59 protein-coding genes and 1 riboswitch (2 of these 60 only partly in view) are annotated in these 53,896 nt (G+C 58.5%); of the genes, 34 read left to right on the top strand and 25 right to left on the bottom strand.

Annotated features, from left to right (window positions below; genetic code table 11):
• Nucleotides 1-475: the 5' end (the start) of a Glu/Leu/Phe/Val dehydrogenase dimerization domain-containing protein gene (locus tag ALQ04_RS14295; RefSeq protein ID WP_122316401.1), read on the bottom strand. The gene continues 548 nt to the left of window position 1, outside the view; 475 of the gene's 1,023 nt are visible here — the first part of the coding sequence; its start codon is at nt 473-475; its stop codon lies beyond the left edge, outside the window.
• Between the two features lie 165 nt (nt 476-640).
• Between ALQ04_RS14295 and ALQ04_RS14290 the strand changes: the two genes are divergently transcribed.
• Entirely contained in the window at nt 641-1,444 is an 804-nt protein-coding gene (locus ALQ04_RS14290; protein WP_122316400.1) for a SirB1 family protein, read from the top strand.
• A gap of 58 nt (nt 1,445-1,502) precedes the next feature.
• Here ALQ04_RS14290 and ALQ04_RS14285 read toward each other — a convergent pair whose 3' ends face one another.
• On the bottom strand, nt 1,503-2,039 hold the full coding sequence (locus ALQ04_RS14285; RefSeq protein WP_122316399.1) for a hypothetical protein: 537 nt from the start codon (nt 2,037-2,039) through the stop codon (nt 1,503-1,505).
• Between the two features lie 169 nt (nt 2,040-2,208).
• The gene (locus ALQ04_RS14280) at nt 2,209-2,661 is read right to left on the bottom strand and encodes a flavodoxin (protein WP_122316398.1); all 453 of its coding nucleotides are present in this window, start codon (nt 2,659-2,661) and stop codon (nt 2,209-2,211) included.
• A 204-nt stretch (nt 2,662-2,865) separates the two neighbouring features.
• Here ALQ04_RS14280 and ALQ04_RS14275 point away from each other — a divergent pair, with 204 nt between their 5' ends.
• The 5 genes from ALQ04_RS14275 (at nt 2,866) to ALQ04_RS14255 (ending at nt 5,786) form a co-directional block, all read left to right on the top strand.
• Complete coding sequence (locus ALQ04_RS14275; protein ID WP_122316397.1) at nt 2,866-3,471, top strand: hypothetical protein; 606 nt, start codon at nt 2,866-2,868, stop codon at nt 3,469-3,471.
• A 239-nt stretch (nt 3,472-3,710) separates the two neighbouring features.
• Complete coding sequence (locus tag ALQ04_RS14270; RefSeq protein ID WP_122316396.1) at nt 3,711-4,280, top strand: antibiotic biosynthesis monooxygenase; 570 nt, start codon at nt 3,711-3,713, stop codon at nt 4,278-4,280.
• A gap of 138 nt (nt 4,281-4,418) precedes the next feature.
• Complete coding sequence (folM, locus tag ALQ04_RS14265) at nt 4,419-5,117, top strand: dihydromonapterin reductase (protein ID WP_122316395.1); 699 nt, start codon at nt 4,419-4,421, stop codon at nt 5,115-5,117.
• Nucleotides 5,118-5,154: 37 nt separating this feature from the next.
• Nucleotides 5,155-5,448, top strand: a complete 294-nt coding sequence (locus ALQ04_RS14260) for a DUF1244 domain-containing protein (RefSeq protein ID WP_122316413.1) — start codon at nt 5,155-5,157, stop codon at nt 5,446-5,448.
• Nucleotides 5,445-5,786 (top strand): HopJ type III effector protein, encoded by a 342-nt coding sequence (locus ALQ04_RS14255; protein ID WP_122316394.1) that lies wholly within the window; start codon nt 5,445-5,447, stop codon nt 5,784-5,786. Before ALQ04_RS14260 ends, ALQ04_RS14255 begins: the two co-directional genes overlap by 4 nt.
• 197 nt (nt 5,787-5,983) lie before the next feature.
• Here the strand turns inward: ALQ04_RS14255 and trxB are convergent, their stop codons facing one another.
• On the bottom strand, nt 5,984-6,946 hold the full coding sequence (gene trxB / locus ALQ04_RS14250; RefSeq protein ID WP_122316393.1) for a thioredoxin-disulfide reductase: 963 nt from the start codon (nt 6,944-6,946) through the stop codon (nt 5,984-5,986).
• Between the two features lie 140 nt (nt 6,947-7,086).
• Nucleotides 7,087-7,686, bottom strand: a complete 600-nt coding sequence (locus tag ALQ04_RS14245) for a peroxiredoxin (protein WP_122316392.1) — start codon at nt 7,684-7,686, stop codon at nt 7,087-7,089.
• Between the two features lie 227 nt (nt 7,687-7,913).
• Between ALQ04_RS14245 and cysZ the strand changes: the two genes are divergently transcribed.
• The 3 genes from cysZ (at nt 7,914) to ALQ04_RS27285 (ending at nt 9,826) form a co-directional block, all read left to right on the top strand.
• Entirely contained in the window at nt 7,914-8,642 is a 729-nt protein-coding gene (cysZ, locus tag ALQ04_RS14240) for a sulfate transporter CysZ (protein WP_122316391.1), read from the top strand.
• Between the two features lie 339 nt (nt 8,643-8,981).
• Nucleotides 8,982-9,305, top strand: a complete 324-nt coding sequence (locus ALQ04_RS14235) for a hypothetical protein (RefSeq protein ID WP_122316390.1) — start codon at nt 8,982-8,984, stop codon at nt 9,303-9,305.
• Between the two features lie 17 nt (nt 9,306-9,322).
• The gene (locus ALQ04_RS27285) at nt 9,323-9,826 is read left to right on the top strand and encodes a hypothetical protein (protein ID WP_259645011.1); all 504 of its coding nucleotides are present in this window, start codon (nt 9,323-9,325) and stop codon (nt 9,824-9,826) included.
• Nucleotides 9,827-9,870: 44 nt separating this feature from the next.
• Here the strand turns inward: ALQ04_RS27285 and ALQ04_RS14225 are convergent, their stop codons facing one another.
• Nucleotides 9,871-10,290 carry a flagellar protein FlhE gene (locus ALQ04_RS14225; protein WP_122316389.1) on the bottom strand — a complete coding sequence of 140 codons (420 nt, stop codon included), beginning with the start codon at nt 10,288-10,290 and terminating at the stop codon, nt 9,871-9,873.
• A 293-nt stretch (nt 10,291-10,583) separates the two neighbouring features.
• On the opposite strand from ALQ04_RS14225, the gene ALQ04_RS14220 reads away from it, so the two are divergent.
• Nucleotides 10,584-11,771: a glycosyltransferase family 1 protein gene (locus ALQ04_RS14220; RefSeq protein ID WP_122316388.1), complete on the top strand. Its 1,188-nt coding sequence runs from the start codon at nt 10,584-10,586 to the stop codon at nt 11,769-11,771.
• Nucleotides 11,772-11,807: 36 nt separating this feature from the next.
• On the opposite strand, the gene ALQ04_RS14215 is transcribed toward ALQ04_RS14220, so the two are convergent.
• Nucleotides 11,808-12,290, bottom strand: coding sequence for a glutathione peroxidase (locus ALQ04_RS14215; RefSeq protein WP_122316387.1), 483 nt, complete (start codon nt 12,288-12,290; stop codon nt 11,808-11,810).
• A gap of 121 nt (nt 12,291-12,411) precedes the next feature.
• A complete protein-coding gene (locus ALQ04_RS14210; RefSeq protein ID WP_122316386.1) occupies nt 12,412-12,897 on the bottom strand; it encodes a peptidylprolyl isomerase in 486 nt (161 codons plus the stop codon).
• Between the two features lie 13 nt (nt 12,898-12,910).
• Between ALQ04_RS14210 and ALQ04_RS14205 the strand changes: the two genes are divergently transcribed.
• The 3 genes from ALQ04_RS14205 to ALQ04_RS14195 all read left to right on the top strand — a co-directional run bounded on the left by ALQ04_RS14205 (nt 12,911) and on the right by ALQ04_RS14195 (nt 16,343).
• Entirely contained in the window at nt 12,911-13,216 is a 306-nt protein-coding gene (locus ALQ04_RS14205) for a DUF3565 domain-containing protein (protein WP_122316411.1), read from the top strand.
• Nucleotides 13,217-13,282: 66 nt separating this feature from the next.
• Nucleotides 13,283-15,373, top strand: coding sequence for a phosphate acetyltransferase (gene pta / locus ALQ04_RS14200; protein ID WP_122316385.1), 2,091 nt, complete (start codon nt 13,283-13,285; stop codon nt 15,371-15,373).
• A gap of 76 nt (nt 15,374-15,449) precedes the next feature.
• Nucleotides 15,450-16,343, top strand: a complete 894-nt coding sequence (locus tag ALQ04_RS14195) for an acyltransferase (protein WP_122316384.1) — start codon at nt 15,450-15,452, stop codon at nt 16,341-16,343.
• 61 nt (nt 16,344-16,404) lie between these two features.
• Here the strand turns inward: ALQ04_RS14195 and ALQ04_RS14190 are convergent, their stop codons facing one another.
• Entirely contained in the window at nt 16,405-17,109 is a 705-nt protein-coding gene (locus tag ALQ04_RS14190; RefSeq protein WP_122316383.1) for an OmpA family protein, read from the bottom strand.
• A 563-nt stretch (nt 17,110-17,672) separates the two neighbouring features.
• Here ALQ04_RS14190 and ALQ04_RS14185 point away from each other — a divergent pair.
• On the top strand, nt 17,673-18,857 hold the full coding sequence (locus ALQ04_RS14185) for an HD-GYP domain-containing protein (RefSeq protein ID WP_122316382.1): 1,185 nt from the start codon (nt 17,673-17,675) through the stop codon (nt 18,855-18,857).
• An 8-nt stretch (nt 18,858-18,865) separates the two neighbouring features.
• Here the strand turns inward: ALQ04_RS14185 and ALQ04_RS14180 are convergent, their stop codons facing one another.
• From ALQ04_RS14180 to ALQ04_RS14160, 5 genes are all read right to left on the bottom strand, one after another.
• Nucleotides 18,866-21,589: a LuxR C-terminal-related transcriptional regulator gene (locus tag ALQ04_RS14180; protein WP_122316381.1), complete on the bottom strand. Its 2,724-nt coding sequence runs from the start codon at nt 21,587-21,589 to the stop codon at nt 18,866-18,868.
• Nucleotides 21,590-21,861: 272 nt separating this feature from the next.
• Nucleotides 21,862-23,226, bottom strand: a complete 1,365-nt coding sequence (locus tag ALQ04_RS14175) for a DUF1329 domain-containing protein (protein ID WP_183142173.1) — start codon at nt 23,224-23,226, stop codon at nt 21,862-21,864.
• Between the two features lie 27 nt (nt 23,227-23,253).
• On the bottom strand, nt 23,254-25,191 hold the full coding sequence (locus ALQ04_RS14170) for a DUF1302 domain-containing protein (RefSeq protein WP_122316379.1): 1,938 nt from the start codon (nt 25,189-25,191) through the stop codon (nt 23,254-23,256).
• Nucleotides 25,192-25,556: 365 nt separating this feature from the next.
• Entirely contained in the window at nt 25,557-27,239 is a 1,683-nt protein-coding gene (locus ALQ04_RS14165) for a fatty acid--CoA ligase (RefSeq protein WP_122316378.1), read from the bottom strand.
• Nucleotides 27,240-27,367: 128 nt separating this feature from the next.
• Entirely contained in the window at nt 27,368-27,997 is a 630-nt protein-coding gene (locus ALQ04_RS14160; protein WP_122316377.1) for a LysE family translocator, read from the bottom strand.
• Between the two features lie 84 nt (nt 27,998-28,081).
• On the opposite strand from ALQ04_RS14160, the gene ALQ04_RS14155 reads away from it, so the two are divergent.
• The 3 genes from ALQ04_RS14155 (at nt 28,082) to ALQ04_RS14145 (ending at nt 30,907) form a co-directional block, all read left to right on the top strand.
• Nucleotides 28,082-29,047 (top strand): 2-hydroxyacid dehydrogenase, encoded by a 966-nt coding sequence (locus ALQ04_RS14155; protein ID WP_122316376.1) that lies wholly within the window; start codon nt 28,082-28,084, stop codon nt 29,045-29,047.
• 28 nt (nt 29,048-29,075) lie between these two features.
• Complete coding sequence (locus tag ALQ04_RS14150) at nt 29,076-30,074, top strand: class I SAM-dependent methyltransferase (RefSeq protein WP_122316375.1); 999 nt, start codon at nt 29,076-29,078, stop codon at nt 30,072-30,074.
• Between the two features lie 40 nt (nt 30,075-30,114).
• Nucleotides 30,115-30,303: riboswitch (yybP-ykoY riboswitch) on the top strand.
• Nucleotides 30,304-30,322: 19 nt separating this feature from the next.
• Complete coding sequence (locus ALQ04_RS14145; protein ID WP_122316374.1) at nt 30,323-30,907, top strand: TMEM165/GDT1 family protein; 585 nt, start codon at nt 30,323-30,325, stop codon at nt 30,905-30,907.
• A 56-nt stretch (nt 30,908-30,963) separates the two neighbouring features.
• Here the strand turns inward: ALQ04_RS14145 and ALQ04_RS14140 are convergent, their stop codons facing one another.
• The 4 genes from ALQ04_RS14140 to ALQ04_RS14125 all read right to left on the bottom strand — a co-directional run bounded on the left by ALQ04_RS14140 (nt 30,964) and on the right by ALQ04_RS14125 (nt 33,018).
• The gene (locus tag ALQ04_RS14140) at nt 30,964-31,782 is read right to left on the bottom strand and encodes a M48 family metallopeptidase (protein WP_122316373.1); all 819 of its coding nucleotides are present in this window, start codon (nt 31,780-31,782) and stop codon (nt 30,964-30,966) included.
• A 137-nt stretch (nt 31,783-31,919) separates the two neighbouring features.
• Nucleotides 31,920-32,546 (bottom strand): SOS response-associated peptidase, encoded by a 627-nt coding sequence (locus ALQ04_RS14135; RefSeq protein ID WP_122316372.1) that lies wholly within the window; start codon nt 32,544-32,546, stop codon nt 31,920-31,922.
• Nucleotides 32,547-32,575: 29 nt separating this feature from the next.
• The gene (locus ALQ04_RS14130) at nt 32,576-32,836 is read right to left on the bottom strand and encodes a putative signal transducing protein (protein WP_122316371.1); all 261 of its coding nucleotides are present in this window, start codon (nt 32,834-32,836) and stop codon (nt 32,576-32,578) included.
• Nucleotides 32,836-33,018, bottom strand: coding sequence for a CPXCG motif-containing cysteine-rich protein (locus ALQ04_RS14125; RefSeq protein WP_122316370.1), 183 nt, complete (start codon nt 33,016-33,018; stop codon nt 32,836-32,838). Before ALQ04_RS14125 ends, ALQ04_RS14130 begins: the two co-directional genes overlap by 1 nt.
• Before the next feature lie 102 nt (nt 33,019-33,120).
• Here ALQ04_RS14125 and ALQ04_RS14120 point away from each other — a divergent pair, with 102 nt between their 5' ends.
• A complete protein-coding gene (locus ALQ04_RS14120) occupies nt 33,121-34,287 on the top strand; it encodes a 1-acyl-sn-glycerol-3-phosphate acyltransferase (protein ID WP_122316369.1) in 1,167 nt (388 codons plus the stop codon).
• Between the two features lie 122 nt (nt 34,288-34,409).
• Nucleotides 34,410-34,616 carry a hypothetical protein gene (locus ALQ04_RS14115; RefSeq protein ID WP_122316368.1) on the top strand — a complete coding sequence of 69 codons (207 nt, stop codon included), beginning with the start codon at nt 34,410-34,412 and terminating at the stop codon, nt 34,614-34,616.
• Between the two features lie 67 nt (nt 34,617-34,683).
• On the opposite strand, the gene ALQ04_RS14110 is transcribed toward ALQ04_RS14115, so the two are convergent.
• Nucleotides 34,684-35,268 (bottom strand): YajG family lipoprotein, encoded by a 585-nt coding sequence (locus tag ALQ04_RS14110; protein WP_122316367.1) that lies wholly within the window; start codon nt 35,266-35,268, stop codon nt 34,684-34,686.
• A gap of 162 nt (nt 35,269-35,430) precedes the next feature.
• On the opposite strand from ALQ04_RS14110, the gene ALQ04_RS14105 reads away from it, so the two are divergent.
• Both ALQ04_RS14105 and mqo read left to right on the top strand, forming a co-directional pair.
• Nucleotides 35,431-35,664, top strand: a complete 234-nt coding sequence (locus ALQ04_RS14105; protein WP_122316366.1) for a hypothetical protein — start codon at nt 35,431-35,433, stop codon at nt 35,662-35,664.
• 728 nt (nt 35,665-36,392) lie between these two features.
• On the top strand, nt 36,393-37,904 hold the full coding sequence (gene mqo / locus ALQ04_RS14100) for a malate dehydrogenase (quinone) (RefSeq protein ID WP_122316365.1): 1,512 nt from the start codon (nt 36,393-36,395) through the stop codon (nt 37,902-37,904).
• Between the two features lie 108 nt (nt 37,905-38,012).
• On the opposite strand, the gene ALQ04_RS14095 is transcribed toward mqo, so the two are convergent.
• On the bottom strand, nt 38,013-38,909 hold the full coding sequence (locus ALQ04_RS14095; RefSeq protein WP_122316364.1) for a homocysteine S-methyltransferase family protein: 897 nt from the start codon (nt 38,907-38,909) through the stop codon (nt 38,013-38,015).
• Nucleotides 38,910-39,020: 111 nt separating this feature from the next.
• Between ALQ04_RS14095 and ALQ04_RS14090 the strand changes: the two genes are divergently transcribed.
• Together ALQ04_RS14090 and ALQ04_RS14085 are read left to right on the top strand one after the other, a co-directional pair.
• Nucleotides 39,021-39,842 (top strand): ABC transporter substrate-binding protein, encoded by an 822-nt coding sequence (locus tag ALQ04_RS14090; protein ID WP_122316363.1) that lies wholly within the window; start codon nt 39,021-39,023, stop codon nt 39,840-39,842.
• On the top strand, nt 39,839-40,672 hold the full coding sequence (locus tag ALQ04_RS14085; RefSeq protein ID WP_122316362.1) for an amino acid ABC transporter permease: 834 nt from the start codon (nt 39,839-39,841) through the stop codon (nt 40,670-40,672). The genes ALQ04_RS14090 and ALQ04_RS14085 overlap by 4 nt, the downstream gene beginning before the upstream one ends.
• Before the next feature lie 64 nt (nt 40,673-40,736).
• Here ALQ04_RS14085 and ALQ04_RS14080 read toward each other — a convergent pair whose 3' ends face one another.
• The 3 genes from ALQ04_RS14080 to ALQ04_RS14070 all read right to left on the bottom strand — a co-directional run bounded on the left by ALQ04_RS14080 (nt 40,737) and on the right by ALQ04_RS14070 (nt 42,227).
• Nucleotides 40,737-41,024 (bottom strand): PA4642 family protein, encoded by a 288-nt coding sequence (locus tag ALQ04_RS14080; protein ID WP_122316410.1) that lies wholly within the window; start codon nt 41,022-41,024, stop codon nt 40,737-40,739.
• Nucleotides 41,025-41,090: 66 nt separating this feature from the next.
• Nucleotides 41,091-41,582, bottom strand: a complete 492-nt coding sequence (locus ALQ04_RS14075; RefSeq protein ID WP_122316361.1) for a hypothetical protein — start codon at nt 41,580-41,582, stop codon at nt 41,091-41,093.
• An 87-nt stretch (nt 41,583-41,669) separates the two neighbouring features.
• Nucleotides 41,670-42,227 (bottom strand): hypoxanthine-guanine phosphoribosyltransferase, encoded by a 558-nt coding sequence (locus ALQ04_RS14070; RefSeq protein WP_122316409.1) that lies wholly within the window; start codon nt 42,225-42,227, stop codon nt 41,670-41,672.
• Between the two features lie 206 nt (nt 42,228-42,433).
• On the opposite strand from ALQ04_RS14070, the gene upp reads away from it, so the two are divergent.
• The gene (upp, locus tag ALQ04_RS14065) at nt 42,434-43,072 is read left to right on the top strand and encodes a uracil phosphoribosyltransferase (protein ID WP_122316360.1); all 639 of its coding nucleotides are present in this window, start codon (nt 42,434-42,436) and stop codon (nt 43,070-43,072) included.
• Between the two features lie 4 nt (nt 43,073-43,076).
• Nucleotides 43,077-44,342: a uracil-xanthine permease family protein gene (locus ALQ04_RS14060; RefSeq protein WP_122316359.1), complete on the top strand. Its 1,266-nt coding sequence runs from the start codon at nt 43,077-43,079 to the stop codon at nt 44,340-44,342.
• 89 nt (nt 44,343-44,431) lie between these two features.
• On the opposite strand, the gene hemH is transcribed toward ALQ04_RS14060, so the two are convergent.
• Both hemH and ALQ04_RS14050 read right to left on the bottom strand, forming a co-directional pair.
• Nucleotides 44,432-45,460 carry a ferrochelatase gene (gene hemH, locus ALQ04_RS14055; protein ID WP_122316358.1) on the bottom strand — a complete coding sequence of 343 codons (1,029 nt, stop codon included), beginning with the start codon at nt 45,458-45,460 and terminating at the stop codon, nt 44,432-44,434.
• Nucleotides 45,461-45,482: 22 nt separating this feature from the next.
• Nucleotides 45,483-46,385: a TIGR01777 family oxidoreductase gene (locus tag ALQ04_RS14050; RefSeq protein ID WP_122316357.1), complete on the bottom strand. Its 903-nt coding sequence runs from the start codon at nt 46,383-46,385 to the stop codon at nt 45,483-45,485.
• 303 nt (nt 46,386-46,688) lie between these two features.
• Here ALQ04_RS14050 and ALQ04_RS14045 point away from each other — a divergent pair, with 303 nt between their 5' ends.
• The 9 genes from ALQ04_RS14045 to ALQ04_RS14005 all read left to right on the top strand — a co-directional run.
• Nucleotides 46,689-47,675 (top strand): NAD(P)/FAD-dependent oxidoreductase, encoded by a 987-nt coding sequence (locus ALQ04_RS14045; protein ID WP_122316356.1) that lies wholly within the window; start codon nt 46,689-46,691, stop codon nt 47,673-47,675.
• Nucleotides 47,672-47,887 (top strand): TIGR02450 family Trp-rich protein, encoded by a 216-nt coding sequence (locus ALQ04_RS14040; protein WP_122316355.1) that lies wholly within the window; start codon nt 47,672-47,674, stop codon nt 47,885-47,887. The genes ALQ04_RS14045 and ALQ04_RS14040 overlap by 4 nt, the downstream gene beginning before the upstream one ends.
• Before the next feature lie 166 nt (nt 47,888-48,053).
• Nucleotides 48,054-49,016, top strand: coding sequence for a DUF523 and DUF1722 domain-containing protein (locus ALQ04_RS14035; RefSeq protein WP_122316354.1), 963 nt, complete (start codon nt 48,054-48,056; stop codon nt 49,014-49,016).
• Between the two features lie 3 nt (nt 49,017-49,019).
• Nucleotides 49,020-49,928, top strand: a complete 909-nt coding sequence (locus ALQ04_RS14030; protein ID WP_122316353.1) for a MerR family transcriptional regulator — start codon at nt 49,020-49,022, stop codon at nt 49,926-49,928.
• Nucleotides 49,929-49,937: 9 nt separating this feature from the next.
• A complete protein-coding gene (gene phrB / locus ALQ04_RS14025) occupies nt 49,938-51,386 on the top strand; it encodes a deoxyribodipyrimidine photo-lyase (RefSeq protein WP_122316352.1) in 1,449 nt (482 codons plus the stop codon).
• Complete coding sequence (locus tag ALQ04_RS14020; RefSeq protein WP_122316351.1) at nt 51,379-51,801, top strand: nuclear transport factor 2 family protein; 423 nt, start codon at nt 51,379-51,381, stop codon at nt 51,799-51,801. The genes phrB and ALQ04_RS14020 overlap by 8 nt, the downstream gene beginning before the upstream one ends.
• Nucleotides 51,798-52,586, top strand: a complete 789-nt coding sequence (locus tag ALQ04_RS14015; protein WP_122316350.1) for an SDR family oxidoreductase — start codon at nt 51,798-51,800, stop codon at nt 52,584-52,586. The genes ALQ04_RS14020 and ALQ04_RS14015 overlap by 4 nt, the downstream gene beginning before the upstream one ends.
• A complete protein-coding gene (locus tag ALQ04_RS14010) occupies nt 52,583-53,830 on the top strand; it encodes an NAD(P)/FAD-dependent oxidoreductase (RefSeq protein ID WP_122316349.1) in 1,248 nt (415 codons plus the stop codon). Before ALQ04_RS14015 ends, ALQ04_RS14010 begins: the two co-directional genes overlap by 4 nt.
• Nucleotides 53,827-53,896 carry the beginning of a DUF1365 domain-containing protein gene (locus tag ALQ04_RS14005; protein ID WP_122316348.1) on the top strand. The gene runs 734 nt beyond the window's last position, so the window shows 70 of its 804 coding nt (coding positions 1-70); the start codon lies at nt 53,827-53,829; its stop codon lies beyond the right edge, outside the window. The genes ALQ04_RS14010 and ALQ04_RS14005 overlap by 4 nt, the downstream gene beginning before the upstream one ends.

Genomic DNA, 53,896 nt, shown 5'->3' with positions numbered 1-53,896 from the left:
GCGCCATTGCGGTAGTACGGATTCCGGCGAACACGCCCATGGCGGTATAAGGTGAGGGATCCCCGGCTTCACTGGTGCTGGTGACATGGCGGGTGTGCATGGCAATGCAATCCATGTCTTCGCTGTTGGTGCCGCTGTCGACCGCCGTGATGTAGCGCCCGTCGAGGGTTTCGATGAAACGGCCAAAGGCCTCGAAGATTGCCGGACGACTGTAAAGATGCGATGGGCGCATGATTACCGCTTTCCCGCCGCCCAGTGGCAGACCGGCAAGCACAGCCTTGTAGCTCATGCTCCTGGCCAATTGGATAGCGTCTTCGATGGCGCTCTCTTCATCTGGATAGGTGAGGTAGCGACACCCTCCCAGAGCCGGCCCCATGCGACTGTTGTGAATGGCGATGACGGCCTTGAGGCCTGTTTGCGAATCGCAGACCAGATGAAGGGCTTCGGTACGCGACCGTTGCATGAGAGCAAACATTTAATGGTGCTCCCCGGTTCTGTTTATAAAGCGAGTATAGGCGCTACCCGAGAAAGCAGCCGACCATTCAGGCATATGCAAACGCCGCTGGACGAAAGCTGTCGGCAAGGCTAAAAGGATCGTGGTTGTGAGTGTTTAAACCAACGAGCCCACACGGAGTGGCCTATGACTCCACGACAAAATTGCCTGGCGTGCCTGCAACGCACACCACCCTCGGTGTTCGAGGCCGCACTATGGATTTCGGCTGAACATGATCCCGGTTTCCTGCCTCATCTTGTAAGCGAAGAACTCGATCAGTTGCAGCGTCAGCTCAATGCAGCGCTGCCGGTATTGCCTGCCGCCGAACTCGCCCAGCCTTTATTGCGCCAGCTCAACAGCCTGGGCTTCCAGCAGGATGACTGGAACCCTGCCAAGCCGGAATCGGCGTTGCTGCACAGAATCGTGCAACGTCGCCAGGGCCAGCCGCTGGGCCTGGCCCTGATCGCCATGGAACTGGCCCGGCGCCTGGACATTACTCTGGAGGGCGTGAACTTCCCCGGGCATTTCCTGCTGCGGGTACCGGGCGCCGATCATCTGCTTGACCCTTGCAGTGGGCGTCGGCTGTATCCCAGGGACTGCCGCGAATTGCTGATCCGCCAGTTTGGACCGGACATGCAATTGCGCGTCGAACACATGGCCCGTGCCACGCCTCTGCTCATGCTACAGCGCATGTCGCGCAATCTGCGCCATCTGCATCTGGTCAATGACGACTTCATGGCCTCGCTCAAGGATGCCGACCGGATCGTCGAACTGGGCCATGCGACCAGCAACGATCATCTGGCCCGCGCTGGCCTGTACCAGACGCTGGAATGCCCGCAGGCCGAACGCTTCGATCTGGAACACGCCCTGCTGTTGAGCACCGACCCTCTGCAACGCTTGAAAGTGATGGAAAGGCTCAATCAGTTGCCTCCTCACCGCGCCTTGCACTAATACTGCTCAAACAATCGGCTCCAGGTCACCCGGAAGGAGCCCTGCCGTATTTCGCGCTCTACAGGTTTTTTATCAATGGGGCGCGCTTGAGTTTTGTCGTTTCTACACTGGATGGGGTTGTGGCGAAGGTCTGGAGATTCTGCAGGATATGGATGGCCTTGACGTAATCGGGCAACAGTAACCTGGCGTACGGGTCGCCTATCGATGCCTTGTCCTTCATTTCGGAAATCCGTTCGGCAAAAAACTCCAGGGCATTTATTTCCTTGTCCGCATCGACAACCTTACCTTTCTTGTCGAACTCGGCTCCGGTACGGCTCAAGAGTTCGACGGTGTGATTGTCGATATAACCGCCCTGATAAAGCATCGAGCCGATTCTGCTCAGTTCCTTGGGAGCAATCTGCTCGGGATTGAAGCCCTTGAAGAGTGGCTTCATCTTGTTCCTTTCCAGCGCCACGATGCTGATAGCGCCCAGGTTGGTGCCGCTGACTTCATTCAGGATCTGGCTGATCTGCGGCGACTGTTTCCTGGTAACGGCTCTTGCAGTGGGTGCGTTTATAACAAGCTGGGGCAAGTTACCCCATATGGGCTTTGGCATGTTGAGACTCCTTGTTCAAAAAATCAGGTTCTTTTTGAATATCGGAGCCGCTGTGGATCATTTGATAGCCAGAGAAAAATCCATACCTATCCTACTTATTGAGGACTTATCTCTTACATAACAACAGGACACAGGAACCTCCATTTACAACATTCCGGTGCCCGTTTTTTTAACCCAGGTGCTTGATGAACTCTGCCAGCCAGGGCTCGGCATCGCTTTCCGGGGTGACGCTTTCGCTGGCATCCAGACGCAGCATTTCCTGGACTTCAACCGCCCCCAGCTCGGCGAACAGTTCGCGCAGTTGCTCGCCGCCGCCACAGAAGGTATCGCCATAGCTGGCATCGCCCAGACCGATCACACCGGCGGGCAGACCTCTCAGAAAGGCTGGCAGGGTATCGCGAAGCTGGGAATAGAGAGGCAGGATATTGTCGGGCAGCTCGCCCATGCCGGTGGTCGAGGTCACGGCCAGCAAGGCCTGAGGCTCGAAAGCCTGCAACTCGGCGAGGGTGATGCGCGAGTTGTACAAGGGTTCATGGCCCGCATTGCGCAGAATCGCGCCTGCATGACGGGCAACCTCTTCGGCCGATCCATAGACCGAGCCGGAAATGATAGCGACTCTCATGACAAATCCTGTGGCAGAGTAAAAGAGTCGGACATTATGCCCTATCGATCCCGGCCTTGAGTTTTGCATTTTGCCGAGTAGCCGATTCCCACCGCGCCAGCAAAATTTCTGCAAAGAAAAACCGGTAAAGTGACGAGCGGTCAGAACAGAAAAAGGAATTTATGGTCTTTTCACACATCGTCTACTAATCCGTACGAGTTAATCATGCAGCCCGACTCGATCCTCACCCAGGCTGAACTGGATTTCATCCAGAGCATGCAGCACAACCCCAGGCTCAACGTGCGTGACAGCACGCGCAGCCTGATGGTGAATGGTGGCGCTCAGATCCAGAACCTGCTGACTCGTCTGGCGGCCCATGAGCAGGTGACGATCCACGCCCAGTTTGAAGACCAGCAGATGAACTTTCCCCTGCATCTGGTCGAAGATGAGTTCCATGCCCTGCACCTGGAACTCGGCACCCCGAGCATTTATGAGGAAGGCCCGCAAACCCGCCCATGGCGCTTTATCCTGCCTGAGCCGGTTGCGCTGGAAACCGAAAGCGGCTCGCTGACTTCCCTGTGGATTCATGAGGTTTCGTTCAAGGGCGTTCTACTTGAGCAGCGCAGGCAGAGAAAACTGCCCAGGCAATTCAGCGCCTGGTTCAACCCGCCGGGCCACGCCCCGATTCCGATAAAGGGAAGCCTGGTGCGAGTGACGGAAAATGGTCTGGGCGGTTATCGACTGGACCAGGACAACAAGGAAGACGCCGAACGCCTGCTTCGCTACCTTCAGAAACAGCATCAACGCCTGCACCCCGGCATGCATCGCTGACTTGTAGCACTCTCCCCCGCTTCGCCGTTCTCCCCGCACCCGACCAACAGGGCTTGCAAGCCGCCAGCCATGCGGTCACATTCTGCGCGCCACGCGAACCGCTTCGATAACATGCTGCTGCGTGCATCAGGAACAATCCTTGCTTGTTTTAACGCGAAACTGACACAGCCCCACCACCCCGGAGCCGTGTCATGTGACTTCCCTACCCGGGAATCTCACTCGTCTATCGGAGATACACAATGTCTACCCATCCCGTCACTTTGATGGTTGCCCGTCGCGTCGCCCATGGCCGTTATCAGGAGCTCATGAACTGGCTGCACGAAGGCGAACAACTGGCTACCGACTTTCCCGGATATCTGGGCTCCGGTGTGCTCGCGCCACCTCCCGGCGATGATGAATTCCAGATCATTTTTCGTTTCACCGATGCGCAGACCATGCACGCCTGGGAGCACTCGGCCTCGCGACGCTCCTGGTTGGTGCGCGGCAGCGGCTTGTTTGCCCAGCCCTCGGAGCGCCGGGTCAGTGGAATCGATGGCTGGTTCGGAGCCGCCAACCAGCGCCCGCCACGCTGGAAACAGGCCGTAGCCATCTGGCTGGCGTTCTTTCCGGTGTCTCTGATCTTCAATTTTCTGCTGGGGCCGCTGCTCGATCATCTGGCGCTGGCGCCCCGCATCATGATCAGCACCCTGATTCTCACGCCATTGATGGTTTATCTGTTCATACCGCTGTCGACCCACTTGCTTGCCAACTGGCTGAACAAGGTTCCTGCCGCGCCAGCCACCACCGGCGAATCGGTTGGCAATCATTGAGGCTTCCACGTTTCGATGGCTTCGGGTAAACCGGTGTTTCAAGAGCTTGCCCGCACTCTTGGCCGAACTTCAGTTATGCTGGAGCCTTTGAGTCGGGCAGGTCTCATGCTCGCAAAACCTTGAAGCCAACTGCACCGCATGAATAAGACAATCCTTGTAACCGGCGCCAGCCAACGAGTCGGCCTGGAACTTGCCCTACGGTTGGCAGAAGCAGGCTATACCGTCATCAGCGCCAGCCGCACCCTGAAACAGCATTCGCCTCACCCCAATATCGTGCAGTTCCAGGCCGATCTGGGCATCGAGCAGGATCGTCTGGCACTGATCGACTACATCACCTCGAATTACGACGGTCTGCGCGCAATCATCCACAACGCTTCGCTGTGGCTGGACGATAGCCTGGAAAACCTGAACATCATGTTCAAGCTCCATGTCGAAGCGCCTTACCATCTGAATCAGGCCTTGGGGCAATTGCTGGCCAGGCCGGAAAAAGCCGACATCATCCATATCTGCGACGACACTTCGTCACGCGGCAGCAAAAGCCATATCGCCTATGCCGCCACCAAGGCCGCCCTGCAGAACATGGTGCTGTCCTTCGCCGAAAAATATGCCCCCGACATACGTGTCAACGCGATACTGCCGGGGTTGTTGATCCTCAAGCCGGACAGTGACGAAGAATATCGGCGCCAGACCCTGAAAAAGGCGCTGCTGCAATTCGAGCCCGGCGCAGAGCCCCTGATCGAAGCCGTCTTCTATCTGCTGGCTGCCCGCTACACCACAGGCAACAGCGTCGTCATCAATGGCGGCCGACACCTGAAGAAAGGCAGGTCCAGTGAATGAGTCGTCGACTCTCAACCCACCTTTGAGCGAGTCCATCATGACCGAACAACAACGTCTGGAACTTGAAGCCGCGGCCTTCCGCCGACTGGTCGCGCACCTGGACAGCCGCAAGGACGTCCAGAACATCGACCTGATGAACCTCTCCGGTTTCTGCCGCAACTGCCTGTCCAAGTGGTACAAGGCCGCCGCCGACGAGAGACAGATCGAGGTCAGCCTCGACGATGCCCGCGAAGTGGTTTACGGCATGCCGTACAACGAGTGGAAAGCCCAATACCAGAAAGAAACCAGCGCCGAACAGAAAGCGGCGTTCGACAAAGGAAACCAGGCATGACTGATCTGAATACCCTGCGCACCAGCCTCAAGAGCGGCGAACACGCTTTTGCCGATACCCTCGCCTTCATCGCGGCGGGTTATGACTACCAGCCTCAGGCGTTCCGCAATGGCAGCGTCGAAAATGCCGCAGGCCAGAACGAAGGCTCGTGCAAGACCCTGGGCCTGGCGTTGCTGGAAGGTTTGAGCGACGAAGAAGCCTTGCTGGCTTTCGGAGAGCATTACCGCTCGGTACAGGCGACGCCGGAAGGCAGCGACCACGGCAATATCCGGGCATTGATCGCCCATGGCCTGGCCGGTGTGAAGTTTGAAGGCGAGCCGTTGAAGCCTAAGGGCTGATTGGTTTTTCGCACATTTCAAATGACTGTAGGAGCGAATTCATTCGCGAAGAGGCCGGTACATGCGCAAGTAATGCATCGTCCGGTATACCGTCTTCGCGGATAAATCCGCTCCCACAGAATTTCGCTCGGTAGGAGCAATTCATTCGCGAAGAGGCGGATGAATCCGCTCCCACAGAGCGGGAGCGGAAGCCTGGATCAGAACGAAACGTTCGCCAGCCCATCCAGATAACGCTCGACGTCCAGTGCTGCCATGCAGCCCGCACCGGCAGAGGTGATTGCCTGACGATAAACGTGGTCAGCCACATCGCCCGCTGCAAACACACCTTCCACGCTGGTCGCAGTGGCATTGCCTTCACGGCCACCCTGCACAACCATGTAGCCGTCTTTCAAAGCCAGTTGCCCTTCAAACAGCGAAGTGTTCGGCGTGTGGCCAATCGCGATGAACACACCATCGACTTTCAGCTCGGCACTGGAACCGTCGTTGTTCTTCAGACGCGCACCGGTGACACCCATGTTGTCGCCCAGCACTTCATCCAGAGTCGCGTTCAGCTTGAGTTCGATCTTGCCTTCGGCAACACGGGCGTGCAGCTTGTCGATCAGGATCTTCTCGGCGCGGAACGTCTCGCGGCGGTGAACCAGGGTCACCTTGCTGGCGATATTGGCCAGGTACAGCGCTTCTTCAACAGCCGTGTTGCCACCACCGACTACCGCGACCTCACGGTTGCGATAGAAGAAACCATCGCAGGTCGCGCAGGCAGAAACGCCCTTGCCCATGAACGCTTCTTCGGACGGCAGACCCAGGTAACGGGCGCTGGCGCCGGTAGCGATGATCAGCGCGTCGCAGGTGTAGGTCGCGCTGTCACCGGTGAGGCTGAAAGGCTTGTTTGCCAGATCCACAGCGTTGATGTGGTCGAAAACGATTTCGGTTTCAAAACGCTCGGCGTGCTCACGCATCCGCTCCATCAGCGCAGGACCGGTCAGGCCATGGGGATCGCCCGGCCAGTTATCGACTTCGGTGGTGGTGGTCAATTGACCGCCAGCCTGCATGCCGGTGATCAGCAAGGGCTTGAGGTTGGCGCGTGCGGCATAGACCGCTGCGCTGTAACCGGCAGGGCCGGAGCCGAGAATAATCACTCGGGAATGACGTACGTCGGACATGACACACTCCTATCGACCGGCCGTTTGTGCCGCGGTCGGAACGGCTGGATAAAAAAGGACTGCCGAAGCACTTGGGGAAGCGCTCTGTAACTCGGCAATCCTGAAAGTTCTGAAGCTGCGGCCGGAGCCGCAGCGACGTATTACAAGCTCTTGGCGTTCGAGGCCAGGTAATCGGCAACGCCCTGAGCGTCAGCCTTCATGCCTTTCTGGCCAGGACGCCAGCCAGCCGGGCAGACTTCACCGTTCTCTTCGGTGAACTGCAAGGCTTCGACCAGACGCACCATGTCGTCCACGTCACGGCCCAGTGGCAGGTTGTTGACCACTTGATGCTGTACCACGCCAGCCTTGTCGATCAGGAACGAAGCACGCAGGGCAACGCCCGCGTCGTGCTCGATACCGTAGGCACGGGTGATCTCATGCTTGACGTCGGCAACCATGGTGAACTCGACCTCACCAATACCGCCTTTCTCGACTGGAGTACTGCGCCATGCGTAGTGAGTGAATTGCGAGTCGATGGACACACCGACCACTTCCACACCCAGTTCGCGGAATTTGGCGATACGGTTATTGTGGGCAATGATTTCAGAAGGGCAAACGAAGGTGAAATCCAGAGGCCAGAAAAACAGGACCACATATTTACCGCGCAGCGAGGACAGCTTGAAGCTGTCGACGATCGAACCGTCGCCCAGTACAGCAGCCGCGTCAAAATCCGGGGCTGCCTTGTTTACCAGTACGCTCATTGATGACTCCATCAAAAGTTGAAAAGGATAGGTCAATAAAGTGCTGCAAAGCCTATCGGGGTGAGGAAGGGTAAGGAAATATCGATTCACAATCCACCTCATAGGCCACTTCTATGCACAACTGTGCTGCGGCGGCTGTGCAATGCTGCTGATTGCACCCTCAACAACTCTTTCAAGCGCCCCGCAAAGCCGGTAAGGTCGGGCGTTTTCCTTTTTCGGAGGCTGCCATGCCCGCCCCTGCCCTGACAGGCCCGCAATACCTGAGTGAAGGCCTGAAACTGATCCTCAGTCCCGGCCTGCGCCTGTTCGTCCTGCTGCCGCTGAGCATCAACCTGATACTGTTCGGCGGCATGGTCTACCTGGCCATGCATCAGTTCGGCATCTGGGTCGATGCCTTCATGCCGAGCCTGCCGCACTGGCTGAGTTTCCTGAGCTATATCCTCTGGCCGCTGTTCGTGGTGCTGGTCCTGCTGATGGTGTTTTTTACCTTCACCATGATCGCCAACATCATCGCTGCGCCGTTCAATGGCTTTCTATCGGAAAAGGTCGAGGCCGTGATTCGTGGAAAGGACACATCGCCCGATTTCAGCTGGGCCGAACTGGCCGCCATGATCCCACGCACCATGGCCCGCGAGGCGCGCAAGCTGGGTTACATGCTGCCGCGCATCATCGGGCTGTTCATTCTGTCGTTTATTCCGGTGGTCAACCTGATCGCTGCTCCGCTCTGGCTGCTGTTCGGGATCTGGATGATGGCTATCCAGTACATCGATTACCCGGCGGATAACCACAAACTGGGCTGGAACGAAATGCTCGACTGGCTGAAAAGCAAACGCTGGCAGAGCCTGAGTTTCGGCGGCATCGTTTATCTGGCATTGCTGGTACCGATGCTCAATATCGTGATGATGCCGGCAGCGGTGGCCGGGGCGACGTTGTTCTGGGTGAGGGAACGCGGCTGATTCGAGAGAAGCGCGCGTAGCCTGTCAGACCCCGGTCGCGGGCAAGCGCGCTCCTACAAGGTGGTAACTTGAAAAAATCAAACAACTAAAAGAAGCATCCTACATAATAAAAAGAATAGCCTTTTACTTCCTACCCAATATCCAAATACCGCCCTGGCAATATATTACCGCTACAGGCAACACCTTGCCGACACGCCTACAAAAAGCAACGTGTAGGAATATTATGTAGGACACTTACCAAACACCAGAAAATACTGGATATAAAATTTCACCGCAAACAGAACACAATAATTGGCACCCTCTTTGCTCTCCTGTAATAAACACACAGGAGGCAACACCATGGAAGTCAAAACAAAAACTGCCGCTGCACAAAGCACTTATAAACCTGCCGCATTGGAAAGAATCCCAGAACCGCGCACCAACCGTTTTGCCCAGGTTTTCAGTGAGGTCAAAAAAGCAACATCAGGCCCAGGAACCGCCATCATTCCCTTAGCCGCAACGCTGACTCGTCTGGTGCAACCGCGCTCCACCTTCTTCATGCAGAACATGAGCCCGGAGCAAAGGAAATCGGCAGTCAACGACAAGGACTTCGAGCCACAGCCTGCTGCTCTGGAAAGAGTGACGAGCCAGCGGAGCTGTCAAATCAAGCAAGATGCTATTTAGGCTGAACGGAGTCGGAAATGCAAACTCATACCAATTCGCCATTTATCAATGTCACAAGCATGGGGGCGCGATCAAAAATCACAGCCACTGCGCAAACCGAAGAAGGGATGTCGTTCAGGCAAGTATTGAATGCGGCTCAGGGCAAGGATTCGGCAATCAGCCAGGGAAGAAGAGATACGTTTCCCAGGGGGTCAACATTTCGCTCTGAACTTCTTGAAGAGGCGAACAATGACCCGCTTCAAGCAGCAAAGATGGCGCATGACTACGCTTATAACTCGTTGGTGTTTGAGTTGTTGGATGTCACTGACTACCCAATCATCCGCTATACCACAACCGGCCAGATAGTCACTGACGAAACAAAACTGTACTTTGCAAAAACGATGTCTTCGGTACAAAAGCTTCGTGGAAAACTCTACGAAACAGAGCTTTTGAAAGGTACACCACCTGCGAAAATTCTGGAGAAAATCCTGGATTTCAATGACAGCCTTCCTCAGAAGTTCAAAGACATGGCCCATTGGTAGAAAGAGCAAGCTATCCCCCTCTCGAATTGAGAGGGGGATAGCCGTTACCAATCTACGGTGATACGACCAAATTGTCCGGCCACAGGAACAGTGCCGGCACCACTCACTTTGATTGAATAATAAAAACATCTATTGGCAAGCTGGCCTCTAAAAACCTGAGTAGAGCCAACACGCATACGAGAAATATCAATGCAGTTATTGGCTTGGCACAATTCAACCTCCAGCCCTCGCGGCCATCCCGTCACATTCCAGTTCCAACTGACATTCTTGATCCACGCACCTTCTGGGGGTGCTCCGCGCAATGGAATATTGGCGGTATAGAGATATCCGCGCGAATGAACCGTTGGTAAATTTACCGAGGATTGATAGCTACCAGCCATAGCCATTTCTGAATACCCTGAAAACGCCAGCACAATTCCCGAGGCCGAGCGAATCCACTTCGACTTTTTATAGTCAAATTTCATTTCATGCTTCCTTACTGTGTCTGGTCAGAAAAACAATTCCGGCGTCTCCGGCTTTGTCTTCACCTATCGATTGGAAACTCGATAGCCTGACGTTATTCAGAAAGCACTCGACCTCAACACTCGTTTGAGCACAGCAGGCACTTAAAGAAAAAACCTACAGCCTTATCAGATAAAAACTCCGATTTTTTAAAACAATAAAAATCAGTTATTTGGCAGCCCTTGAAAATCTCACAGTCACAAATCCATCACCCAACAGCCACATAACAGACATGCAACGAGCCGAGACTGTTCCCATGAGCAAAATTCTGCATGTCACTCTTATCACTGAAACCTTCACTCCCGAGATCAATGGTGTTGCCAATACCTTGGGGCGGCTTTGTGACGGGTTGCGTTTGCGCGGCCATCGGGTCGAGCTGATTCGGCCGCGTCAGAGTGAAGAAGCCGGCTTTACCGCCGCCGACGATCTGATGCTGTGCCGGGGCTGGCCGATACCCGGTTATCCGGGCCTGCAATGGGGTCAGTCTTCGATGCACAAGTTGCTGCGCCGCTGGCAGCGGCATCGGCCGGATGTGTTGTATATCGCCACGGAAGGCCCGCTGGGCCTTTCGGCGCTGCGGGCGGCCAGGCGGCTGGGGATTGCGGTGATCAGTGGCTTTCACACCAACTTCCCGCAATACACGCAGCAATACGGCATGGGCTTCATTACCCGCTTGCTGACCCATTACCTGCGCTGGTTTCACAATCGTTCGCGCATGACGCTGGTGCCCAGCATCAGTCAGAAGGTAGAGCTGGAGCGACGCGGTTTCGAGCGGATAGAGCTGTTGTCCCGCGGCGTGGACAGCCAATTGTTTCATCCGTCCAGACGTTCGCAGGCGCTTCGTGAAAGCTGGGGACTACAAACCGGTGACAGCGCGATCATGCATGTCGGCAGGCTGGCACCGGAGAAGAATCTGAGCCTGCTCAAAAACAGCTTTGAAGCGCTGAAAGAGAGCTACCCGCGACGCAATCTGAAACTGATCGTGGTTGGCGACGGACCGCAACGTGCCGCTCTGGAACAGCAGATCCCCGATGCGATTTTCTGCGGCACGCAACGCGGCGAAGCGCTTGCCACGCATTACGCATCCGGTGATCTGTTCCTGTTTCCCAGCCTGACCGAAACGTTCGGCAATGTCGTGCTGGAGGCATTGGCTTCAGGGCTTGGCGTGGTTGCCTATGATGAAGCGGCTGCCGGGCAGCATATTCGTCATGGTCACAATGGCGCGCTGGCCATGCCGGGCGATGAGGAAGCCTTCATCGATGCCGCCCGCTGGCTGCTGGAAGACAGTGAGGCATTGCGCAGGGTACGCCTGAATGCACGCAAGCATGCCAGCCGTCAGGGTTGGCCGGCGATCATCGATCAGTTCGAGCAGCAGTTGTTCAGCGCCTGTCCCGCCAACGATGCCGAGGCCAGGGAGCAGGCCGTCAAGTCCGTTTCAGGTTGAAAGCCGGGCTGGCGCGATGCCGCCCGGCAGACAGCATCAAGCCAGGGCTTTTTCGATAGCCTGGATGACCGCAGGATCATCCGGCGCCATGCGTGGCGAGAAACGGGCGATCACCCCGCCATTGCGACCGACCAGAAACTTCTCGAAGTTCCAGGTGATGTCGCCAGGAAACTCGGCACCCTCGCCGGCCAGCAAGCGATACAACGGATGGCGATGCGCCCCGTTGACCTCAAGCTTTTCCCCCAGCGCAAAGGTCACGCCGTAATTGAGTTCACAGAACGCCTGGATTTCCTGCTCGGAGCCTGGCTCCTGGCCGGCAAACTGATTGCAAGGCAGGCCCAGAATGCTGAAGCCTCTGTCCTTGTACTGCTGATAAAGGCTTTCAAGCGCGGCATATTGCGGTGTGAGCCCGCATTTCGAGGCCACGTTGACCACCAGAACCACTTTGTTCTTGAAAGGCGCCAGAGGCAGTTCCTGCCCGTTCAGCGCCTTCAGTGTGATGTCGTGAAAAGCACTCATGAAATTCTTCCCCCTGAAGCCGAGCGAAGCAAAAAGGCGCTGTGGCAGACTGCGCAACGAAAGTCGTCATCGCAGAACAGCCAGAGCGCCTTTGTCAGTTACCTGAGCTTAGCAGCACAAATCAGTGCTGATGGCCGCCTTCGCCATGAATGTGGCCATGAGCCAGTTCTTCTTGGCTGGCATCGCGGATGCTGACGATCTTGACTTCGAAATTCAGACGCTGACCCGCCAGCGGGTGGTTGCCGTCAACGGTGACATCGTCGCCGTCCAGGTCGCGAATGGTCACGATCTGCATGCTGCCGTCCGGGCCGGAAGCGTGGAACTGCATGCCGACTTCCAGTTCGTCGACACCCTCGAACATGCTGCGGCTCAGGGTGCTGACCAGCTCGGCGGAGTATTCGCCGTAGGCATCTTCCGGCTCGATGGATACTTTCAGCTCGTCGCCGACGTCTTTGCCGACCAGAGCCTTTTCCAGGCCCGGAATGATGTTGCCGGCGCCCTGCAGGTAGACCAGCGGAGCACCGCCGGCCGAACTGTCGATGACCTCACCAGCGTCGTTGGTCAGGGTATAGTCAATAGAGACAGCCTTGTTGGCGGCGATCGGCATGGGGCAGGACCTTTTGCTTAAGATTGAAGAACGAGCAAGTTTAACCAAGCCATCGCTCGAAAGCGAACGCAACTCTGACAGACGGCCCGCATTGGAAAACTCAACGGTTATTGACTTCAGGCAGGACGAAGACGGCCACTGGGTCGCGGTGTTGTCCTGCGGCCACACCCAGCACCTGCGCCACCAGCCGCCATGGCAATCGCGGGCCTGGGTGCTGGACGCAGAGAAACGGCAACAAAAAATAGGTCAAGGCTTTCACTGTGGCTGGTGTGCGAAGTCATCAGATAACGATAGTCTTGGCGCCGAGGAGTTGCGTTAGACACCTCCCGGATTTTTCTGGCGGCATTTCATCGCGGCCATTGCACTGCTCAATCGAGAAGCCAGTATGCAGACGTTTTTTATCTCCCCCACAGATTTTGGTGTGGGTTTGACATCCATCAGCCTGGGGCTGGTCCGTACCCTTGAACGCGCCGGCCTGAAGGTCGGTTTCTTCAAGCCGATCGCCCAACCGCATCCGGGCGACCTCGGCCCTGAACGCTCCACCGAACTGGTGGCACGCACACACGGCCTCAAGCCACCCAAGCCCCTGGGGCTGGCGCATGTTGAACGCATGCTCGGCGATGGCCAGCTCGATGAGCTGCTGGAAGAAATCATCAGCCTTTATCAGCAGGCGGCAGTGGGCAAGGATGTGCTGATTGTCGAAGGCATGGTCCCGACCCGCAGCGCCAGCTATGCCGCACGGGTCAACCTGCACCTGGCCAAGAGCCTGGATGCCGAAGTGATTCTGGTGTCCGCCCCGGAAAACGAAGTGCTCACCGAGCTTTCGGGACGGGTCGAGTTGCAGGCGCAACTGTTCGGCGGGCCGAAAGACCCGAAAGTGCTGGGTGTGATCCTCAACAAGGTGCGCACCGAAGAGAGCATGGAGGTTTTCGCCGCGCGCCTGAAGGAACATTCCCCGCTGCTGCGCAGTGGCGATTTCCGCCTGCTGGGCTGTATTCCGTTTCAGGCCGAGCTGAATGCGCCGCGCACCCGAGATGTCGCCGAATTGCTCGGCGCGCAGGTCCTCAATGCAGGGGACTACGAACAGCGGCGCATGTCGAAGATCATCATTTGCGCCCGCACCGTGCTCAACACCGTGCCGCTGCTCAAACCCGGGGTTCTGGTGGTGACACCGGGCGACCGCGACGACATCATCCTGGCGGTCAGTCTGGCGGCCATGAATGGCGTGCCGCTGGCCGGGCTGTTGCTGACCAGCGACACCGTGCCCGATCCGCGCATCATGGAGCTGTGCCGTGGCGCTCTGCAGGCGGGCCTGCCGGTGCTGTCGGTCAGCAGCGGCTCCTACGACACCGCCACGCGCCTGAATCAGTTGAACAAGGAAATCCCCATCGATGACCGCGAGCGGGCGGAAATCATCACCGATTTCGTCGCCGGCCACCTGGACGCCGCCTGGCTGCATCAACGTTGCGGCACGCCAAGAGAGCTGCGCCTTTCACCAGCGGTGTTCCGCTACCAGTTGATCCAGCGCGCCCAGGCCGCCAACAAGCGTATCGTCCTGCCTGAAGGCAACGAGCCGTTGACCATCCAGGCGGCGGCGATCTGCCAGGCCCGCGGCATTGCCCGTTGCGTGCTGCTGGCCAAACCCGAAGAAGTACTGGCGGTTGCCCAGGCACATGGCATCGAATTGCCGCCGGGGCTGGAAATTCTCGATCCGGACCTGATTCGCGAGCGCTACGTCGCGCCGATGGTCGAGTTGCGCAAGAACAAAAGCCTCAACGCGCCGATGGCCGAGCAGCAACTGGAAGACCCGGTAGTGATCGGCACCGTGATGCTGGCGCTGGATGAAGTCGACGGGCTGGTATCCGGCGTTGTGCACTCCACCGCCAATACCATTCGCCCGGCCTTGCAACTGATCAAGACCGCGCCCGGCTGTACGCTGGTTTCGTCGGTGTTCTTCATGTTGTTTCCCGAGCAGGTGCTGGTCTACGGCGACTGCATCATGAACCCGCATCCAAGCGCCAGCGAACTGGCCGAGATTGCCTTGCAGAGCGCTGACTCCGCCGTCGCTTTCGGTATTGCCCCACGGGTGGCGATGATCAGTTACTCCAGCGGCAACTCCGCCAGCGGCGAGGAAGTGGAAAAGGTTCGCGAAGCCACCCAACTGGCCCGTGAAACCCAGCGCGGCCTGCAGATCGATGGCCCGCTGCAGTATGATGCCGCCGCCAACGAGGATGTCGCTCGCCAGTTGGCACCAGACAGCCCGGTCGCAGGACGCGCCACGGTATTCGTGTTCCCGGACCTGAATACCGGCAATACCACGTACAAGGCCGTACAACGCAGCGCTGACTGTGTGAGCCTGGGCCCGATGCTGCAAGGCTTGCGCAAGCCGGTAAACGACTTGCCACGCGGCGCTCAGGTCGACGACATCGTCTACACCATCGCCTTGACCGCGATTCAGGCAGACACACTTTCCTGATAAATCTACCGATGCCGTTGTGCAGAGCCCGGCCTGCACGACGGCATCCAACCCTAATCTGGAGTCACTATCCGTCATGGATTCCTTGCCTGCACCATTGCGAGGCGTCATTGCCTCACTGTTATTGGCGCTCAACACCCTTGCCTGCTGTGCCGTGCTGTTTCCGGTCACCGTGCTCAAGATCTGCCTGCCGTTCAAGGCCGCCCAGCGCTTCACTGACTGGGTGATGATTCACATCCAGGAAACCTGGATCAGTTGCAACAATTTCTGGATCCGCCTGCTCGGCCACACTCGCTGGCAGTTGAGCGGCCTTGAAGGGCTGGACTATGAGCACTCGTACCTGATCACCAGCAACCACCAGAGCTGGGTCGACATCATGGTCCTGCAGTACGTGCTCAACCGGCGCATTCGCCCGCTGAAGTTTTTCCTCAAGCAGGAACTGATCTGGGTGCCATTGATCGGTCTGGCCTGGTGGGCGCTGGGCTTTCCGTTCATGAAGCGTTATTCCAAGGCTTACCTGGCCAGGCATCCGGAAAAGAAAGGCAAGGACCTGGAAACCACCCGCCGTACATGCGCAAAGTTTCGCCACAATCCGGTGGGCATTTTCAACTTTGCCGAAGGCACGCGCTTCACCAAGGCCAAGCATGTCGAACAGAACTCACCGTTTCGCAACCTGCTCAAGCCCAAGGCCGGCGGGCTTGCCTTCGTACTCGATGCGATGGGCGAACAGCTGGAATCGATCATCAACGTCACCATCCACTACCCTGGCGGACAGCCTGGCTATTGGGACCTGCTCTGCGGCAACGTGAAGGATGTGGTGGCGCACTTTGAAGAGATAAAGATCCCGCCGCAGTTCATCGGCAGGAATTACGACCAGGATCCGGCCTACCGTCTGGAGTTCCAGCAGTGGATCAACGGGTTGTGGGAAGAGAAGGATCGTTTGCTGGATCGGCTCAAGGCAGAGAGTTGAGCGTTGTTCACGGATCAATCCGCTCCTGCAGTCTGCAGGAGCGGATTCATCCGCGAGTCACTTACTGCTGATACTGCTCGTACTGCTGCCCTGGAATAGGCTTGAGATTGACCTCGACACGACGGTTCTGCGCACGGCCGTTGACGTCGGCGTTGCTGGCAATCGGCTGGTCGGGGCCTGCGCCGCGCACTGACAGGCGAGCCGCGTCCACGCCCTGGGACGTCAGGTAAGTGCTGACGCTCTGGGCACGCTGCTGGGACAGGTCCATGTTGTGCTGGCGACTGCCGGTGCTGTCGGTGTAACCGACGATCTCGATGTTGTTCTGGTTGAACTGCTTGAGCGAGTTGGCCAGATTGTTGAGCGGCGAGTAGAAGCTGCTGGCGATCGACGAAGAGTCGGTGGCGAAGGTGATGTTGCCCGGCATGATCAGTTTGATCTGGTCACCCTGACGCTGCACTTCGACGCCGGTATTGGCCATGCTCGCGCGCAGGGCCGCCTCCTGCTTGTCGGCGTAGTAGCCATAGCCTGCCGATGCCGCGCCCACCACGGCGGCGCCGATCAATGCGCCCTTGCCACGGTTGTTATGATCGATTGCCGCGCCTGCCAGGGCACCGGCCAGTGCTCCAAGGCCACCGTATTTGGCGGTCTTGTTCATGCCACCCGAGTTTTGTGCCTGACCCTGATTGTCATAGGGATTGGGCGATGCACAGCCCGACAGCATGCCCACAGCAATAGCCGCAATAATCAAATGGCGCGAGCTAGACATTGATGACACTCCTGATTTGACGAACGCTAATAGGCGGATTAGAGCATGACATCTGTCAAAAATTCCTTAACGCCGCCTGAACCGTTGCCGTCGACCCGTTCCACCCGGATCCTGCCGGCAAGGCTACAAATGTAGCAGAGCCCCTGGTAGCGTTCGCCAGGCCACAACGTTATTCTGTAACAGCAAGATTATATAAAACCCGATACAAACATGTATAAAGCGCAACACTTCCATACTTGATCAATACGAAAACCTTCCATTTAAAACATTTTTTAAAGATAGGTTTTTGACGTCAGAAAACAGAATTTTCCAATCCGTTGATTCCATTGAAAATCGATAAAAACCAACTTATTGACGCCATATAAATACGCATGATTTTTTCATGCAACGCACCGTATACTGGCATTACGAGATCAGGAAGATCCTTAATCCAGCAGAGGTGAGGTCATGCCGATCATCGATTATAAAGCCATGTTTACAAATAACATTACAACTTCATTTACTTGCCCCTTGTTTGTTGCAGATCTCTTTCACGTCGCCAAACGGTTTATCGGTGACTGAACATGCTGAGAAAAATTCCTGTTTCAGAACTTGTACTGGGCATGCACATCCACAAGTTCTGTCGTCCCTGGGACAATGATCCGTTCTGGATAAGCCAGGTCGAAGTCGTGCTCCGGGATATCGACGCGCTTAAACGAATCCAGGAGTCGGACACCGAGGAAGTCTGGATCGACACTCGCAGTGGCAAGGCGCCGCTGGAGCATGGCGCCGCGAAAACAGATGAAGGCGACGACACCACTCCAGTCAGCATGGAGAAGGAAATCCAGCGTGCCCGGCTTATCTGCGGCAGGGCCAAGAATGCCGTCATGACCATGTTCAGCGAGGCCAAGATGGGCCGGGCCATGAACGTCGATGATGTCGAGCTGCTGGTGGAGGAAATATCCAATTCGGTATTGCGCCACCCCCATGCGCTCATCAGTCTGTCGCGCCTGAAAACCTCGGATGAATACACTTACATGCACTCCGTGGCGGTATGCGCCTTGATGGTCGCATTGGCGCGGCGCATGGGCATGCCGGACGAACAGGTACGCGAGGCAGGTGTCGCCGGGCTGATGCACGATGTCGGGAAAATGATGATTGACCCGCAGATCCTCAACAAGCCCGGCAGGCTGACTGCGGACGAGTTCACCGCCATGAAACATCACCCCGAAGCCGGGTTGAAAATTCTCGAAGAAAGCCTGCAGGTCAACGCAATCGTGCTGGACGTCTGCCTGCACCATCACGAAAAGTTCGATGGCTCAGGTTACCCGCATGGCCTGAAGGGTAATGAAATCAGCATCTTTGCCAGAATGGGCGCGGTCTGCGATGTGTACGACGCCGTTACCTCTGACCGGCCTTACAAGAAAGGCTGGGGCGCGGCACATTCGATCCGTGAAATGGCCTCATGGAAAGGCCACTTCGATGAGCTGGTCTTCCAGAACTTCGTCAAGACCGTGGGCATTTACCCGGTGGGCGCGCTGGTACGCCTGGAAAGCGGACGCCTGGGCATCGTGGTCGAGCAGAATGAGCAATTGCTGCAGCCAAAGGTGAAAGTGTTCATGTCGGCACGTACCCGCAAGACCTTCGCCCCACAAACCATCGATCTGGCAAGCCAGGATGACCGCGATGCTATCGTCAGGATCGAGCAGGCCGAAGACTGGGACTTGAGCGAGATCGATCAGTTATGGGCGGGCTGCAAGGCGGGGTAAGTCTGCCCTCAACCCAACAAGCCCAATACCTTCGCCCGCGCCACGGCCTGAGTGCGGCGCTCGACGCCAAGCTTGCTGTTGATGTGGCTGGCGTGGGTCTTGACGGTGTGCAGGGAGATGAACAACTGTTCGCTGATCTCCTGGTTCGAGCAACCCTGGGCAATCAATTGCAGCACGCCCAGCTCGCGCACGCTCAGGCTGTCGCTGCAATGTTGCGTGACTGGCGCAAGGCAGGAAGGCAGCTTATCCAGCAAGGCATCACGCACCGGGCAGGCCGATCTTGGTAGCAGTTGCTCGCGCAGCCACAATGGATGGCCGTCGATCAGGCCCTGGAAAGGCAACAGTGCACCACCCTGCGCGACACTCAGGCTGCGCTCCAGCAGCTCGGCTGCTTCACTTTGCCGGGCGTTGTCCAGCAGCAGGCGAATGCGCTGGTTGAGGGCGATCAACCCCAACAATTGCGCACCGACGCTCTGTGCATGCAGCTCCAGTTCCAGCAAACGTTGCGCAGAGGCGCAGGTATCACCGCGAATCAGCTCCAGGGCTGCGCGCTGCAACTCGACCTGTTGCGGCAATTGTGGATGGCATTCCGGAGCGGCCGTCGCCAGTCCGCCGCTGTATGTCTGGGTCAGGCGCAGCAACCAGGCTTCGGCCAGGTCGATACGTCCCTGCACCAGCCACAGTTCGCATTTGACCAGCGTGATCATCGCCAGGTAGAACATCGGCGGCACATCCCAGATGTGCATCAGGCGCTCGGCCTCGCCCAGCTCGGCGAAGGCTTCGGCAAAGCGCCCTTCCCGGCCCTCAAGCCCGGCAATCACACAATGGCCGATCAACACGCTGATATCCCGACAGGCCCGCGCCTCGACCAGACCGGCGAGCAGTTGCGCCCGTCCGGCCTCGGCCTGCATGCGCAGCGTCAGCAGGTAACCCTCATAAATCGTCAGGCGCGCGCGTACGGTATACAGGCGCAATGTGGATAACCCTTTGAGACGCTGCAGGCCCTGACGAACTTCGTCCAGCGCACGCAGAATTTCCCCGCGCGCCTGCAGAACCCTGGCGCGATCGTAATGTGCCAATGCCTCGAACAACGGATTGGCCACCCGCTGCGCCAGTTCAAGGGCATCGCGATTCAATGCCCTGGCGCGCAACAGATCGCCGTTGGCGATTCCCAGATTGGCCAGGGTCGACAGGCACATCAGGCGCTGGCCGTAGCGTTTTTCCGGCAGGCTGAGCAGCGCTTCGCTGCAGTAGCGCTGGGTCTTTTCACTGTCACCGCGGCCACGGGCAATGACGCCACTGAGCGCCAGCCACTGGGCGAGCATCGACTTCTGCGCAGTGGCCGAAGGGGCCGGCAGAAACCGGCTGAGGTTTTCCGCCAGTTCCTCGGCAGCATCCAGTTGGCAGGCCAGCCCCAATGCCCAGGCATAGAGCACGATCAAGCGCGGTGTACTGGTCAGCAGGCTGTCAGGCAGGTCCATGCGCCAGCGCAGCAGCATGCCGACATTCTGTTCGGCCAGAAGCTGCTCTTCGGAAAGGTTCTGCACCAGATTGGCAGCGACATCCAGATGCCCGGCGCGCAAGGCCTGTTCGATGGCTTCATCCAGCAGGCCCTGGGCCGTGAACCAGCGGCAGGCATTGAGGTGCAGGCGGGTCTGTTGCGGACCATTGCCTTGTCGCGCACGCAACAGATCGGAGAACAGGTGGTGATAGCGAAACCAGCGGCCCTGCTCATCCAGCGGGACCAGAAACACTTGATGCGCCTGCAGATAACGCAGCATTTGCGCGCTGTCATGGGCGTCCCGGGACGCATCGCACAACTCACCGCAAAAGCGCTCAAGGCAGGCGGTTTCATAAAGAAAAGCCTGCACATCGGACGGAAGGCAGTCGATGACTTCTTCGAGCAGGTACTCGCTGATCAGTACCTCACCATCGCGCAGAGCTTGCGACAGGGCATGGTCATCGCCCGCTTCCGAGGCCGCCAGCAGCCAGAAGCGCAAACCGGCAACCCAGCCTTCGCTGCGCCGGATCAGGTTCTGCCGTGCATCGCTGCCCAGTGAGCAGCAATGCTGATCGAGCACCGCCAGGGATTCGGCGTCGGTCAGCCGCAGGTCACTTTCATTGAGTTCAAGCAATTGCCGGGACAGGCGCAGACGCGCCAGATGCCAGTTCGGACGCTGGCGACTGGTGACCATGACCACCAGCCCGGTCGGCAAGTGCTTGAGGAAAAACTGTACGCAACGGTCAAGCACCGAACCCTGCACCAGATGGTAATCATCCAGTACAAGCAACAAGGGTTTGCTCAACATCAGGTGCATGGCCAGCTCATCCAGTAAGCCGTCGAGCCATTCCTCGAAAGCAAAGGGCTGATTGCGCTGGCGCATCTTCAGCAGGCCCATGGCCTGCGCGCCCAACTGCGGAAAGAACTGCTGCAAGCCGGCCAGCAGCCGCTCAAGGAAACGCCCCGGATCGCTTTCGCGAGGGCTCAGGCCCAGCCACAGACTCTGCCATTGCGCAGGCAGGTTCTCGCAAAACTCCACGGCCAGAGAGCTTTTGCCAAACCCGGCAGGTGCGCAGATCAGCAACAGCCGCCCGGACAAACCTTCGGCCAGCCGCTCGCACAAGCGAGGACGCGACAGGTAGCCCTCGGGCAAGGGCGGACGAAAGAATCGCCCTTCCAAAGCGGAAGTAGCGCTGCCTGCGATTCCTTGCATACGGGACAGATCAGTCATGGCCGGCTCTTCAGGCGTGTTTTTTCGGCTTAGCAGCTACCGGAGACTAGCGGGTAACCCCGACCTTTTGAAGGCAAGTTCCGAAAAGTCCGTAACAAAATTCCTACAATTTGTGAGACGAATACCCAGGCATAAAAAAGCCCCACTCAAGGGGCTTTGGTTGTAAGTCGTTGAAACCTTGTGGCAGTAACGGATTTTATCGGCCTGTTTACGTGCAGAAAGCGTCAAAAGAAGCCTGTCTGCACGTCATTGCAGCTCATCCGATTATGTCCTCAACGTACCCCCTCCTGACGCAATGCGTTGGGTGTGAAGTCGCTGGTACCGGCCGTGAAGCCGAAGACATACGCGCTTTTCTCTTCGTTCTTCATGCCCAGTGCCACGTAACGACCCGATTGCAGGTCATACAGGGTTTCAATGGCGTACCACGGCACTTGCTTGTCGTAGTAGTTCTCGGAGTGAGCCTCGGCGACGCGCCACAACTGGCCGCGACCGTCGTAGTGGTCAATGACGGCTGCCTGCCAGGTGTCCTCGTCGATGAAGAAGTCACGCTTGGCATAGATGTGGCGCTGGCCTTCCTTGAGGGTGGCCGTCACATGCCAGACGCGGCGCAGTTCATAACGGGTAAGGTCCTGGTTGATGTGACCGGCCTTGACGATGTCGGCGTACTTGAGCGTGGTGTCGTCGAGCTTGTGGCTGTTGGCCGCAATGTACATTTCCTGCTTGCCGATCAGTTTCCAGTCGTAGCGATCCGGCGCGCCGTTGTACATATCCAGGTTATCGGAAGTGCGCAGACCGTCCGAGGCAGTGCCCGGCCCGTCATAGGACACTTGCGGTGCACGACGCACGCGACGCTGACCGGCGTTGTAGAGCCAGGCCGAACGCGGTTCCTTCACCTGGTCGAGGGTTTCGTGCACCAGCAGCACACCACCGGCCAGACGTGCCGGCGCGGTCACTTCCTGCTTGAAGTAGAACAGGATGTTGCCCGGGTTCTTCGGATCGAAATCCTTCATCTTGTCGCGGAACACGAACTGGTCAGAGAAATACACCAGGCTGTAGGAGCCATTGGGTTGCGGTGTGGCCTGAGTCACAAAGCGCTTCACGCTGCCGCCGCGATAGCGGGTAATGTGGTTCCAGATCACCTCGACACCAGTGGAGGGAATCGGGAATGGAATGGCCGTTTCAAAGTTTTCCAGGCCATTGCCGCCGCCCACCAGCTTGGTGTTGGTGGCATTTCTCTTGATCGCGGCAAACACGTCGTCAGGCACGGTAGCGCCACGGTGGGACGGATAGACCGGAATCCTGTAGCTCTCCGGGTAACGCTTGAACATCGCGTATTGACCCGGCGCCAGCTTGTCCTTGTACTGCTCGACGTTTTGCGCGGTGATGGTGAACAGCGGTTTTTCACTGGCGTAAGGGTTGGCCAGGAAGCCTTTGCTGTCGACAGCTCCGGCATTCTTGGGCATCGGGCTCCAGGCCGGAATGGTGTTATTGGCGTTACCTGCTTTCTCCGCGCCCATCGGCGTGAGACTGGTACCCAGTTTCGCGGCCTCGGATTCAGACACCGCAGCCGTGACACCGGTCGCCAGCAACGACAATCCCAGCGCTCCGGCTTGCAACAGACCCTTTGTTATTTTCATTTTCATAGTCATCCCGAAACCTTGTTCTTAGAAGTTCATGCCAAAGCTGAGTGCCACGAAATCCCGGTCGTCGACCGTGGTGTACTTCCCATCGAAGAAGTTGGTGTAGGAAAGACTGGCGGTATAGGTGTTCTGGTATTCGGCATCCATCCCCAGGCTGACGGCCTTGCGACCTTCCTCGAAGTTGGCACCAGGACCCGGCGAGTAACCTTTGACGTCATGCGACCAGGCCACGCTTGGCTTGAGGTTCACACCGGCGAAGACGTTGTTGTAGTCCCAGATCGCACGGGTGCGATAGCCCCAGGAGTTGGCGGTGGTGAAACCGTCGTTTTCGCAATAGCGGGTAAGGTTGTTCTGCTCGGCGGTGCCCAAGGTAAGCGCGTTCAGGGCCCCGCACTGACCGCCTGGCAATGGCCCCGGACCGTAGACCGGGTCACGGCCGTAACGGATTTTCGAGGTGCTTTCCAGACCGCCGACGTGGGTCCAGCCCACTTCACCCACCAAGGTCAAACGCTCGGCGCCCATCACCTGATCGAAGAACTGCACGAAGGAGGTTTGCAGTTGGGTGATTTCCTTGCGGCGATAGCCGGGCTGATCGGTATTGGGTCGGCCACTGAGCAGCGACACGTTGGGGTTCAACGGGGAAATACCCGAATAGAGAATATCGGTGGTGTTGATCTGCACCGGAGCATTCGGGCGGTAGCTGATTTCACCGCTCCACGCCGTGCCTGTCGGCAGCGTGGTGGAGAAGCTCAGCCCGTACAGGCGAATGTCTTCAGGGTATTCGACGTAGTAGCTGGAGTTGCCCGCCACAACCGATGAAAGCAAGAGCGGTGCCAGACCAGCCGCCGTCGAAAGCGGAACTCCGTTGCTAGTGAGAGAGCCTACAAATCCCTGAGGACTGAACGAAGCCGCTGACCCGCCGCGACCGCTGAAGATCGGCAGACGACTGTGGTAGTTCATCATGTAGGCGCCGAATTCGGTGTCCAGCGGCTCGAAGTTGTAATGCACGGCAAAACCGAACTGGCCACCGTCACGCGCATCCCGATCCGGGCCGCGACGCACGATTGCGCCTTCATCGGGCGAACCGAAGTTGACGCCTTGCTGTGCCAAGGAATTGAAGAGCCCATTCCGCTGACTCGCCGACAGATTGGCAACCCCCGGTAAAGCGTTGATCCCACTACGACTGCGCAACACGGCCAGATTGCTGTCACAACCGTCGGCAATAACATCCGGCTGCGAAAAGAAGGTGCCGCAGTTGTCGACGACCGTCTGGTCCCACTCAAGCTGGTAGAAGCCCTGCGCAGACAGGTTGTCGGTCAGGCTTTGCGACAGGTAGAACATGTTGACCGGGATCAGGCCTTCCTTGATTTCGGCGCCAGGGCGACGGAACGCCGAGACATCGACCGGGTTGACGCTGTTGATACCGCCCTGGATAAAGGTACTTTCACCCCAGCTGATCACCTGTTTGCCAAGACGCACGGTGCCGGGCTGATCGCCAATCGCGTAATTGTGGTAGACGAATGCATCGAGCAATTGCCCGCCGGAAGACTTGGCGCCTTCCTTGCGGTTGGAGTCGCTGATGTCCTTGAACTCGCGACCTTCGTCCTTGAGTTCAAAGTCATACCAGTACTTGCCACGCACGAATACGCCGGTATCACCGTATTTCAGTTCAAGGTCGTGAATACCCTTGAAGATCTTCGAGAATGTCTCGCCCTTCTTGAAGTTCAGGTGACCATCATCGGATGTCTGCGAAAGACCGCGACCGCCGTTGTTGGAACCAATCAGGTTCTTGTTGGCGTTGGCGGTAGACCAACTGGCCCCCACCGAGAGCGAGGAATCGAAGCTGCCTTCGACTTCTCCGACGTTGAAGGTAACGCCAAATGCGGGACTGGCGAGCGAGGAAGCAAGACTGACTGCCAGAGGAAGTTTCGCCCGGCGCCAGAATGGGATTGCAGTTGTCATCGATGCGACTCCATGTGCTTTTATTTTTATGGCAGTGGGAACTTCCAGGAACGACTCAGCCATTGATTGACTGTCAACACTCATCGACCCCCCTGAGGGTCGCCACACAAAATGCATCTTTACGCTCTTGCCAAGTCCCCTGCGCTGACTATAGCCAGCGGCCCCTTTTGCTTGATCCCTCTAAAGTGTGATTTGCATGCATCAACGCCTCTGGAATGCCTGTTACACCAAGGTTGAACAACAGGACGGAGGCAGAATGGCTTAATTCTATAATTTGGCAAGAACCGGATTTATTGCCGACCTAGACACGTGCCGTGCTCGATGAGCACGGCTGCGGTCAGACAGAAAGGATTTACCCGGTGTATTCAGAGCGTCGACAGGAAAGCACTGTTACTGCTTTGCCATTCAACGATATCCAGACGCATGCGTTTTTTGTCGAGCTTGCCGACGCTGGTCTTGGGAATTTCAGTAACAACCGCGATCTGGCTGGGAATCGCCCATTTGTTGATATGCCCCTGCTCGACAAAAGGACTGAGGTGTTCCTTCAGATTACGCGCATCGATGCTCTGCCCTTCGTGAACCACCAGCAATGCGAAAGGCCGCTCGCCCCACTGCGGATCGGCAACGCCCACCACGGCAACTTCACGCACCGCAGCATGGCGGCTGCACAGGTCTTCAAGCTCCAGCGAGGAAACCCACTCGCCGCCGGTCTTGATCACATCCTTGATCCGGTCGCGGATATCGATGAAGCCCATATCGTCCAGAGTCGCCACATCGCCGGTATGCAGCCAGCCACCGGCCCACAGCTCGGCGCCTTTTTGCGGCTCGCGGAAATAACTCTCGGTCAGCCAGGGTGCGCGCAGCACCAGTTCGCCCTGGGTTTCGCCATCGGCAGGCAGGAAGTTACCGTTCTCGTCGACGATCGCGGCCTCGACCAGCATGCCTGGCACACCGGCCTTGATCCGGTAGGTGATGCGATCGTCCTCGGAGCCGGCCAGCAACTCTTCGTTCATGTGCGCAACGGAAATCAGCGGCCCGGTTTCGGACATGCCGTATGCCGCCGTAAGTGCAATCCCCTTGGCCTTGGCGGCCAGATAGAGGCTGCGGTTGAGCGAGCTGCCGCCAATGATGATTTTCCAGCCGCCGAAATCCGTGTCCCTGGCAGCCTTGGAATGCAACAGCATCTGCATGATGGTCGGTACGCAGTGGGAGAAGGTCACCTTTTCCTTGCGCCACAGCTCCACCAGGAATTCGGGGTCGTAACGGCCTGGATAAACCTGCTTCAGGCCGAGCATGGTTGCCGCATATGGCATGCCCCAGGCGTGTACATGAAACATTGGGGTGATCGGCATGTACACATCGCTGGCGCCCAGCAGGCGGTCGTTTTCGACACTGCCCATGATCGTGGCCACGCCCATGGTGTGCAGAACCAGTTGCCGGTGGGTGAAATACACGCCCTTGGGGTTGCCCGTGGTGCCGGTGGTGTAGAAAGTGGTGGCGACCGAATTCTCGTCGAAGTCCTCGAACTCGTAATGAGGACTCGCCGCAGCCAGCAGCTCTTCGTATTCGCCGACCAGATCCGGCAACTCGGCGGTCTTTTCCGGCAGGTCGGTGAGCAGCAGGGTCTTGTCGACGGTGGTCAAGTGCCCGGCAATCCCCTGATACAGGCCGACGAACTCACTGTTGACCAGCACCAGCCGGTCTTCGGCATGATTCATGGTGTAGACAATCTGCTCGGGCGAGAGCCGCACGTTGATGGTGTGCACCACGGCACCGATCATGGGGATCGCGAACATGCACTCCAGATACCGGTGGCTGTCCCAGTCCATGACAGCGACGGTATCGCCCGCCTTCACGCCTGCGGCCGTCAGTACATTGGCCAGGCGGCAGATCCGTTCGCTGAGGGTTGGGTAGGTGTAGCGGACTGTATCCCGGTATACGATTTCGCGTGTCTTTTCGTAGCGGCTGCCGGACATCAGCAGCCGTTTTATCAACAGAGGGTACTGGTAAGCGCCATCGGCTGGCGGAAGAACGCGAGTCTGTAACATATGAGTCCCTTTTCAAAGTCCACAGGCGAAGCTTGAAATATGGACTCTAGAGCTCTAGTCCGCCAGCCAAATCAGCCAAAGGGACGATTTGCGGACAGGCGAGCGTAAAGGCACCCTGTCACTTCGACTCAACGGACCTCGGTCAGCGCCAGTTTCAGGCCCAGCGCCACCAACACACCGCCCATGACCCGGTCGAACCAGTGCCCCATGCGGGCAAAACCGGCGCGCACCCGAGCCTGGCTGAACAGACACGCCACCAGACAGAACCAGGCTGCAGTGGCGACCGCCAGATAGACGCCATAGCCACCCTGAACCAGCAACGGTGTGTGCGGGTTGATGACCACGGTGAACAGCGACAGGAAAAACAGCGTCGCCTTGGGGTTCAGGCCATTGGTGACGAACCCGCTGGCATAGGCTCCCCGGGCGGTTCTTTCCCCCACCACAGCCTTGAGCGGATCGTCGCTGGCACTGGCAGGCATCGAGCGCAGCGCCTTGATACCGATGTACAACAGGTAGGCAGCCGCCGCCCATTTGAGCGCATTGAACAGCACGATGGACTGGGAAACGATGATGCCGATACCCAGCAGCGAATAGCCCACATGCACGAAAATCGCCGAACCGACGCCCAGTGAGGCCCACAGACCCGCCTTGCGACCATGAGCCACGCTTTCACGAACCACCACCGCGAAATCCGGACCGGGGCTGGCAACAGCCAGCAAGTGAATCAAGGCGACAGTGATAAATTCTGCCCAGTACATGGGACCCCCAAAAATGTGGATGAGCTTTTTGCTGTTAGGCTCGCCACACTACGCTTTCAATTTATTACAAAAAAGGTACAGCTAATGACTAATCCGGGCAGAGCAGTTTTCCTCGACCACACTTCTCTGGATCTGGGCGACCTGGATCTGGGTACGTTGCGGGAAAACTTCAGCGAACTGGTGCTGCATGACAGCACCGCTACGGATCAGGTCACAGAGCGACTCAAGGGCGCACAGGTGGCAATCAGCAACAAGATCGCGATCAATGCCGACACGTTTGCAGCCTGTCCCGAGCTGAAACTGGTACTGGTGACTGCCACCGGCACCAACAATGTCGACCTGGTTGCCGCTCGTGAACATGGCGTGACCGTCTGCAACTGCCAGGGTTATGGCACTCCGTCGGTGGCGCAACATACCTTGCTGTTGCTGCTGGCCCTTGCGACTCGTCTGCCCGATTATCAACAGGCCGTGCAACAAGGCCTCTGGCAAAAATCCCCGCAGTTCTGCCTGCTGGATTTCCCCATCGTCGAACTCGAAGGCAAGACTCTCGGCCTGTTGGGTCATGGCGAACTGGGTGGCGCGGTGGCCAGGCTTGCCGAAGCCTTCGGCATGCGCGTCCTGCTGGGGCAAATCCCTGGCCGCCCCGCTCGCCCGGATCGCCTGCCGCTTGAAGAATTGCTGCCGCAGATCGACGCCCTGACGCTGCATTGCCCGCTCAACGAGCACACCCGCAACATGATCGGCGCTCGGGAACTCAAGCTGCTCAGGCCACAGGCGCTGGTGGTCAATACCGCACGTGGCGGGCTGATCGACGAACAGGCGCTGGCCGATGCCTTGCGCAGCGGTCATCTGGGTGGCGCGGCGTCAGACGTACTGAGCGTGGAACCGCCCGTCGCTGGCAATCCACTGCTGGCCGGCGATATTCCACGCCTGATCATCACTCCGCACAGCGCCTGGGGTGCGCGTGAGGCACGGCAGCGTATCGTCAGCCAGCTCATTGAAAACGCCCAGGCATTTTTTGCAGGGGCGCCGAAGCGGGTAGTCAGCTAGAATTCGCCCCTTTTTCAGGAGCGAGAACATGGACCCGCGCAGTGAAGTGTTACTTCGCCAGGCTGAACTCTTTCAAGGTTCGTTGCTGCTGGCCGGACTGCCTGCCGACGACTTGCTGGGCAAGCTGCCGAACGCTCGCGGATGGTGCTGGCATGCAGGCGATCAGGCTGCGCTGGACGCCCGTTTCGCCGGACGCACGCATTTCGGCGTAAATGCCCCGGAGCAAGCGTTCGAGGCCGCCGTCCTGTTTCTGCCCAAGGCCCGCGACCTGACCGAATACATGCTCAACGCCCTGGCCTCACAACTGGCCGGAAAAGAGCTGTTTCTGGTCGGTGAAAAACGCGGCGGTATCGAAGCCGCCGCCAAACAGTTGAGCCCTTTGGGCAGGGCCCGCAAGCTGGACAGCGCGCGACATTGCCAACTCTGGCAAGTCACCGTGGAAAACGCCCCGCAAGCGGTCGAATTGCAAAGCCTCGCCAAGCCCTACCAGATCGATCTTGAAGACGGTCCGCTCACGGTCATCAGCCTGCCGGGCGTATTCAGCCACGGCCGTCTGGATCGCGGCTCGGCCCTGCTGCTGGAGAACCTCGACAAACTGCCCAGCGGCCATTTGCTGGACTTTGGCTGCGGCGCGGGCGTACTCGGGGCTGCGGTAAAACGTCGCTACCCGCACAATGAAGTGGTGATGCTCGATGTCGACGCCTTCGCCACTGCCAGCGCAGCCTTGACGCTGGCTGCCAATGGTCTTGAAGCCCAGGTTCTGACCGGCGACGGCATCGATGCCGCGCCGATGGGTTTGAACACGATTCTGAGCAATCCGCCGTTCCATGTCGGGGTACACACCGATTACTTGGCAACCGAGAATCTGCTGCGAAAAGCACGTCAACATCTGAAATCAGGTGGCGAACTACGCCTGGTTGCCAATAGCTTCCTGCGCTATCAACCCTTGATCGAAGAGCATGTCGGCGCCTGCGAAATCAGGGCCCAGGGAAATGGCTTCCGGATCTATAGCGCCAAGCGTTCCTGAAAATAAGAGCTTGCCGAAAGGATTTTGCGAAGGCAGAATCCGCTCCGTCCTAGGGGAGTAGTCTCCCACGAGCAACATGCTCGTCCGGCACGCATCAACATACTTGGTCCTCAGACCATGGTGCGTGCGACCCAGAATCCGCTTCAGACGGATCGGTGGTTTGACAAGACCTATGACACGAACACCTTACCCGGGGCGGGGAGGCTGTACGTGTCATAGCCGTGTCGACCCGCCCCTTAGGAATCCTGATGCTGGAATCACTGCTAATCCCCACTGCGATCGTTGCGCTTGCCGAGATTGGTGACAAGACCCAATTACTCGCGCTCATCCTTGCCGCACGCTTTCGCAAACCTTGGCCAATCATCGCCGGCATCATTGCCGCCACCCTGGCCAACCACGCGGCAGCGGGTGCGGTCGGTGCATGGTTCAGCAACTTCTTCTCCGATGCGGTCCTGCACTGGATTCTCGCCGCCAGCTTCACCGCCACCGCGTTGTGGGCACTGGTTCCCGACAAGATGGACGACGACGAGGCCAGCACGGCGCGTAAATTCGGCCCGTTCATGACCACCCTGATCACCTTCTTCATCGCTGAAATCGGCGACAAGACCCAGGTTGCGACGGTGATGCTCGCCGCCCAGTATTCCTACCTGTGGCTGGTCATCATCGGCACCACACTGGGCATGCTGATCGCCAACGTTCCGGTCGTACTGGCCGGCAACTTCGCCGCAGAGAAACTGCCGCTGACCCTGATCCGTCGGCTGGCAGCCAGCGCCTTCTTCATCCTGGCCCTGGTCGCGGTCTACAAGGCCATGCAAGTCAGCGGCTGGATCTGAGCGATATGAAAAGAGCGCTGCAGCGAAGACCACAGCGCTCTGTCGGCATCAGCCGGTCAGGATTTACTGGCCTGCTGATACAACGGCATGACCTTGGGGATCGCCGCTTGCAGGGCGGCAATACGGTTTGCCGAAGCCGGGTGAGTACTCATGAACTCCGGCTGCGAACCACCGGCGTTCTGGGTCATCTTCTGCCACAGGGTCACTGCGGCATTGGGGTTGTAACCCGCTCGCGCCGCCAGCTCCAGACCCAGCAAATCGGCTTCGTTTTCATTGCCGCGGCTGTTGGGCAGCGTGAGGCTGTAATTGACCACCGTATCGGCCAGCGCCATGCTGTCCTGGCCCAGGCCAAGGAAAGCCCCGGCGCCTTGCTTGGCAAGGGCCACACCATAGGCCTTGGACATCGCTTCACGCCCATGCTCGCGCAGGGCATGGGCGATTTCATGCCCCATTACCGCTGCGATTTCATCGTCAGTGAGCTTCAACTTTTCGATCAGGCCGGTGTAGAAAATGATCTTGCCGCCCGGCCCGCAGTTGGCATTGAGTTCGTCGCTCTTGATCAGATTCACTTCCCACTGCCACTGGGCCGCATCCGGGCGCAGCTTCGGTGCCTGCGCGATCAGGCGATCGGCAATCGCATGCACCCTCTTGGCATTGTTGCTGGTGGTATCCAGCACGCCTTTGCCACTCGCCTCGCCTACCGTCTCCTGGTAGGACTGGGCATACATTTTGTTGACCTCTTCTGTCGAAAGCATGCTGAACATGTACTGCTTGCGCTCGACACCCACCGAATCACCGGTGGTGGTATTTACAGCCTGACAGCCACCAAGCACTAAACCGGCCCCCAGAACACACAGGGCAAATGACTGACGCATGATGTTTCTCCTTATTGAGCAGGCGGTCATCCTAGGCGGACAATAGATTCAGCGCCAGATACCAGCAAACAGCCATGTTTGTCTGCTTTGTAACGGCTTGGTTCCGGCGGGCAGGTTTTTCGCCAATGAATTGGCTCCTACAGGGGTGTCAGGCACTCCGGCGCATTGAGCTTGGGATCATTCACCAGGTTGGCCAGCGGCCTTTCACGCAGCGGCATCTGTACCGAGGCCAGCAAAGCCTGCAAGGTATGCAACGGCGTATCGGCGGCCAGCCAGTCTTTCTGGCCCTGGGCATCGAGGATCAGCGGACGGCGCTGGCTGGCGGCAGCCTGGGTGACTACCGCGACACTCAGGTAGGTATGGCCCTGCACCGGATAGGCTTCCCAGACTGCGGCAAAGAACAGCGCCGAGCCCTCGCCCGGCGTCAGCCAGAACGGTCGCTTGCGAGCTGTACCACGCCACTCGTAGAAACCGTTGGCGGGCAGCAGGCAGCGGCGCAGGCGAAAGGCTTCGCGAAACATTGGCTGTTCGGCCAGGGTTTCGGCACGCGCATGGGCTGGCGTACGGGAAAGATCGGTCAGCCACGCCGGCGTCAGCCCCCAGCGCGCACGTGCCAGCTCAAGATCGCCGTCATCCCCCGCCGCCCGCATGATCAATACGGTATCGGCCGGAGAAATATTCCACTGCGCCTGCTGGTCTGCCGGAAAACCGGGCAAGGCCGCAAAGGCAGGGGTCCAGCGAAACAGGGCATAACGTCCACACATGAGGGTAAGGCAGCTCTATTCAGAGGTGTTCAACACACCAGTACATCGGGAATACTGTCAGGCTCATCGCCCGACAAAGGCAAGGCGGCATTGTACGCAGTGATCAGCGCCCGTGCGCGCTCGACCTGATCGTCATCCACCGAAAGCCCCAGCAAGCCAAGCCCCGGCAATTCGCCCATACCGCCCAGCAAGTCGCGTCCGGCCAGATGCGCCTCGACCCCTTCGCTGGCAAGCATGCCTTGCAGCAACTCGCCTTCCATCAGGTTTTCAGGTTCGTAGATTCTCTGCATCACTCGTTCTCACTGCGAACGTCCAGACTCCAGTCCTCGCCATCGGTCCTCAGGTCGAATACGATCGGCCGGCAACAGACCGGACAGTCTTCGATGTACTGCTGATCGCCGCCGGACAAGTCCAGCACAGCCTCCACGGGTTCACCGCAGTAGGGGCAATCATAACTCTGTAATTCCTGCATCGCGGCCTCCGGCATCAGTTATGCGTATAATTGCCCTATTGTTTTGAGGGTTGCCGTGGCAACCCACCTTCTTTTTACCCTATCCGTTTCCAACAAGAGAGCATGATGGGCGAATTCGATGCCATCCGACCTTACAACGATGCAGAAGTCCCCGCCGTACTGGCGCGTCTGCTGAGCGATAAAGCATTTCTCGCGATCCTGACCAAGTTCCGCTTTCCGCGCCTGGCCGGTGCGCTGGGCTGGTTCCTGCAACCCACCCTGGCCCGCAAGCTGCGCCGCGAGTTCGCCGGCATCGATTCGGTCGCCACGCTGCAGGACAAGGTCGAGTACTACGTCGACCACACCATCGAGCGGGCTACCGATGGTGTGACCTACACCGGCGTGGAATTGCTCAAGTCCGGCACGGCTTATCTGTTCCTGGCCAACCACCGCGATATCGTGATGGACCCGGCCTTCGTCAACTATGCCGTGTACCACGCCGGCTTGCCGACGCCGCGCATCGCGATTGGCGACAACCTGCTGCAGAAGCCGTTCGTCAGCGACCTGATGCGCCTGAACAAGAGTTTCATCGTGCATCGCTCGATCATCGGGCGCCGCGAGAAGATGGCGGCTTACCAGTTGCTGTCGGCCTACATCAATCATTCGATCACCAAGGACGGCCAGTCAATCTGGATCGCCCAGGCCGAAGGCCGCGCCAAGGACGGTGATGACCGTACCGAATCGGCGATCCTCAAGATGTTCCACATGAGCCGCAAGGACGAGCCTTTCGGTGAAGTGATCCGTTCGCTGAATCTCATTCCCGTGTCGATCAGTTATGAGTACGACCCTTGTGACCACGCCAAGGCCCGGGAGTTGTATATCCGCGCCACTACCGGCAGCTACACCAAGACGCCGGGCGAGGACGATGTCAGCATTGCCTTGGGAATCACCGGCTATAAAGGCCGGGTGCATGTGAACTTCGCACCACCGATCACCGAGGTGTTCGAGGACACCAAGCTGCTGGCCGCCGAGATGGACCGCCAGATCCTCGGCGGTTATCGGTTGTTCCCGGTGCATTACCTGGCATATGCGCAATGGGCCGATGCCGAGCCGACACTCGATGTACCGCTGGCTGCGGATATATTCCCGGCCGATGAACTGGCTCGCGCCAGGGATGAGTGGGAAAGCAGGCTGGCCGGTTTGCCTGCCGAACATCGCCCTTATCTGGTCCAGCAATATGCGATGCCGGTGCGCAATCAGTATCGGGTCAAGGCCGGCCTGCCGCTCTGATCCAGCCCAGGACCACAACGGCGCCCGCAAGGCGCCGTTTGTCCTTGTGTCACCTGAACGTAATACAGCTCATGCACTGTATGGCTCCTCAAGGAATGAACCTCCCTTTTTTGGAGCTGCACATGCTGCATGCAAACAACCAGGATCGCCTGTACCTGATCGCCCAGAGCGATGAACAACAAGAGCTGGTCGATGCACTGGCCTTCAATGTCCATGACCGCCACTGGCTGGTCTATTGCGCATTGGGCGGGCATCAACATCACGACCTTCCGGACCTGGATCTGGAAACCGGCCTGAGCTTTCTGGATTTCTATCAGCAAGCCGCCTGACCCGTCGTCCAGATACAGAAAAGCCCGGCACCTTGAAAAAGGGCCGGGCTTTTCGTTGGGGTACTGCTTATTGCGCCAGGGTGCTACCGATGGTTGCGTCCTGGAACACACGGGTCAGCGCATCGCTCAACACGTCGCTGACCAGCTTGGTGTTGGTTTCCTGATTCGGCGCCATGCCGAAACGCTGATCCAGCGAAGCCGCATAACGGCCACTGTAGTTGCGGCCATTGTTACGGACGTCGGCGCGGAAGGTGGAGCTGATGGTGGCTTCCGTCACATACAGGCCTTCCTTCGGCGACTGGTATTTCAGGTCAGCCAGCGTCAGGGTCAGTTGTGGAGCATTGCCACCGCCGGAAACCGGGGTAAAGCCCAGCAGGCGAACGGCAGCTTCAGCCTGTGCCTGCAGCTTTGGCAGCAGATCGGCACCGCTTACGCTGATGGCGCTGGTTTCCGGGTACAGACCGCCGCGGGTTCCCAGCGTCGGGCCAGGACGACCGTCCACGACCCGCACGATAACCTGCTGTCCCTGGCCTACCGGCGCGAACTGCGCGTTGATCTTGGGTTGAGGACTCAATTGTTGCGGGCTATGGGCGCACCCGACCAGAGTCAAACTGCTTACAGCAAGCAAACCGAACAAAAGGCGACGCAACATGCTCATCTCTCCAACAGGCCAGACACTAAATGTGCCGCAGTATAGCGATGCCAGCGGAAAATGGGACCGCCGGGCAATCGTAATGGTTCAGCCATCACGGTGTAATCAGGGTGTCATGCCGATAAATCAGGATGGCCTCACTGAATCGACAGGAGCTTCGCCATGAGCCTTTTCCAATCCTTGTTCAACCTGCGCCGCCAATACCGTCATTACGCTCTCGTGGACAGTACCGGTATCTGCCGTGCACTCAAGCATTGCACACAGCGTCCATCGAGCAGTAACTGGGTGGAAGTCAACGAGCAACGCGCCAACTGGCTGAACCAGCCACTGCCTGCCAGCGCAAGGGTTATGCAGCACAATACAGGCCCGGCCCACGGCCAGTTGGTCACTGCCTGATCGATACCGAATAAAAGTCACATAAAGCCGATCAATTCCTGTCGTTTCATCGCTATAATCTCCCCCCGATTATAAGGACGTCTCCTGATCGGGCCTCGCAGCATCGCTAATCCTCGTATTAGCTCCTCCGTAATGCCCACAGAGAGCCGCCCACACAGATCGTTTGCACCCCGGAGTGCACGATGAACGGCGCAGAATCGTTCGATTGCCATCGAACCTTTTGCACCGGACAACGCCTCACTCTGTATGCACCTGATCTGCCAGAGCTGCCAGCGCAGCCCTTTTTGAGGTTTGGTTCACGTTTCCAAAAGAGCGTGAAAAAACGGGTTTCACTACTTCACAAGAGTGTGGCGAGCAAATGAATAGGTATGCGTTTGTAAATGCACCATCAGCGTCTGAATCGGCCCTTTTGAACAGGACTGACCGCGACTGCGCCTCCATCACCGGAGCCTGATGCCTGTCTTCGGGACACAGGTTGGATGACCCGTGTCTTGACGATGGTCGAATGGCCGAACGGGTTGAAAAATGAGTTCATGCACCATTGGTGAAACATTGATTCAGCCTGACCGGGACCTGCGCTTTAGATGCGAAAAATTGCGAAGAATCGGACAGGCGATCCTGGCCAGGACACATGGGGCACCACTTTTACCCACGCCCCGTCCCCCTGGCACCCAGCCTCAGGAACGCATGCCGTCAATTTGGTGCTGCAGATTTTGGAGACGCGTTAAATGGCGCATAACGAAGCAGTCGACGTAGTACTGGTCGGAGCGGGCATCATGAGTGCCACCCTGGCCGTGCTGCTCAAGGAGCTCGACCCCGGCCTCAAGCTGGAAGTCGTTGAGCTCATGGATTCCGGCGCTGCGGAGAGTTCCAACCCATGGAACAACGCGGGAACCGGTCATGCCGGTCTCTGCGAGCTGAACTACACGCCGCCTGCGGCCGATGGCTCGATCGACATCAAGAAAGCGGTGCACATCAACACCCAGTTTGAAGTCTCGAAGCAGTTCTGGGCCTATCTGGCCCGTAAAGGCGCTTTCGGCTCGGCGAAATCCTTCATCAATTCGGTCCCGCACCTGAGCTTCGTCCAGGGCGAGAGCGGTATTGCCTTCCTCAAGACCCGTTACGAGGCGATGCACAAGCATCACGCCTTCTCGTCGATGGAGTACACCGAGGACAAGGCAAGGCTCGCCGAATGGATGCCGCTGATGATGCCTGGTCGCCCGGCTGACGAACCTATCGCTGCCACACGGGTGATGAACGGTACGGACGTCAACTTCGGCGCCCTGACCAATCAGTTGCTCACTCATCTGGCCAGCGCTCCCGATGCGCAGGTCAAATACTGCAAGCGCGTGACCGACCTGACCCGCAAGGGCGACGGCTGGAGCGTGACCGTCAAGGACGTGAACAGCGGCAGCACACGCCAGATCGATGCAAAATTCGTGTTCCTCGGCGCAGGTGGCGCGGCCCTGCCGTTGCTGCAGATGTCGGGCATCGAAGAGAGCAAGGGCTTTGGCGGCTTCCCGGTCAGTGGCCAGTGGCTGCGTTGCGACAACCCGGAAGTGGTCAAGCACCATCAGGCCAAGGTCTACAGCCAGGCAGCCGTGGGTTCGCCACCGATGTCGGTTCCGCACCTGGATACCCGCGTGGTCGATGGCAAGAAATCCCTGCTTTTCGGGCCATACGCCGGTTTCACCACCAAGTTCCTCAAGCACGGCTCGTTCCTGGACCTGCCGCTGTCGGTTCGGGTTGCCAACATCAAGCCGATGCTGGCCGTTGCCCGCGACAACATGGACCTGACCAAATACCTGGTCAGCGAAGTGATGCAGTCGATGGAACAGCGCCTGGAATCCCTGCGCCGCTTCTATCCAGAAGCCAAGGCCGAAGACTGGCGCCTGGAAGTGGCCGGTCAGCGCGTGCAGATCATCAAGAAAGACGCCAAGAAAGGCGGCATCCTGCAATTCGGTACCGAACTGGTGTCGGCCAGGGATGGCTCCCTGGCTGCCCTGCTCGGTGCATCGCCGGGCGCATCGGTAACGGTTTCGATCATGCTGGAACTGATCGAGCGCTGCTTCCCGGACAAGGCTCGCAATGAATGGGCCGCCCGACTCAACGAGATATTCCCGGCTCGGGAAAAGGCTCTGGAAAGCGATGCGCAGTTGTACCAGCGCGTCAGCCGCGAGAGCGACGAGAGCCTGGATCTGCTGGAAAAGACAAGTCAGGAACAAAGCAGCATCGCCTGATTGCCTGAACAGATGAAAAAACCCGTGAGCTGATCCAGTCACGGGTTTTTCATTTTCAGAATCGTCTCAGGTCTTGAGCATTCACCCAGGACCTGAAGTTCCAGCCGGTTACAGGCCCTTGGCCAGGACCGCAATATGCTCCGGGCCAATCCCGCAGCAACCGCCGATATGCGTGGCGCCACGCTTGACCCAGTCCACCGCCCATTGCTGGTAGCCTTCGGGATCGAGATCCTTGCGCAGTTCATCCAGACCGTCGTTGGCCGTGGCATCCTTGGGTTGCGGCGGGAAGGCGTTCGCGTAGGCGCCGATGGCGATATCGACATTCAAGGCCTCGAACACCTCACGCGCCGCATCGATGGCCGCGCCAATCACTTCCGGCTGGCTGCAGTTGAACAGCAGCGTCGCGACACCCATTTGCGCAGCAGCCCTGGCAGCATCGGCCACCGGCTCGCCGGAGCGCAGACGCGCAACTTCGTCGGTGTCTTCATCCTGAAGCGTGAACGACAACCAGAACGGCTTGCCATCGGCCGGCAAACCGGCGCGGATGGTTTGCGCCTCGATGATGCAGCTCTGGGTCTCGGCCAGCCACAGGTCCACATAGGGAGCGAGCCCGGCAACCAGTGGCTTCAATACTTCGGCAGCCAGTTCCGGCTTGTAGAGGTCAGGACGATAGGAGCCGAACAGCGGTGGCAGGGAACCGGCAACCCGTGCGCGACCGCCGCAAGCATCCGCCGATTCGCGGGCCAGTTGCCCGGCAAGAGCGGCCAGTTCCTGGCCTTCGCGAGCAAAACGCTCTTCGCCAATGTGAAAAGGCACCACTGCATAGCTATTGCTGGTGATAACCTGCGCGCCACTGTCGATGTAAGCGGCATGCACGGCACGCACCGCTTCCGGTGCCTCGCTCAATGCAAGCGCCGACCACTCGGGCTGACGGAAGGGCGCGCCGCGGCGCTGGAGTTCGCGGCCCATGCCGCCGTCAAGAATTACTGTCGAGCGCTGAGTCATATGCCATCTACTTATATCGTTATGAAAAAAACTCATTAGAAATGAGCTTGGTATAACGTATTTAATACGGCGCTTTATACAAACTACAATCATTTTCTTCAGGGGATACCTTTGAAACTTAGCGCTCTGCTGGGCATTGGCCTGGTCACTCTGGCTGTCTCGACCCAGGCCCTGGCCGGTGCCACACTGGACCGCGTACAGAAGAACAAGGAACTGGTAAACGTCCTGATGGAAAGTTACCCGCCCTTCTCTTTCCTGAATGATCAGAATCAACTGGATGGCTTCGACGTTGACGTCGCCAAGGCGGTTGCGCAGAAGCTGGGCGTCAAGCTGCGCCTGGAAACTCCGTCCTGGGACGTGATTGCGGCTGGCCGCTGGAGTGGTCGCTACGACATCTGCATCTGCTCGATGACGCCAAGCAAATCCCGCGCTGAAGTCTTCGACTTCCCCATGGAATACTACGCCTCGCCTGCGGTGATTGTGGTCAACGCCAAGGATGAGCGCATTCATGCCGCCAAGGACCTGAGCAACAAGAAGGTCGGCCTCACCAGCGCGTCCAGCTACGAGAGCTACCTGAACAAGAACCTGGTGATCGAAGGTGCAGAGGACAAACCTCTGGAATACCCGTTCGAGAACGTGCAGATCGCGCCGTATGACAACGATAACGTTGCCTTCCAGGATCTGGGCCTTGGCGCTGGCGTGCGTCTGGATGCGATCCTCACCAACCTGGTTACCGCCCAGCCGCGACTGGATCAGGACAAGCGCTTCAAGCTGGCCGGCGCGGCGCTGTATGAAGAGCCCAACTTCGTTGCCATCGAAAAAGGCGATGCCGAATGGGACGCCAAGGTTCGCCAGGTATTTGCCGAACTCAAGCAGGACGGCACTCTGAGCAAGCTGTCGCAGAAGTGGATCGGCGCTGATATCAGCAAATGACTTCCTTCCAGCCTCAACGCCCACCTGAGCAGGTACAGGACAGCCTGCTCAAGCGAGTCTTCGGATTTCGTACAAGGCTCTATCTGACCTGGGCGGCGATGTTCGCCCTGTTTGCCGGGTTCTTCCTGAGCTTCGACCTGAAGTTCTCGATCATTCTCGACAAGCTGCCGAATCTGGTCGGCCTGAGCCTGTCGCCAAACGGCTTCCTGCAGGGCGCAGCGCTCACCCTGTTCGTGTGCCTGTGTTCGATTGTCGTCTCGGTGCTGCTGGGCTTTGTCGTCGCCCTGGCGCGGCTGTCAAAAAGCGCAGTGGCATTCGGCATCGCCAGCTTCTATGCCTCGTTCTTTCGTGGCACGCCGCTGCTGATCCAGATCCTGCTGATTTACCTGGGCCTGCCGCAAATCGGCCTGGTGCCCGGCGCCATCGTGGCCGGTATCATCGCGCTGTCGCTGAACTACGGGGCTTACCTGAGCGAAATCTTTCGTGCGGGAATCATTGGCGTGGCGGCCGGCCAGCGTGAAGCGGCCATGGCCCTGGCGTTGCGTCCGGCGCAGATCTTCTGGCGCGTCACCCTGCCCCAGGCCATGCGCACCATCATCCCGCCGACGGCCAACCAGTTCATCTCGATGCTCAAGGATTCGTCACTGATTTCGGTGATGGGCGTCTGGGAAGTGATGTTCCTGGCCCAGTCCTATGGCCGCTCCAGCTATCGTTATATCGAGATGCTGACCACCGCAGCGGTTCTGTACTGGATCATGTCGATCGGACTGGAGTTGTTGCAGGCGCGGCTGGAACGCCACTATGGAAAGGCTTATCTGGCCCGGAAATAAATAGTAGGAGCGGATTTATCCGCGAATGAAATTGTTCGCGAATGAATTGGCTCCTACACAGGAATCAGCCGCGAGCCTTCTCGATCAGCTCGATATACTCTTCGGCATTGCGCTGATCCTTGATCAGTGCGACGAAATCGTTACCGTGTTCGTCCTTGCCATCGAGGTCGTGGCCGGCTTCCTTGAAGAACACCAGGAAACGCTCGAAATCGTCGATACGCAGGCCACGATAGGCCTTGATCAGCTTGTGCAGCGACGGCGAGGTGGCATCGTGCGGCTCGAAGTCGAGGAACAGTTTGATCTGCTCATCGCCGATCTCGTCGCCAATCAACTGCTTCTTATCTTTACGCATTGCGGGCTCCAACTGGTCGCAGACACTTTCACGGGCGCGCAGTTTACCCTTGTGCATGTGCGCGGCTCAACGCGCGCGTAGCACCGCTGTATGCAAATCGGCCCAGACATGGCCGTTGGCGTAGACCAGGAACTGGCAATAGACCTTTTCATTACGCAGCAAGTCCACCAGCGCACGGTACTGGTTGAGCGGGTAGTAAAGCGTCAGGGTTCGCGACGGCTCGTCATAGGTCGGCTTTTTCAGGCTTTTGCTTTCGCCATCGAAGTGAATGATCACTTGTGAAATGGTCGCGCCCTTGTTCAGCGGCTTGCCCTTGAGGCGCAGCAGCATCGGCGAGGTCACCGGAATGGGCTGCTGACTGGATTGACGCTGATTGCCGAGCACCACCGAGTATTCGGTGATCTGCAACAACTGCTGCTGTTCCGGCGCACCGGCACGCAGGCTCAGATCATCGGGGGGCAGGTATTGGCCATGCATGGGTTCGGCCTGAACCGGTGCCAGCACTGCCAGACCACAGACCACAACAAGCGCCATGACGCCGGAAATCGATAACTTCATGCAGAGCTTCCCTGAAAATCCAACGATCATTCCCGCGCCACGGCGCAGGAATACCTCTTGCGGAGGCATTCCTGTCGCAACGATCAATTACATCCCTTTGACCGCATAGATCCCGGCAGCATTACGCCAGTAACCTTTATAGTCCATGCCGTAACCGAAGATATAACGGTCCACGCAAGGCAGGCCAACGAAATCGGCCTTCAGGTCAGGGCGGGCCTTGCGGTCGTGATCCTTGTCGATCAGTACCGCGGTGTGCACCGCACGCGCGCCAGCGTGTTTGCAGAAGTCGATGATCGCGCCCAGAGTGTGGCCTTCGTCGAGAATGTCGTCGATGATCAGCACGTCACGATCGATGAACGAGACTTCCGGCTTGGCTTTCCAGAACAGGTCGCCGCCGGTGGTTTCGTTGCGATAGCGGGTTGCGTGCAGGTAAGACGCTTCCAGCGGGAAGTTCAGGTGCGTCAGCAGTTTGCCCGAGAAGATCAGGCCGCCATTCATCACGCAGAATACAACAGGGTTGCGTTCGGCCAGTTCGGCGTTGATCTGCGCCCCGACGCGAGCGATGGCAGCATCGACTTCAGCCTCGGTGTAGAGGCAATCGGCCTCGCGCATGATTTGACGGATATGCTCGAGATCAGCGGACATGAAGCTCTCCAGATGGGCAGTGTAAGAAAAGCGGGCAAAGGTACGCATCCCGTCCATTCAGGGCAAGCGATAATGGACTAACGTTGCGGGTACCGCCCGAGGGCATGAATCACACTTGTACGACGATACTGCATGCGCTTTAAGACAGTCACAGCTGAATAGATTAATCTAGGCCGTTTTTTTGCCCCCTGCTGGAGCCTTTTCTTATGCCCATTCGTGAAATCCGTCATCCGCTGATCCGCCACAAGCTCGGCCTGATGCGCCGCGCCGATATCAGCACCAAGAATTTCCGTGAGCTGGCACAGGAAGTCGGCGCACTGCTTACTTATGAAGCCACTGCGGACCTGCCGCTGGAAAGCTACGACATCGAAGGCTGGTGCGGAACCGTACAGGTCGAGAAGATCGCCGGCAAGAAAATCACCGTGGTACCGATCCTGCGCGCCGGCATCGGCATGCTCGACGGCGTGCTCAGCCTGATCCCGGGCGCCAAGGTCAGCGCTGTGGGCCTGGCTCGCAATGAAGAAACCCTGGAAGCACACACTTACCTGGAAAAGCTGGTTCCGGAAATCGACGAGCGTCTGGCGATGATCATCGACCCGATGCTGGCCACCGGCGGCTCGATGATCGCCACCATCGACCTGCTGAAAAAAGCCGGCTGCAAGGAAATCCGCGCCATGGTGCTGGTAGCTGCGCCCGAGGGCATCGCTGCCGTGGAAAAATCTCACCCGGATGTGATCATTTACACCGCGTCCATCGATCAGCATCTGAACGAACATGGCTACATCATTCCGGGCCTGGGTGATGCGGGTGACAAGATTTTCGGCACCAAGCAAAAGGACGCGTAACTCGATGAAGCAGTCCGAATTCAACGACCCAACGTGGCGTACGGTTCTTTCCGGGGCACAAATGCTGTTCGTGGCCTTTGGCGCGCTGGTGCTGATGCCGCTGATTACCGGCCTCGACCCCAACGTCGCGCTGTTCACGGCAGGCCTGGGTACGTTGTTGTTCCAGTTGGTGACAGGTCGTCAGGTGCCAGTGTTCCTGGCTTCGAGCTTTGCCTTCATCACTCCGATCATCCTCGCCAAGGGCCAGTTCGGCCTGGCTGCGACCATGGGCGGCGTGATGGCGGCGGGCTTCGTCTACACCTTCCTTGGCCTGGCGGTGAAGATCAAGGGTACGGGTTTTATCGACCGTTTGCTGCCGCCAGTGGTCATTGGCCCGGTAATCATCTCCATCGGCCTGGCCATGGCGCCGATTGCCGCCAACATGGCGATGGGCAAGTCCGGTGACGGTGCCGAACTGATCGCCTACAAGACCGCCATGATGATTTCGATGCCAGCCCTGCTGACCACGTTGATCGTGGCGGTGTTCGGCAAAGGCATTTTCCGTCTGGTGCCGATCATTTCCGGCGTGCTGGTGGGCTTTGCGCTGTCGTTCTACTTTGGCGTGGTCGATACCGCGAAGATTGCCGCAGCACCGTGGTTCGCTCTGCCGCACTTCACGGCACCGGAATTCAACTGGCAGGCGATTCTGTTCATCGTTCCGGTGGCCCTGGCTCCGGCCATCGAGCATATCGGCGGCGTAATCGCGGTCGGCAGCGTGACCGGCCGCGACTATCTGAAGAAGCCGGGCCTGCATCGCACGCTGTTTGGCGACGGCATCGCGACAACCGCAGCCGGTCTGTTCGGTGGCCCGCCCAACACCACCTATGCCGAAGTCACGGGCGCGGTGATGCTGACCAAGAACTACAACCCGGCGATCATGACCTGGGCATCGATCTTTGCCATCTCGCTGGCCTTTGTCGGCAAATTCGGCGCGCTGTTGCAGAGTATTCCGGTGCCGGTCATGGGCGGGATTCTGTGCCTGCTGTTCGGCTCGATTGCTGCGGTGGGGATGAACACCCTGATTCGGCACAAGGTCGATCTGTCCGAGGCACGCAATCTGGTGATCGTCTCGGTGACTCTGGTGTTCGGTATTGGTGGCGTGCTGATCGGCACCGGCAACGGCCCCGATGACTTCGGCCTCAAGGGCATCGCCCTGTGCGCCATCACTGCCATTGCCCTGAACCTGATTCTGCCGGGCAATGACAGCTGGAAGAACAAGCAACTGCCATAAGCAGGGGTAGGTAGCGAATTCATTCGCGAACAAGGCAACAGAAATGTATATGCCTTGTTCGCGGATGAATCCGCTCCTACAAAGCGGTGTCAGAGGGTCAGGCGGGGGGCTTTTTCACACAGCTGGTTCAAGGCCCTGGCCCAGTTCGGGTCGTCGTTCAGGCACGGCACCAGCACCAGCTCTTCACCGCCCGCCTCCTTGAACTGCTCCGCTCCGCGATCACCGATCTCCTCCAGAGTCTCGATGCAGTCGGCCACGAATGCCGGGCACATCACCAGCAGCTTCTTCACGCCCTGTGCAGCCAGTTCATCAAGACGCGCTTCGGTGTAGGGTTCGATCCATTTGGCGCGCCCGAGTCGCGACTGGAACGATACCGACCATTTGTCGTCAGGAATGCCCATGCGCCTGGCAAACTCTGCGGCCGAGCGCAGGCACTGGGCGCGGTAGCAGGTGGCAACCACTTCCGGCGGCGCAGTCATGCAGCAGTTTTCATTCTTGAGGCAGTGATTGCCGGTGGGATCGAGCTTGGTCAGGTGTCTTTCCGGCAGACCGTGAAAACTCAACAGCAAGTGATCGTAGGACTGCTGTAAATGCGGGCGGACGTTTTCCACCAGAGCATCGAGGTACTCGTCCTGATCGTAGAAAGGCTTCAGCAGCGCGAATTCCATGGCCAGCGATTTGGCCCGCACGACGCGCCGGGCCTCCTCGATCACGGTGGTGACGGTGCTATCGGCAAACTGTGGATAAAGCGGAGCCAGGGTCACCTTACTGACGCCCTGCCCGGCCAGGCGTGTCAGCACCGTTTCGATGGATGGCTCGCCATAACGCATCGCCAGCTCCACCGGCCCCTGCGTCCACTGGTTTTTCATTGCCGCCTGCAAGCGCTTGCTCAGCACAACCAGTGGCGAACCTTCGTCCCACCAGATGGACGCATAGGCATGCGCCGATTGCTCGGGACGCTTGATCAGAATCAGCGAAACCAGCAGCCGGCGAACCGGCCACGGCAGGTCGATGACATAAGGGTCCATCAGAAACTGATTGAGATACCGGCGTACGTCCGGCACTGCAGTAGAAGCAGGCGAACCCAGATTGACCAGCAACAGCGCGTGATCGGTCATGCAACATCCTATTTCAATGGCTTCAGTGGCGGCCCGGCAAATCACTCAGGGCAGCGCGCAAATCAGTAAAGCGGAAGGTAAAACCCGCCTCCAGCAAACGGGCCGGGCGGGCACGCTGGCCGCCCAGCAACAATACAGACAGCTCGCCCAGTGCCGCTCGCAGCGCCAGTCCGGGCAACGGCATGAACGCGGGCCGATGCAGGACGCTTCCCAGGGTCTTGGCAAACTCGCGATTGCGTACTGGCGTTGGTGCGCAGAGATTATAAGGACCGCGGGCATCATTACGGTTCAATAGAAAATCAATCGCGGCGATTTGATCCTGAAGGTGAATCCAGGGCATCCATTGCCGACCATTGCCTATCGGGCCGCCCAGCCCCAGCTTGAAAGGCAGCAGCAGGTGTTTCACGAATCCGCCCTGATCGGACACCACCAGACCGGTACGCACGAGAATCACACGAACGCCCAGGTTTTCTGCCCGCAATGCGGTTTCTTCCCAGGCGTTGCACAGCTGGCTGGCGAAGTCTTCCTTGGCTGGCAGCGAGGTTTCATCCAGCTCATGCTCGCCCGCATCGCCATACCAGCCAACGGCCGAACCGGAAATCATCACTTCGGGCCGGTGCTGGCGACTCTCCAGCCAGGCCAGCAGTTGCTCGGTCAGGCCAATGCGACTGCTCCACAGTAATAACCGGCGTTTGCGCGTCCAGGGGCGCTCGGCAATCGGCGCACCTGCCAGGTTGATGAGCGCATCGACCGGTTGTTCGCCCAGCTCTTCCAGGCGGGCAATGCCACGCACCGATTGACCGCAGAGCTCAGGAACCTGCGCAGGTCGGCGGCTCCAGACAGTCAATTGATGACCCTGCGCAGACCAGACTCGGCAGAGCGCTCGTCCTATCAAACCAGTACCGCCGGTCAGCAATATGTGCATGGCAGGTTACCTCGCGTGGCGTTCGTGGCAGTTGAGTAGTCTATTTTTTACAGGTCTGACTTATCCAGAAAAACCAAACCGTTTGCTGAACGATAGGTCACACCTGAATGAATTGGAGCTTTACTGCCCAACCCGGGTAGTTGGCCCATTGTCTACAAGCAACAGACTGACCGTCTTCGACCGTCCGGGTTGCAGTTGATTTAAAAGCAGTAAAACGAGAACGACTGCAAGTTATACCAAAAACGGAGATTGTACAGGTTTTAACTACGGCGTAGTCTGTGCAGACAAGGTAACGAGGCCCCTATGACTGTACCTATCGCAATCATCGGTACCGGTATCGCCGGACTCTCTGCTGCCCAGGCGCTGAAAGCTGCCGGGCACGACATCCATCTTTTCGACAAAAGCCGCGGCAGTGGCGGAAGAATGTCCAGCAAGCGAAGTGAAGCTGGCTCTCTGGACATGGGCGCGCAGTATTTCACTGCCCGCGACCGGCGCTTTGCGGCGGCGGTAAGCCAGTGGCAAACCCAGGGCCATGTGGCCGAATGGACGCCCTCGCTGTACAACTTCCATGGCGGCAGGCTCAGCCCGTCGCCGGACGAACAGGTACGCTGGGTCGGCCAGCCGGGCATGAGTTCCATTACCCGCGCCATGCTGGGCGATCTGCCGGTGACCTTCTCGTGCCGCATCACCGAAGTGTTCATGGGTGAGCAGCACTGGAATCTGCAGGACGCCGAAGGCAACAGCCATGGCCCGTTCAGCCATGTGATCATTGCCTTGCCGGCCCCCCAGGCAACCACTCTGCTGGCTGCGGCACCGAAGCTGGCAAGCGTTGCCGCCGGGGTGAAAATGGACCCGACCTGGGCCGTGGCACTGGCTTTCTCTGCCCCGCTGCAAACTCCGATGCAAGGCTGCTTCGTACAGGACAGCCCGATAGACTGGCTGGCCCGCAATCGCAGCAAACCCGGGCGCGACGACACCCTCGACACCTGGGTTCTGCACGCCACCAGCACCTGGAGCAGGCAGCATCTGGACATGCCCAAGGAAGCGGTCATCGATCATCTGCATGGCGCCTTCGCCGAACTGATCGACTGCCCGATGCCAGCACCGGTATTCAGCCAGGCACACCGCTGGCTGTATGCACGACCGGCCAGCTCACATGAATGGGGCGCATTGTCCGATGCCGACCTGGGCATTTACGTGTGTGGCGACTGGTGCCTGTCCGGGCGCGTCGAAGGTGCATGGCTCAGCGGCCAGGAAGCCGCACGCCGCCTGCTTGAACACTTGCAATGAATGCGATCAACCCACGCAAGCTGCTGCTGTCGAAATGGACCGCAGCAGTGCCGCTCAACCGTGAAAAACACTTTCTGGTGACCGAGCTGTTCAAGGATGAAGAAGGCACGGTGCTGGAAATCGAACTGCAGGCCGTGCTGACCCAGCGCAGCGAACGCATGCCGTGGCAGACGCTGCGCGATGCCGAGGTGTGGCGGATGGGCTGGAAGTGAACGCCTTTCGCGGATGAATTGACTCCTACCGGCGCATACAACCTGCGGGAGCGGATTGATCCGCGAAAATCTTGTACAAAGAGTTTGACTTGTACAGCCACAAACCTATGATGAAACAAGTTGTACAGGCTTATTGACCTGTACAAGTATTGTGCAGAGGTTTGTGATGTCAGCGCCTGTGATCGAGAAACCAAAACTGGGAATCAGCGCCTGCCTGCTGGGTGCCGAGGTACGTTTCAATGGTGGGCACAAGGAGTCTCGCCTGTGCACGCGGGCGCTGAGCGAGTATTTCGATTTCGTTCCGGTCTGTCCCGAAGTCGCCATCGGCATGGGAATTCCCCGTGAACCGATAAGGCTGGTCGGTGCTGCCGAAAATCCCCAGGCCATCGGCACCGTCAACAGTGACCTGAACGTCACCACGCCGCTGGCCGATTACGGGCTGCATATGGCGGCCGAGATGACCGATATCTGCGGCTACATCTTCATGCAGAAATCCCCGTCCTGCGGTCTGGAGCGGGTCAAGGTCTATCGCGAGAACGGTGCCCCCGTCGATGGCGGCGGACGCGGCATCTATGCACAGACCTTCTGCGCCAGCCAGCCGGATCTGCCGGTAGAAGAAGACGGCAGGCTCAACGACGCCGTGCTGCTGGAAAACTTCGTCACTCGGGTCTTCGCCTACGCCGCCTGGCAGCAACTGCTGAAGGAAGGCATAACCCGCCGTGCCTTGAGTGAATTCCACTCGCGCTACAAATATCAACTGATGGCCAGCAACCCTCAGCAATACAAGGTGCTGGGCAACATGCTCGGCAGCATGGGCCGCAGCGACCCGAACGAAATCGCTCCGCGCTATTTCAGCGAGCTGATGGCCGCCCTGAAAAAATGCGCCACCCGCGGCACTCACACCAATGTCCTCCAGCACCTCAGTGGCTATCTGAAACACAGCATCGATGCCGAGGACAAGCAGGAAATCCAGCGCCTGATCACTCAGTACCATCAAGGCATCGTGCCGCTGATCGTGCCGCTGACCCTGCTCAAGCACCACTTTCGCCAACACCCCGACCCGTATATCGCGCTGCAGGTTTACATGCAGCCGCATCCGGAAAATCTGAGTCTGCGTAATGCGATCTGAATCATGAACGATACACACCAAGAGCCGCAGCAGCCCGATGACTGGCTGCCGATCCGTGAAGTTGCCCGGCAGACCGGTGTCAACGCCGTCACCCTGCGAGCCTGGGAACGACGCTACGGATTGATCGTGCCGCACCGCACCGCCAAGGGACATCGGCTGTATACCCACGCGCATGTACAGCGTGTGATGACGATCCTGACCTGGCTCAATCGCGGCGTGTCCGTCAGCCAGGTCAAGGCCCTGATCGATGAACCGCAAGCGGAAAGCTTTAGCCCCGGCAATGACTGGGATGCCCTGCGCCAGACGTTGATGCAGGCCATCGGTGAGCTGGCCGAGCGCCGGGTCGACGATGTCTTCAACCAGGCCATGTCGCTGTACCCGCCACGCACTCTGTGCGAGCAATTGCTGCTGCCACTGCTGGCCGAGCTGGAGAAGCGCTGGCAAGGCAAGTTCGGCGCGCAGATGGAGCGGGTGTTCTTTTATTCGTGGCTGCGCAGCAAGCTCGGCGCCCGCATTTATCACAACAACCGCCAGCTCAACGGCAAGCCACTGTTGTTGGTCAATCAGTCCGATCTGCCGCTTGAACCGCATCTGTGGCTGGTGGCCTGGCTGGTGAGTAGCGCAGATTGCCCGGTGGAAGTATTCGACTGGCCGCTGCCGCCGGGCGAGCTGGCGCTGGCCAGCGAATACCTGCAACCGCGTGGCGTCCTGCTGTATTCCAGCAAGTCGCTGAATCCGGCTCAGTTGCCGCGATTACTGAGCAATATTGCCTGCCCGATTGTGCTGAGCGGACCAACGGTACAGATCCATAACGCCGATTTGCTCGTATGTGCGAACGAAATCGCCGGATTGACGCTCGCCCTGGATCCGCTCAGCGCCCAGATCGAATTGAACAGGCTCGGACTTATTTAAGGATTTCACATGCAACTGCTTTGGCTGCGTAGCGATTTGCGCGTTCACGATAATACTGCCCTGACCGCAGCCATGGAGCGTGGTCCGACACTGGCTGTGTATCTGGTCAGCCCCACTCAATGGCAGAACCATGATGACGCGGCCTGCAAGGTGGATTTCTGGCTGCGCAACCTGCAGGCGCTGGAAAAGGCCCTGGGCGAGTTGAATGTTCCCCTGCTGATCCGCGAGGCCGACACCTGGGACCAGGCCCCGCAAGTGTTGTTGCAGTTGTGTACGGAGCATGCCGTCGAAGGGCTGCACAGCAACGAAGAATACGGCATCAATGAAAGCAGCCGCGATCAGGCCGTGCGCCAGACGCTGGAAAACGCCGGGGTTCAGTTCCACAGCTATCTGGATCAACTGCTGTTCAAGCCCGGCAGCATTCTGACCAAGAGCGGTGGCTACTTTCAGGTCTACAGCCAGTTCCGCAAGGTCTGCTACGCACGCCTCCACGAAGCGATGCCACGCCTCATTCGCCTGCCCGGCGCCCAGCAAGCGCTCTCGATCAAAAGCGATTCGGTACCCGATCAGGTCAAGGGCTTTGCTCAACCCTCCACAGCGCTGCGCGAACTCTGGCCAGCCGGTGAAAACGAAGCCCGGCGGCGCCTGAGTGAATTCAGCGACGATCAGATCCGCTATTACCAGAGCGAGCGCGATTTCCCGGCCAAGCCCGGCACCAGCCAGTTGTCGGCATATCTGGCGGCCGGGGTGATTTCCCCGCGTCAGTGCCTGCATGCGGCACTGATGAGCAACAACGGCGAATTTGAAACCGGTGACACCGGAACAGTGACCTGGATCAACGAATTGCTGTGGCGGGAGTTCTACAAACATATTCTAGTGGGCTACCCGCGCGTTTCGCGTCATCGTGCATTCCGCCCCGAGACCGAAGCCGTCAAATGGCGTGACGCCCCGAAGGAACTGGCTGCGTGGCAGGAAGCCCGCACCGGATTGCCCATCATCGATGCAGCCATGCGCCAGTTGCTGGACACCGGCTGGATGCACAACCGACTAAGGATGGTCGTTGCCATGTTCCTGACCAAGAATCTGCTGATTGACTGGCGTGAGGGCGAGCGCTTTTTCATGCGCCACCTGATCGATGGTGACCTGGCGGCCAACAACGGCGGCTGGCAGTGGAGTTCATCCACGGGCACCGACTCGGCGCCTTACTTCCGGATCTTCAATCCCCTCTCGCAATCGGAAAAATTCGATCCCGAAGGACGCTTCATCAAGCATTGGCTGCCGGAACTGGCCAGCCTGAACAAGAAAGAAGTGCATAACCCGGCCCTCGCTGGCGGCCTGTTCGGGGTAGCCGACTATCCCGCACCGATTGTCGACCTGAGCAAAAGCCGCGCCCGGGCACTGGCCGCATTCAAGGCCCTGCCCCATCGTCAGGCCGCTACGGACCCGCATCATGAGTGAATTCCTGCAGCGATTCGCCCATGACTTTGCAGCCCTGAACAAGGACAACCTTGAGCGGGTCGGCGAGCTGTACAGCGACGATGTGTCGTTCACCGACCCGTTGCACCAGATTCATGGGCTGACAGCCATGCGGCGCTACTTCGCCGAGCTGTACGCCAATGTCAGCGAACTGCATTTCGAGTTTCACCGCTTCGATGAAGTCCGGCCCGGCGAAGGTTATCTGGTCTGGACCATGAGTTATTCACATCCGCGCCTTGCTCGGGGTCGACTGATCAACGTCGAAGGCTGCTCGCACCTGCACTGGCACGAAAAGGTTTACCGGCATCGGGATTACTTCGATGCCGGAGCATTGCTCTACGAACACCTGCCCATCATGGGAAGGCTGATTGCCTGGCTGAAAAAGAGGTTGGCATGAACACTTCATATGCACGTCGTATCTGGTTGACCGGCGCCAGCAGTGGCATTGGCCTGGCACTGGCAAAAGAACTGCTCGACGCTGGTAATCAAGTAGCCTTGACCGCCAGAACCGTGGCTCCCCTGCAAGCCCTGGCGGACCGTTACCCCGGCCAGACGCTGCTGATCGCGGGCGATATCACCGATGGCGTCCAGGTCCGGCAGATGGGCGATAGCATCGAACGGCAATGGGGCGCTCTGGATACCGCCATTCTCAATGCCGGCACATGCGAATACCTGGAAGCGCAGAGCTTCGATGCAGCGATGATCGAGCGAGTGGTTCGCACCAATCTGCTGGCCAGCAGTTTCTGCATCCAGGAAGCGCTGCCGTTGCTGCGCAAGGGCACCAGCCCCCATCTGCTGGGTGTCGCCAGCGCAGTGACTTACCTGCCATTGCCACGGGCCGAAGCCTACGGTGCATCCAAGGCCGGCCTGCGATATCTGTTCGAGTCGCTGCGACTTGACCTGGCCAGCGAAAATATCGACGTCACCGTGATCAGCCCGGGCTTCGTCGATACGCCCCTGACCGAAAAGAATGATTTCCCGATGCCAATGCGCTGGCCGGTCGACAAGGCTGCCAAGTACATCGCGAAAAAACTGGAGCGTTCCAGACGCCCACTGGAAATCGCCTTCCCTGGCGCTTTCATTCTCAGCCTGCGCTTGCTGGCGATGCTGCCAGCGCGGGCAAAATTCGCGATTGGCAAACGCATGACGCGGACTTCGGCATCGAATAAGGACATGCAATGAAAATCGCCATCATCGGCAGCGGGATTGCCGGCCTGACCAGCGCCTACCTGCTCAATCGCTCGCATGAAATCAGCGTGTTTGAAGCATCGGACTGGATCGGCGGCCATACCCACACCGTCGACGTGCAGGTCGAGGGCCGTGCCTATGCGATTGATACCGGCTTCATCGTGTTCAACGACTGGACCTATCCGAACTTCATCCGCCTGCTCGGGCAACTGGGCGTTGCGTTCAAACCGGCCGAGATGAGCTTTTCGGTGCATGACCCGCGCACCGGGGTCGAATACAACGGCAACAATCTCAACAGCCTGTTCGCCCAGCGCAGCAACCTGTTGTCGCCACGCTTCTGGGGCATGCTCAGTGACATCCTGCGCTTCAATCGCCAGTCGGTGGCCGATCTCGAAAACCGCCGCATCGCGGCAGATACCACTCTGGGTGAATACCTGAAAAACGGCGGTTATGGCCAGCGCTTCATCGACCATTACATCGTGCCAATGGGCGCGGCCATCTGGTCGATGTCACTGGCCGACATGCTGGGTTTTCCCCTGCAATTCTTCGTGCGTTTCTTCAAGAATCACGGCCTGCTGTCTGTCACTAACCGCCCACAATGGTGCGTGATCGAAGGCGGCTCCAGAAGTTATATCGAGCCCTTGACCGCCTCGTTCAAGGAGCGCATCCGCCTGTCCTGCCCAGTGCAGCGGGTCGAGCGCGACAGCGAAGGCGTCACGCTGCATAGCGCCCAGGGCAGCGAGCGCTTCGATAAAGTGATCTTCGCCTGCCACAGCGATCAGGCCTTGCAACTACTGGCCAGGCCCTCACAGGCCGAACAGGAGGTTCTCGGTGCCTTGCGCTATGCCGAGAATGACGTGGTCCTGCACAGCGACACACGGCTGTTGCCTGATCGCAAACTGGCCTGGGCCAGCTGGAACTACCGACTTGGTGGCGGCGAGCAGCAACTGGCAGCCGTAACCTATGACATGAACATCCTGCAGGGGATCGAAAGCAATACCACCTTTTGCGTCAGCCTGAACCAGACCAGCGCCATCGATCCGCAGAAGATCCTTGGCCGCTATCGCTATGCGCACCCGCAATACAGCCTGGAGGCCGTCGCGGCCCAGGAGCGCTGGCAGGAAATCAACGACGTCGAACATACCTGGTACTGCGGCGCCTATTGGGCCAATGGTTTCCACGAAGACGGCGTGGTCAGCGGCCTGCGCGTGGCCAAAGCCTTCGGTGAAGTGCTGTGAACAGCGCCCTTTACAGCGGCTGGATCAGCCATCGGCGCTTTGCACCGAGGGCTCACCAATTCAATT

Origin of the sequence: Pseudomonas cichorii (assembly GCF_003700275.1) — a bacterium.
GTDB classification, from domain to species: Bacteria; Pseudomonadota; Gammaproteobacteria; order Pseudomonadales; family Pseudomonadaceae; genus Aquipseudomonas; species Aquipseudomonas cichorii_B.
This window is presented reverse-complemented; position numbering and strand designations above follow the sequence as displayed.

What these genes read in the sequence shown, in the direction of transcription:
- ALQ04_RS27285 (WP_259645011.1), top strand. Translation starts at nt 9,323, where the DNA reads ATGCAAACTCATACCAATTCGCCATTTATCAATGTCACAAGCATGGGG.
- ALQ04_RS14125 (WP_122316370.1), bottom strand. Translation starts at nt 33,018, where the DNA reads ATGCAGGAATTACAGAGTTATGATTGCCCCTACTGCGGTGAACCCGTG.
- ALQ04_RS14255 (WP_122316394.1), top strand. Translation starts at nt 5,445, where the DNA reads ATGACTGATCTGAATACCCTGCGCACCAGCCTCAAGAGCGGCGAACAC.
- ALQ04_RS14180 (WP_122316381.1), bottom strand. Translation starts at nt 21,589, where the DNA reads ATGACTGATCTGTCCCGTATGCAAGGAATCGCAGGCAGCGCTACTTCC.
- ALQ04_RS14170 (WP_122316379.1), bottom strand. Translation starts at nt 25,191, where the DNA reads ATGACAACTGCAATCCCATTCTGGCGCCGGGCGAAACTTCCTCTGGCA.
- ALQ04_RS14220 (WP_122316388.1), top strand. Translation starts at nt 10,584, where the DNA reads ATGAGCAAAATTCTGCATGTCACTCTTATCACTGAAACCTTCACTCCC.
- hemH (WP_122316358.1), bottom strand. Translation starts at nt 45,460, where the DNA reads ATGACCGATCACGCGCTGTTGCTGGTCAATCTGGGTTCGCCTGCTTCT.
- mqo (WP_122316365.1), top strand. Translation starts at nt 36,393, where the DNA reads ATGGCGCATAACGAAGCAGTCGACGTAGTACTGGTCGGAGCGGGCATC.
- ALQ04_RS14060 (WP_122316359.1), top strand. Translation starts at nt 43,077, where the DNA reads ATGAAGCAGTCCGAATTCAACGACCCAACGTGGCGTACGGTTCTTTCC.
- ALQ04_RS14190 (WP_122316383.1), bottom strand. Translation starts at nt 17,109, where the DNA reads ATGTCTAGCTCGCGCCATTTGATTATTGCGGCTATTGCTGTGGGCATG.
- ALQ04_RS14145 (WP_122316374.1), top strand. Translation starts at nt 30,323, where the DNA reads ATGCTGGAATCACTGCTAATCCCCACTGCGATCGTTGCGCTTGCCGAG.
- ALQ04_RS14270 (WP_122316396.1), top strand. Translation starts at nt 3,711, where the DNA reads ATGTCTACCCATCCCGTCACTTTGATGGTTGCCCGTCGCGTCGCCCAT.
- ALQ04_RS14280 (WP_122316398.1), bottom strand. Translation starts at nt 2,661, where the DNA reads ATGAGAGTCGCTATCATTTCCGGCTCGGTCTATGGATCGGCCGAAGAG.
- ALQ04_RS14140 (WP_122316373.1), bottom strand. Translation starts at nt 31,782, where the DNA reads ATGCGTCAGTCATTTGCCCTGTGTGTTCTGGGGGCCGGTTTAGTGCTT.
- ALQ04_RS14210 (WP_122316386.1), bottom strand. Translation starts at nt 12,897, where the DNA reads ATGCCGATCGCCGCCAACAAGGCTGTCTCTATTGACTATACCCTGACC.
- ALQ04_RS14285 (WP_122316399.1), bottom strand. Translation starts at nt 2,039, where the DNA reads ATGCCAAAGCCCATATGGGGTAACTTGCCCCAGCTTGTTATAAACGCA.
- ALQ04_RS14185 (WP_122316382.1), top strand. Translation starts at nt 17,673, where the DNA reads ATGCTGAGAAAAATTCCTGTTTCAGAACTTGTACTGGGCATGCACATC.
- ALQ04_RS14115 (WP_122316368.1), top strand. Translation starts at nt 34,410, where the DNA reads ATGCTGCATGCAAACAACCAGGATCGCCTGTACCTGATCGCCCAGAGC.
- ALQ04_RS14010 (WP_122316349.1), top strand. Translation starts at nt 52,583, where the DNA reads ATGAAAATCGCCATCATCGGCAGCGGGATTGCCGGCCTGACCAGCGCC.
- ALQ04_RS14245 (WP_122316392.1), bottom strand. Translation starts at nt 7,686, where the DNA reads ATGAGCGTACTGGTAAACAAGGCAGCCCCGGATTTTGACGCGGCTGCT.
- ALQ04_RS14085 (WP_122316362.1), top strand. Translation starts at nt 39,839, where the DNA reads ATGACTTCCTTCCAGCCTCAACGCCCACCTGAGCAGGTACAGGACAGC.
- ALQ04_RS14050 (WP_122316357.1), bottom strand. Translation starts at nt 46,385, where the DNA reads ATGCACATATTGCTGACCGGCGGTACTGGTTTGATAGGACGAGCGCTC.
- trxB (WP_122316393.1), bottom strand. Translation starts at nt 6,946, where the DNA reads ATGTCCGACGTACGTCATTCCCGAGTGATTATTCTCGGCTCCGGCCCT.
- ALQ04_RS14215 (WP_122316387.1), bottom strand. Translation starts at nt 12,290, where the DNA reads ATGAGTGCTTTTCACGACATCACACTGAAGGCGCTGAACGGGCAGGAA.
- cysZ (WP_122316391.1), top strand. Translation starts at nt 7,914, where the DNA reads ATGCCCGCCCCTGCCCTGACAGGCCCGCAATACCTGAGTGAAGGCCTG.
- ALQ04_RS14110 (WP_122316367.1), bottom strand. Translation starts at nt 35,268, where the DNA reads ATGTTGCGTCGCCTTTTGTTCGGTTTGCTTGCTGTAAGCAGTTTGACT.
- ALQ04_RS14165 (WP_122316378.1), bottom strand. Translation starts at nt 27,239, where the DNA reads ATGTTACAGACTCGCGTTCTTCCGCCAGCCGATGGCGCTTACCAGTAC.
- ALQ04_RS14105 (WP_122316366.1), top strand. Translation starts at nt 35,431, where the DNA reads ATGAGCCTTTTCCAATCCTTGTTCAACCTGCGCCGCCAATACCGTCAT.
- ALQ04_RS14290 (WP_122316400.1), top strand. Translation starts at nt 641, where the DNA reads ATGACTCCACGACAAAATTGCCTGGCGTGCCTGCAACGCACACCACCC.
- ALQ04_RS14030 (WP_122316353.1), top strand. Translation starts at nt 49,020, where the DNA reads ATGAACGATACACACCAAGAGCCGCAGCAGCCCGATGACTGGCTGCCG.
- ALQ04_RS14130 (WP_122316371.1), bottom strand. Translation starts at nt 32,836, where the DNA reads ATGCAGAGAATCTACGAACCTGAAAACCTGATGGAAGGCGAGTTGCTG.
- ALQ04_RS14260 (WP_122316413.1), top strand. Translation starts at nt 5,155, where the DNA reads ATGACCGAACAACAACGTCTGGAACTTGAAGCCGCGGCCTTCCGCCGA.
- ALQ04_RS14020 (WP_122316351.1), top strand. Translation starts at nt 51,379, where the DNA reads ATGAGTGAATTCCTGCAGCGATTCGCCCATGACTTTGCAGCCCTGAAC.
- ALQ04_RS14075 (WP_122316361.1), bottom strand. Translation starts at nt 41,582, where the DNA reads ATGAAGTTATCGATTTCCGGCGTCATGGCGCTTGTTGTGGTCTGTGGT.
- upp (WP_122316360.1), top strand. Translation starts at nt 42,434, where the DNA reads ATGCCCATTCGTGAAATCCGTCATCCGCTGATCCGCCACAAGCTCGGC.
- ALQ04_RS14275 (WP_122316397.1), top strand. Translation starts at nt 2,866, where the DNA reads ATGCAGCCCGACTCGATCCTCACCCAGGCTGAACTGGATTTCATCCAG.
- ALQ04_RS14035 (WP_122316354.1), top strand. Translation starts at nt 48,054, where the DNA reads ATGTCAGCGCCTGTGATCGAGAAACCAAAACTGGGAATCAGCGCCTGC.
- ALQ04_RS14070 (WP_122316409.1), bottom strand. Translation starts at nt 42,227, where the DNA reads ATGTCCGCTGATCTCGAGCATATCCGTCAAATCATGCGCGAGGCCGAT.
- ALQ04_RS14150 (WP_122316375.1), top strand. Translation starts at nt 29,076, where the DNA reads ATGGACCCGCGCAGTGAAGTGTTACTTCGCCAGGCTGAACTCTTTCAA.
- ALQ04_RS14135 (WP_122316372.1), bottom strand. Translation starts at nt 32,546, where the DNA reads ATGTGTGGACGTTATGCCCTGTTTCGCTGGACCCCTGCCTTTGCGGCC.
- ALQ04_RS14155 (WP_122316376.1), top strand. Translation starts at nt 28,082, where the DNA reads ATGACTAATCCGGGCAGAGCAGTTTTCCTCGACCACACTTCTCTGGAT.
- ALQ04_RS14195 (WP_122316384.1), top strand. Translation starts at nt 15,450, where the DNA reads ATGGATTCCTTGCCTGCACCATTGCGAGGCGTCATTGCCTCACTGTTA.
- ALQ04_RS14015 (WP_122316350.1), top strand. Translation starts at nt 51,798, where the DNA reads ATGAACACTTCATATGCACGTCGTATCTGGTTGACCGGCGCCAGCAGT.
- ALQ04_RS14235 (WP_122316390.1), top strand. Translation starts at nt 8,982, where the DNA reads ATGGAAGTCAAAACAAAAACTGCCGCTGCACAAAGCACTTATAAACCT.
- ALQ04_RS14045 (WP_122316356.1), top strand. Translation starts at nt 46,689, where the DNA reads ATGACTGTACCTATCGCAATCATCGGTACCGGTATCGCCGGACTCTCT.
- ALQ04_RS14175 (WP_183142173.1), bottom strand. Translation starts at nt 23,226, where the DNA reads ATGAAAATAACAAAGGGTCTGTTGCAAGCCGGAGCGCTGGGATTGTCG.
- pta (WP_122316385.1), top strand. Translation starts at nt 13,283, where the DNA reads ATGCAGACGTTTTTTATCTCCCCCACAGATTTTGGTGTGGGTTTGACA.
- ALQ04_RS14095 (WP_122316364.1), bottom strand. Translation starts at nt 38,909, where the DNA reads ATGACTCAGCGCTCGACAGTAATTCTTGACGGCGGCATGGGCCGCGAA.
- ALQ04_RS14120 (WP_122316369.1), top strand. Translation starts at nt 33,121, where the DNA reads ATGATGGGCGAATTCGATGCCATCCGACCTTACAACGATGCAGAAGTC.
- folM (WP_122316395.1), top strand. Translation starts at nt 4,419, where the DNA reads ATGAATAAGACAATCCTTGTAACCGGCGCCAGCCAACGAGTCGGCCTG.
- ALQ04_RS14225 (WP_122316389.1), bottom strand. Translation starts at nt 10,290, where the DNA reads ATGAAATTTGACTATAAAAAGTCGAAGTGGATTCGCTCGGCCTCGGGA.
- ALQ04_RS14080 (WP_122316410.1), bottom strand. Translation starts at nt 41,024, where the DNA reads ATGCGTAAAGATAAGAAGCAGTTGATTGGCGACGAGATCGGCGATGAG.
- ALQ04_RS14160 (WP_122316377.1), bottom strand. Translation starts at nt 27,997, where the DNA reads ATGTACTGGGCAGAATTTATCACTGTCGCCTTGATTCACTTGCTGGCT.
- phrB (WP_122316352.1), top strand. Translation starts at nt 49,938, where the DNA reads ATGCAACTGCTTTGGCTGCGTAGCGATTTGCGCGTTCACGATAATACT.
- ALQ04_RS14040 (WP_122316355.1), top strand. Translation starts at nt 47,672, where the DNA reads ATGAATGCGATCAACCCACGCAAGCTGCTGCTGTCGAAATGGACCGCA.